General features: G+C 44.8%; 53 protein-coding genes and 3 tRNA genes (1 of these 56 running past the window's edge). 26 read left to right on the top strand and 30 right to left on the bottom strand.

The features are described 5' to 3' along the window. From ruvB to HN980_05505, 3 genes are all read right to left on the bottom strand, one after another. Positions 1-102, bottom strand: the beginning of a protein-coding gene (ruvB, locus tag HN980_05515; protein ID MBT6928931.1) for a Holliday junction branch migration DNA helicase RuvB. The gene continues 903 nt to the left of window position 1, outside the view; 102 of the gene's 1005 nt are visible here — the first part of the coding sequence; the start codon lies at positions 100-102; its stop codon lies beyond the left edge, outside the window. 12 nt (positions 103-114) lie between these two features. Further along, on the bottom strand, positions 115-1479 hold the full coding sequence (locus HN980_05510) for a sodium-dependent transporter (GenBank protein ID MBT6928930.1): 1365 nt from the start codon (positions 1477-1479) through the stop codon (positions 115-117). 186 nt (positions 1480-1665) lie between these two features. Further along, the gene (locus HN980_05505) at positions 1666-2124 is read right to left on the bottom strand and encodes a hypothetical protein (GenBank protein MBT6928929.1); all 459 of its coding nucleotides are present in this window, start codon (positions 2122-2124) and stop codon (positions 1666-1668) included. A gap of 85 nt (positions 2125-2209) precedes the next feature. Here HN980_05505 and HN980_05500 point away from each other — a divergent pair, with 85 nt between their 5' ends. The 4 genes from HN980_05500 to HN980_05485 all read left to right on the top strand — a co-directional run bounded on the left by HN980_05500 (position 2210) and on the right by HN980_05485 (position 7155). Continuing rightward, positions 2210-4363, top strand: a complete 2154-nt coding sequence (locus tag HN980_05500) for an ATP-dependent RecD-like DNA helicase (protein MBT6928928.1) — start codon at positions 2210-2212, stop codon at positions 4361-4363. 317 nt (positions 4364-4680) lie between these two features. Further along, the gene (locus HN980_05495) at positions 4681-5772 is read left to right on the top strand and encodes a Fic family protein (protein ID MBT6928927.1); all 1092 of its coding nucleotides are present in this window, start codon (positions 4681-4683) and stop codon (positions 5770-5772) included. 169 nt (positions 5773-5941) lie between these two features. Then, positions 5942-6295 carry a hypothetical protein gene (locus HN980_05490; GenBank protein ID MBT6928926.1) on the top strand — a complete coding sequence of 118 codons (354 nt, stop codon included), beginning with the start codon at positions 5942-5944 and terminating at the stop codon, positions 6293-6295. A gap of 80 nt (positions 6296-6375) precedes the next feature. Then, positions 6376-7155, top strand: coding sequence for an alpha/beta hydrolase (locus tag HN980_05485; protein MBT6928925.1), 780 nt, complete (start codon positions 6376-6378; stop codon positions 7153-7155). Positions 7156-7194: 39 nt separating this feature from the next. On the opposite strand, the gene HN980_05480 is transcribed toward HN980_05485, so the two are convergent. From HN980_05480 to HN980_05460, 5 genes are all read right to left on the bottom strand, one after another. Next, positions 7195-8871, bottom strand: coding sequence for a methionine--tRNA ligase (locus HN980_05480; protein MBT6928924.1), 1677 nt, complete (start codon positions 8869-8871; stop codon positions 7195-7197). A 27-nt stretch (positions 8872-8898) separates the two neighbouring features. Continuing rightward, the gene (gene rpoZ / locus HN980_05475; protein ID MBT6928923.1) at positions 8899-9291 is read right to left on the bottom strand and encodes a DNA-directed RNA polymerase subunit omega; all 393 of its coding nucleotides are present in this window, start codon (positions 9289-9291) and stop codon (positions 8899-8901) included. A 222-nt stretch (positions 9292-9513) separates the two neighbouring features. Beyond that, positions 9514-10101, bottom strand: a complete 588-nt coding sequence (gmk, locus tag HN980_05470) for a guanylate kinase (GenBank protein MBT6928922.1) — start codon at positions 10099-10101, stop codon at positions 9514-9516. A gap of 41 nt (positions 10102-10142) precedes the next feature. Continuing rightward, positions 10143-11315 carry a permease gene (locus HN980_05465; GenBank protein ID MBT6928921.1) on the bottom strand — a complete coding sequence of 391 codons (1173 nt, stop codon included), beginning with the start codon at positions 11313-11315 and terminating at the stop codon, positions 10143-10145. Between the two features lie 10 nt (positions 11316-11325). Then, positions 11326-12210 (bottom strand): YicC family protein, encoded by an 885-nt coding sequence (locus HN980_05460; GenBank protein MBT6928920.1) that lies wholly within the window; start codon positions 12208-12210, stop codon positions 11326-11328. A gap of 189 nt (positions 12211-12399) precedes the next feature. Here HN980_05460 and HN980_05455 point away from each other — a divergent pair, with 189 nt between their 5' ends. The 8 genes from HN980_05455 to HN980_05420 all read left to right on the top strand — a co-directional run bounded on the left by HN980_05455 (position 12400) and on the right by HN980_05420 (position 17212). Further along, positions 12400-12942, top strand: a complete 543-nt coding sequence (locus tag HN980_05455; GenBank protein MBT6928919.1) for an NUDIX hydrolase — start codon at positions 12400-12402, stop codon at positions 12940-12942. A 4-nt stretch (positions 12943-12946) separates the two neighbouring features. After that, complete coding sequence (gene mnmD, locus HN980_05450) at positions 12947-13642, top strand: tRNA (5-methylaminomethyl-2-thiouridine)(34)-methyltransferase MnmD (protein ID MBT6928918.1); 696 nt, start codon at positions 12947-12949, stop codon at positions 13640-13642. Continuing rightward, positions 13639-14622 (top strand): tRNA-dihydrouridine synthase family protein, encoded by a 984-nt coding sequence (locus tag HN980_05445; GenBank protein ID MBT6928917.1) that lies wholly within the window; start codon positions 13639-13641, stop codon positions 14620-14622. Before mnmD ends, HN980_05445 begins: the two co-directional genes overlap by 4 nt. Continuing rightward, the gene (locus tag HN980_05440) at positions 14615-15307 is read left to right on the top strand and encodes a phosphatase PAP2 family protein (protein ID MBT6928916.1); all 693 of its coding nucleotides are present in this window, start codon (positions 14615-14617) and stop codon (positions 15305-15307) included. The genes HN980_05445 and HN980_05440 overlap by 8 nt, the downstream gene beginning before the upstream one ends. A gap of 115 nt (positions 15308-15422) precedes the next feature. Next, entirely contained in the window at positions 15423-15797 is a 375-nt protein-coding gene (locus HN980_05435; GenBank protein ID MBT6928915.1) for a hypothetical protein, read from the top strand. 148 nt (positions 15798-15945) lie between these two features. Beyond that, positions 15946-16018 (top strand) — tRNA-Val (locus HN980_05430). A 14-nt stretch (positions 16019-16032) separates the two neighbouring features. After that, positions 16033-16106: transfer RNA gene (locus HN980_05425), tRNA-Asp, on the top strand. A 182-nt stretch (positions 16107-16288) separates the two neighbouring features. After that, positions 16289-17212 carry a YitT family protein gene (locus HN980_05420; GenBank protein MBT6928914.1) on the top strand — a complete coding sequence of 308 codons (924 nt, stop codon included), beginning with the start codon at positions 16289-16291 and terminating at the stop codon, positions 17210-17212. Positions 17213-17240: 28 nt separating this feature from the next. Here the strand turns inward: HN980_05420 and rlmD are convergent, their stop codons facing one another. Both rlmD and HN980_05410 read right to left on the bottom strand, forming a co-directional pair. Then, on the bottom strand, positions 17241-18656 hold the full coding sequence (rlmD, locus tag HN980_05415) for a 23S rRNA (uracil(1939)-C(5))-methyltransferase RlmD (protein MBT6928913.1): 1416 nt from the start codon (positions 18654-18656) through the stop codon (positions 17241-17243). A 95-nt stretch (positions 18657-18751) separates the two neighbouring features. After that, positions 18752-19351 (bottom strand): histone, encoded by a 600-nt coding sequence (locus tag HN980_05410; protein MBT6928912.1) that lies wholly within the window; start codon positions 19349-19351, stop codon positions 18752-18754. A 252-nt stretch (positions 19352-19603) separates the two neighbouring features. Between HN980_05410 and HN980_05405 the strand changes: the two genes are divergently transcribed. Genes HN980_05405 through HN980_05390 form a run of 4 tightly spaced genes read left to right on the top strand, consistent with a single transcriptional unit; the run spans position 19604 to position 24281 of the window. Beyond that, on the top strand, positions 19604-22375 hold the full coding sequence (locus HN980_05405; GenBank protein ID MBT6928911.1) for a tetratricopeptide repeat protein: 2772 nt from the start codon (positions 19604-19606) through the stop codon (positions 22373-22375). Continuing rightward, positions 22362-23030 carry a MotA/TolQ/ExbB proton channel family protein gene (locus HN980_05400; protein MBT6928910.1) on the top strand — a complete coding sequence of 223 codons (669 nt, stop codon included), beginning with the start codon at positions 22362-22364 and terminating at the stop codon, positions 23028-23030. Before HN980_05405 ends, HN980_05400 begins: the two co-directional genes overlap by 14 nt. Next, positions 23020-23475 carry a biopolymer transporter ExbD gene (locus tag HN980_05395; GenBank protein MBT6928909.1) on the top strand — a complete coding sequence of 152 codons (456 nt, stop codon included), beginning with the start codon at positions 23020-23022 and terminating at the stop codon, positions 23473-23475. Before HN980_05400 ends, HN980_05395 begins: the two co-directional genes overlap by 11 nt. 2 nt (positions 23476-23477) lie before the next feature. Continuing rightward, positions 23478-24281, top strand: a complete 804-nt coding sequence (locus HN980_05390; GenBank protein MBT6928908.1) for a hypothetical protein — start codon at positions 23478-23480, stop codon at positions 24279-24281. On the opposite strand, the gene HN980_05385 is transcribed toward HN980_05390, so the two are convergent. Continuing rightward, positions 24245-24484, bottom strand: a complete 240-nt coding sequence (locus HN980_05385; GenBank protein ID MBT6928907.1) for a hypothetical protein — start codon at positions 24482-24484, stop codon at positions 24245-24247. The genes HN980_05390 and HN980_05385 overlap by 37 nt on opposite strands. A gap of 149 nt (positions 24485-24633) precedes the next feature. On the opposite strand from HN980_05385, the gene HN980_05380 reads away from it, so the two are divergent. The 5 genes from HN980_05380 (at position 24634) to HN980_05360 (ending at position 31175) form a co-directional block, all read left to right on the top strand. Continuing rightward, positions 24634-25770 (top strand): DNA/RNA non-specific endonuclease, encoded by a 1137-nt coding sequence (locus HN980_05380; GenBank protein MBT6928906.1) that lies wholly within the window; start codon positions 24634-24636, stop codon positions 25768-25770. Positions 25771-25821: 51 nt separating this feature from the next. Next, on the top strand, positions 25822-27393 hold the full coding sequence (locus HN980_05375; GenBank protein ID MBT6928905.1) for a ComEC/Rec2 family competence protein: 1572 nt from the start codon (positions 25822-25824) through the stop codon (positions 27391-27393). Between the two features lie 251 nt (positions 27394-27644). Next, a tRNA-His gene (locus HN980_05370) sits at positions 27645-27718 on the top strand. 220 nt (positions 27719-27938) lie between these two features. Beyond that, positions 27939-30341, top strand: coding sequence for a DNA translocase FtsK (locus HN980_05365; protein MBT6928904.1), 2403 nt, complete (start codon positions 27939-27941; stop codon positions 30339-30341). 192 nt (positions 30342-30533) lie between these two features. Next, entirely contained in the window at positions 30534-31175 is a 642-nt protein-coding gene (locus HN980_05360; protein ID MBT6928903.1) for a carbonic anhydrase, read from the top strand. A 202-nt stretch (positions 31176-31377) separates the two neighbouring features. Here the strand turns inward: HN980_05360 and HN980_05355 are convergent, their stop codons facing one another. The 5 genes from HN980_05355 to HN980_05335 all read right to left on the bottom strand — a co-directional run bounded on the left by HN980_05355 (position 31378) and on the right by HN980_05335 (position 39064). Then, positions 31378-32094 carry a hypothetical protein gene (locus HN980_05355; GenBank protein MBT6928902.1) on the bottom strand — a complete coding sequence of 239 codons (717 nt, stop codon included), beginning with the start codon at positions 32092-32094 and terminating at the stop codon, positions 31378-31380. A 9-nt stretch (positions 32095-32103) separates the two neighbouring features. Next, positions 32104-32742: a hypothetical protein gene (locus HN980_05350; protein ID MBT6928901.1), complete on the bottom strand. Its 639-nt coding sequence runs from the start codon at positions 32740-32742 to the stop codon at positions 32104-32106. A 9-nt stretch (positions 32743-32751) separates the two neighbouring features. Further along, on the bottom strand, positions 32752-33390 hold the full coding sequence (locus HN980_05345; GenBank protein ID MBT6928900.1) for a hypothetical protein: 639 nt from the start codon (positions 33388-33390) through the stop codon (positions 32752-32754). A gap of 13 nt (positions 33391-33403) precedes the next feature. After that, positions 33404-38515, bottom strand: a complete 5112-nt coding sequence (locus HN980_05340; GenBank protein MBT6928899.1) for an RHS repeat protein — start codon at positions 38513-38515, stop codon at positions 33404-33406. 237 nt (positions 38516-38752) lie between these two features. Continuing rightward, the gene (locus tag HN980_05335; protein MBT6928898.1) at positions 38753-39064 is read right to left on the bottom strand and encodes a hypothetical protein; all 312 of its coding nucleotides are present in this window, start codon (positions 39062-39064) and stop codon (positions 38753-38755) included. 357 nt (positions 39065-39421) lie between these two features. Between HN980_05335 and HN980_05330 the strand changes: the two genes are divergently transcribed. Then, positions 39422-40780, top strand: a complete 1359-nt coding sequence (locus HN980_05330; GenBank protein MBT6928897.1) for a hypothetical protein — start codon at positions 39422-39424, stop codon at positions 40778-40780. A 189-nt stretch (positions 40781-40969) separates the two neighbouring features. Here HN980_05330 and HN980_05325 read toward each other — a convergent pair whose 3' ends face one another. The 5 genes from HN980_05325 to HN980_05305 all read right to left on the bottom strand — a co-directional run bounded on the left by HN980_05325 (position 40970) and on the right by HN980_05305 (position 47340). Continuing rightward, complete coding sequence (locus HN980_05325) at positions 40970-41344, bottom strand: hypothetical protein (GenBank protein ID MBT6928896.1); 375 nt, start codon at positions 41342-41344, stop codon at positions 40970-40972. A 318-nt stretch (positions 41345-41662) separates the two neighbouring features. Beyond that, positions 41663-44722 (bottom strand): efflux RND transporter permease subunit, encoded by a 3060-nt coding sequence (locus HN980_05320; GenBank protein ID MBT6928895.1) that lies wholly within the window; start codon positions 44720-44722, stop codon positions 41663-41665. Between the two features lie 2 nt (positions 44723-44724). Continuing rightward, positions 44725-45390, bottom strand: a complete 666-nt coding sequence (locus tag HN980_05315) for a hypothetical protein (GenBank protein MBT6928894.1) — start codon at positions 45388-45390, stop codon at positions 44725-44727. Next, positions 45374-46705 (bottom strand): TolC family protein, encoded by a 1332-nt coding sequence (locus HN980_05310; protein MBT6928893.1) that lies wholly within the window; start codon positions 46703-46705, stop codon positions 45374-45376. The genes HN980_05315 and HN980_05310 overlap by 17 nt, the downstream gene beginning before the upstream one ends. Further along, the gene (locus tag HN980_05305) at positions 46684-47340 is read right to left on the bottom strand and encodes a TetR/AcrR family transcriptional regulator (protein MBT6928892.1); all 657 of its coding nucleotides are present in this window, start codon (positions 47338-47340) and stop codon (positions 46684-46686) included. The genes HN980_05310 and HN980_05305 overlap by 22 nt, the downstream gene beginning before the upstream one ends. Positions 47341-47562: 222 nt before the next feature. On the opposite strand from HN980_05305, the gene HN980_05300 reads away from it, so the two are divergent. The 3 genes from HN980_05300 to HN980_05290 all read left to right on the top strand — a co-directional run bounded on the left by HN980_05300 (position 47563) and on the right by HN980_05290 (position 49270). Next, positions 47563-48372 carry an MBL fold metallo-hydrolase gene (locus HN980_05300; protein MBT6928891.1) on the top strand — a complete coding sequence of 270 codons (810 nt, stop codon included), beginning with the start codon at positions 47563-47565 and terminating at the stop codon, positions 48370-48372. 213 nt (positions 48373-48585) lie between these two features. Next, positions 48586-49020 (top strand): hypothetical protein, encoded by a 435-nt coding sequence (locus HN980_05295; GenBank protein MBT6928890.1) that lies wholly within the window; start codon positions 48586-48588, stop codon positions 49018-49020. 1 nt (position 49021) lies between these two features. Then, complete coding sequence (locus HN980_05290; protein ID MBT6928889.1) at positions 49022-49270, top strand: hypothetical protein; 249 nt, start codon at positions 49022-49024, stop codon at positions 49268-49270. A 79-nt stretch (positions 49271-49349) separates the two neighbouring features. Here the strand turns inward: HN980_05290 and HN980_05285 are convergent, their stop codons facing one another. From HN980_05285 to HN980_05245, 9 genes are all read right to left on the bottom strand, one after another. Next, positions 49350-49976 carry a ribonuclease HII gene (locus HN980_05285; GenBank protein ID MBT6928888.1) on the bottom strand — a complete coding sequence of 209 codons (627 nt, stop codon included), beginning with the start codon at positions 49974-49976 and terminating at the stop codon, positions 49350-49352. Next, the gene (rplS, locus tag HN980_05280; protein MBT6928887.1) at positions 49963-50397 is read right to left on the bottom strand and encodes a 50S ribosomal protein L19; all 435 of its coding nucleotides are present in this window, start codon (positions 50395-50397) and stop codon (positions 49963-49965) included. The genes HN980_05285 and rplS overlap by 14 nt, the downstream gene beginning before the upstream one ends. 17 nt (positions 50398-50414) lie before the next feature. Beyond that, positions 50415-51089 carry a tRNA (guanosine(37)-N1)-methyltransferase TrmD gene (trmD, locus tag HN980_05275; GenBank protein ID MBT6928886.1) on the bottom strand — a complete coding sequence of 225 codons (675 nt, stop codon included), beginning with the start codon at positions 51087-51089 and terminating at the stop codon, positions 50415-50417. Positions 51090-51119: 30 nt separating this feature from the next. Further along, positions 51120-51455, bottom strand: a complete 336-nt coding sequence (gene rpsP / locus HN980_05270; protein MBT6928885.1) for a 30S ribosomal protein S16 — start codon at positions 51453-51455, stop codon at positions 51120-51122. Next, entirely contained in the window at positions 51455-52780 is a 1326-nt protein-coding gene (gene ffh / locus HN980_05265) for a signal recognition particle protein (protein MBT6928884.1), read from the bottom strand. The genes rpsP and ffh overlap by 1 nt, the downstream gene beginning before the upstream one ends. A 208-nt stretch (positions 52781-52988) precedes the next feature. Beyond that, positions 52989-54206: a hypothetical protein gene (locus tag HN980_05260; GenBank protein ID MBT6928883.1), complete on the bottom strand. Its 1218-nt coding sequence runs from the start codon at positions 54204-54206 to the stop codon at positions 52989-52991. 79 nt (positions 54207-54285) lie between these two features. After that, positions 54286-55134 carry a peptide chain release factor N(5)-glutamine methyltransferase gene (gene prmC / locus HN980_05255; protein ID MBT6928882.1) on the bottom strand — a complete coding sequence of 283 codons (849 nt, stop codon included), beginning with the start codon at positions 55132-55134 and terminating at the stop codon, positions 54286-54288. Further along, positions 55131-56201 (bottom strand): peptide chain release factor 1, encoded by a 1071-nt coding sequence (gene prfA, locus HN980_05250; protein ID MBT6928881.1) that lies wholly within the window; start codon positions 56199-56201, stop codon positions 55131-55133. Before prfA ends, prmC begins: the two co-directional genes overlap by 4 nt. Positions 56202-56384: 183 nt before the next feature. Beyond that, positions 56385-56669: a type B 50S ribosomal protein L31 gene (locus HN980_05245; protein MBT6928880.1), complete on the bottom strand. Its 285-nt coding sequence runs from the start codon at positions 56667-56669 to the stop codon at positions 56385-56387. Between the two features lie 145 nt (positions 56670-56814). Between HN980_05245 and HN980_05240 the strand changes: the two genes are divergently transcribed. Continuing rightward, the coding region (locus tag HN980_05240) for a rhomboid family intramembrane serine protease (protein MBT6928879.1) at positions 56815-57671 on the top strand (857 nt) is incomplete at its 3' end.

Raw genomic sequence — 57671 nt, 5'->3', positions numbered from 1 at the left:
GGCGTCTTGTCCAGCGAACTCTTTTAGCGTGCTGGGGCGTAAGGGCACCTCGAAATTTGCATCTTCTTTACACAGCGAAGACTCTATAACGTTTTCGGGCATAAAGGCTCTCTCCTATCCAAATATCCTATTCAAAAACACAACTATTATTAATACAGGTGCGACGTATTTTATGCAAAGCCACAAATACCTTCTGAACCATATATTTTTGTCGAAGAAACCCGAAGAACCTTCACGGAGATTCCTAAGAGCTTTACGCTGACGCCATACCCATCCAACAAGGATTACAGCGAAGAAGCCTCCTGCTGGGATAAGGGCTCCCTCAGTGATAAACATGACGGCATCCATGATATTTACGCCCGACAGCGTGACGCCTTTCAGTATGCTATACGACAACGCACAAGGTATCCCCAAGAGGAAGCCTCCTACGGTACATGCTGCTACGGCAGAGTGTCGTCGCCACTGTCTTTCATCGACGAGATACGCTATGACGGGTTCCATCGCAGAAATTTCCGACGTAACCGCCGCCAGAGTAACGAAGAGGAAGAACACCACCGCGAGGAGATAGCCTCCTGGCAGCTGTCCGAAGACTATTGGTAGCGTCTGGAAGATAAGGCCAAGACCTTGTGACGGTTCCATTCCTACTGAGAACACCGTCGTGAAGACAACAATAGCGGCACATAATGATATTGCAGTATCGCCAAGAGCAACAGGGATGGCAACAGAAGGGATACTATCTTTCTTGGTGAGGTAGCTACCATATGTCACCATCGTCCCCTGCCCGAGACTCAGCGTGAAGAACGCCTGCCCGAGAGCGAGCAATATAGCCGTTGGTGTTAGCAGGCTCCAGTCTGGAGAGAAAAGATACCTCAGCCCCTTCCCTGCGCCGGGAAGCATAAGCCCGCGCACCACAAGAAACAGAAGGATTACAATAAGTATAGGCATCATAAATTTGCTACCTCGCTCTATGCCATGTCGTACGCCACCATATAATACTGCACCACATATCACGATGAAGATAAAGTGGAACGCCAAAGCCCATAACGGTTTGCTCATCAGCGTGTTATAGAAAAACGATGTCTCTTCGATAGTCGTCATAATATGAAGACGCCCGGCGATTGCCTCGACAAAATATCCCAAGACCCATCCTGCCAAAACGCTATAGAATGCTGTAACGATAAGACCGGTGACAACAGTAAGGAGTCCTGCCCGCGACCATAGTTTCGTCTTGCCGACTTCTTTGAAGGCTCCCGCTGGGTTTCTATGAGTCTTTCTTCCGAGTGTTATCTCAGAAATAAACACTGGGAACCCTATAAGTAGCAGAGATATAAGATATACCGCAATAAAAGCAGCACCGCCATTAGCGCCAACAAGACATGGGAATATGCAAATATTAGCAATGCCAACGGCAGACCCCATCGCCGCAAAAATAAAACCAGCGCTTGACTTCCACGTTTCTCTCTTAGCCTTCATAAACAATCCCTCATTTTTTTGGGTTTTATGAAAATATACCGATAAGGAAATTAAATATCTACTGTAAGTTCAGAGTTCGGGAGTTCGGGAGTTCGGGGTTCGGGGTTCGGGGTTCGGAGAAGGAATCCGAGGCTCTGCTCTGAACTATGAACTCATAACTCAGAACTATGCGGCATAGCCGCATTTCACTGGTCACTGTATTGTTATAGTGCCCTGTTGCGCGTCATCGTCTGTGGTATTATATGATATTGTGTAGTCGCCGGTTTTTGTTGGCACGAAGAAGAGGTCGATACATCTGCCGGGGTATATCTGGAAAGTGTTGAATTCTGCGACGTTGATTTCTCCGTCGATGGTCTCTATCTTCCACGGCATTATCGCTGCGAAGAAATCGCTGCCAACGATATTGTGAGCTTTTAGGCTATGGTTTTCAAGTTCTAGCTTATAAGGCATCCCCTTTCGTAATATTACTCCTGAAAGCCCTTCGGTATATTCGTTGAAAGATATCGTCACCGTCTCCATCGTCGACCAGTCGACATCACGCGATACATCTTCGATATGCTCTACTATAATATTTTGATCCGTCTTTTTCGAGCAGCTTTGGCATAAGAAAAGCATCGCTATTGCAGCGACAGCACACGTTATCATCTTCATAGTAGGAAATTCCTCGCTTTTTGTTTGTATACGGTATAGAATCGTCGATATTATTATCAACGATTTTCCTGGACAAAAGAACTTTATGGAACAGCTATACGGATATATTGAGAAGATAGTATACAGCAACTACGAAAATGGTTTCACTGTAGCGCGCCTAAAAGAGCCACGGAAATACGACCTTACATGTATAGTCGGTACCATGCCGGGAATACAGCCCGGCGAGACGGTGTCGTGTTCAGGGAATTGGAAGGTCGATCCCGTCCATGGCGGACAATTTCAGGTAAAAGAATACCACACCGCCGCGCCTTCTACCGTCGTAGGCATAGAGAAATACCTCGCCTCAGGGCTTATCAGGGGCATCGGCCCAGTATATGCCAAGAAGATAGTAAAAGCCTTCGGCGCCGACGCCCTAGACATAATAGAAGACTCGCCAGAGAGGCTTCTCGGCGTTCCCGGAATAGGACCAAAGCGCGTCGATACTATACGTGAACATTGGAACGAGCAGAAAGCCGTCAGGGACGTCATGGTTTTTCTGCAGTCGTACGGCGTCAGCCCGATATATGCACAGAAGATATATAGGAAATACGGCGAAGACTGCATAGAAAAAGTCAACACCAACCCATACCTCCTCGCAAGAGACATCAGAGGAATAGGATTCCAGACGGCAGACACCATAGCGAAAAATATGGACATCCCACACGACTCCGCACATAGGATAGAAGCCGGCATAGAGCATGTCCTCAGCGAACTTTCAAGCAACGGCCATGTATGCTATCCCGTCGATGATTTCGTCGTCAGGGCAGCAGAAATCCTAGGCGTCGACGAGCAAGCGATACGTTTCCAGATAGGCCTTCTAGAGAAAGAGCAGCGTATCGTCACAGGGCATATGCCCTACGGCGGCGATAATATCGCATTCATATGGCTTAAAGGGCTACACGTCGCCGAAAGCGGGGTATCGAACCATGTAACAAGGATACGCTACGCCCCGACGATGCTGCGTAACATCGATATAACAAAAGCTGTAGAATGGGTCGAAGGCGAGCTTTCGTTCGACCTCGCAAGCCACCAAAAAGATGCCGTAGCACAAGCTATGACGTCGAAAGTACAGATAATAACAGGAGGTCCGGGTACAGGGAAAAGCACGATAACAAAAGCTATCTTGATGATATACCAGAAGCTCACCGACGATATCCTCCTAGCAGCACCGACAGGACGCGCAGCGAAAAGACTCGAAGAGATAACAGGAGCAAAAGCATCAACGATACATAGCCTGCTGGAATATGATTTCTCGATAATGGGTTTCAAAAAAAATCATAGCAACCCCCTAAACTGCGACCTTCTAATCGTCGACGAAGCAAGTATGATCGACACAACACTGATGTACCACCTGCTAAAATCCGTCCCCGATAGGGCACGCGTAATCTTCGTAGGAGATATCAACCAGCTTCCAAGCATAGGACCCGGAAATGTCCTGAAAGATATGATCCTCTCAATGAAAATCCCCACAACGACACTGACAGAAATATTCCGGCAAGCAGCAGGGTCGCATATCGTAACAAATGCACACAGAATAAATATGGGCGTCCTGCCAGAACTCAACACCTCACACGACAGCGACTTCTTCTTCATAGAAAAATTCCGCCCTGAAGATGTTCTTAGCACCATCGTGGGCCTCATAACAAAAAGACTGCCGAAACGCTACGGGCTGTCTCCGCTAAACGACATACAAGTGTTAACGCCCATGAAACGCGGCATCATCGGCACCGAAAACCTAAATATCGCACTGCAGAAAATTATGAACCCACGCGGACACGGAATAAGCCGCGGAGGGAAAGACTTCCTCGTCGGAGATAAAATCATGCAGATCCGTAACAACTACAACAAAGAGGTCTTCAACGGTGATATCGGACAAATAAAAGATGTCGACACCGCAGAACAACACGTTATAGTAGAATTCGACGGAAAAGATATAGAATATACCTTCGCAGAACTCGATGAACTACTCCACGCTTACGCCGTCTCCGTACATAAATACCAAGGCAGCGAATGCCCCTGCATAATAATGCCAGTACATACAACACACTACAAAATGCTCTGCAGAAACCTCCTATACACAGGAGTAACACGCGGAAAAAAACTCGTCGTCCTTGTCGGCACAACAAAAGCACTCTCCACCGCCGTAAGAAACGATGACGTAAAACAACGCCACACAGGACTCCTCCATGCCCTCTCGTAATTAATGGCGGAGCTCCGCGCCCCGCCACCCGCGGCAAGGGAACAAGTCCCCTTGCATCCCCGCGACAAAGCAAAAGAGCACAGGCGCAACGCCTGCACCCTTTTGCTTTGTCTTCGCCGTCATCACCATCGCTAAGCGATGGCGATGAGAATTATTGCACTATATTATCATCTCAAATGTTCGGCTAAATACTGGAATTTATGTCAATTTGGCTGTTTTTAGAAAGAAATTGAGGTTATCGGCATATTTTGCTTGATTTATCGGCAAATTATCGGTATAATAAGATATATAGATAAAGCCGCCATGGAGCGTATAATATGCCGACAAATTTCAAGCCCACCTATACCATCACAACAACAATCGCAAAGCATTTAATGCGTATTGAAGCATGCAAAGAAAAAGCAGTCTTTTTGCCGCTAACGCCCACGGTGTTATCATCGCTACGCGAAACAACCAAACTATTAACTACTCATTATTCTACTATGATTGAAGGTAATCGCCTACAGCCTAATGAAGTTAAAAATGTTATAGAACATAAAGGTCATTTTCCTGGTCGTGAGCGTGACGAACGTGAAGTTAAAGGATATTATGCAGCACTTGCTCAATTGGAACAGTATGTTGCACAAAATCATCCTGTAACAGAAAAAGTTATACAGACATTGCACTCTCTTGCTATGAGTAATGGACGCTCAAAGGTAAAACCGACACCTTATCGCGAAGGCCAAAACGTTATTAAAGATAGCGGGACGGGAACAATTGTTTATATGCCTCCCGAATCCAAAGACGTGTCTGGGTTGATGCGCAACATGGTGTCTTGGATTAAAGAAAATGACGAATTGCCTATTCCAATTATTGCCGCTATAGTTCATTACCAATTTGCTACGATACATCCATATTATGATGGAAACGGGCGAACAGCTAGATTATTAACGACTTTAATCTTACATCTAGGAGGCTATGATCTAAAGGGCCTATATTCTCTAGAAGAATATTATGCTAAAAACCTTCTCTCATACTATCATGCAATAAGTATTGGCCCATCACATAATTATTATCTCGGCCGCGCAGAGTCTGATATTACCGGTTGGATTGATTATTTCTGCGGAGGCATGGCTTACGCTTTTGAAAAAGTCATCGCACAGATGACAAAGGCACAAAACAAAGGAGAAAGCGATTATTCTGATTTGATGCGAACGTTAGAGCCAAAACAGCGGAAAGCCCTGGATTTGTTTAAAGAACATGACATCATTACCAGCAGACAGATAGGCGAAATCTTTGGCTTCAAGCCAAGAACGAATTCAGCGCTGTGCAAAAAATGGACCGAATGCGGTTTTTTAAAAATTGTCGACCCTTCAAATAAAGCACGAAAATATAAGCTCGCTAACAAGTATCAGGTTCTGCTTGATTAACATCGAAACGATGGCGATGAGAAATTAATAATGGGGTCATAATGGAGTCTGGCGTAAAAGAAAAAGGCCATACCCCTTTTCCGTCCACTTTTCCTTGAATTATTAGTACAGACAAATTATAGTTTTGCAATAATTTTCATTGACCAGACATTTATTTAGGAGACATCTTTTGGAGCCCTTCAATCAAAACAATATTACACCCGTTTCTTGTGACGTCGTGGTCGTTGTTCCAGCTCTACATTCTTCTCATCACTATTCTTGTAGAAATTTGTACGATATTGAAAGAGCGCTACTTCTTATCAGCACTACAGGAAAAAGCTTCGAACAGTTTTCTGCTTTGCTCAATTACCATAGCGAAGGGTTGATCACTTTAAATTCTGTGTTTGTAGATGAAAAAGAATGCTGTTCTCGTTGTCTTAATTTTATCGCTAGTCCTTACGACGGCAACAAAAACTTTGAAAGGATTACAGCAGCACTTAAAGCTGCTCTTAAAAACCTCAATTATATCATTCGGCAACAATAACTGTCCTCAGACTCGGCCTTGAAAGTTTTTTTATTTTATAGATACTTTGCAACAAAATGAAACATAACATCTAAAAGACAATGGAAAATCCTAGAAAATACGGAAAAGCACCTTATAATGTTGTTGTTGTCCACGGCGGTCCAGGAGCGCCAGGACAGATGTCTCCTGTCGCCAAGGAACTATCTTCGGACTACGGCGTCCTAGAGCCTCTACAGACGAAAAATAGCATCAACGGCCAAGTAGAAGAGCTGAAATCGTCTTTGGACGAAAATGCAAAAAAACCCGTAACTTTAATTGGTTGGTCGTGGGGAGCTATGCTGTCATTTATTTTTACTGCCCGCCATCCCGAATATGTCAAAAAACTCATCCTTGTAGGAAGCAGCCCTTTTGAAGCGAAATACGCCGCCAACATCATGAAAACAAGGATGTCTCGTCTAGACAAAGAGAATCAAGAAAAATTAAGCTCTTTACTGTCTTCAATGAATAATCCAGAAGACGACAGCAAAGAACTGACATCCAGCGCTATTTTACGTCTGATTTCTATAACAGATTCATACCAACCAATTCCTCATGATAATACATGCCTTGAATTCCAGCCTGACATCTATAAAAAAGTTAATAAAGAAGCTAGTCTGCTAAGAAGTAGCGGAGAATTATTGCGCTACAGCGAAAAAGTCCGATGTCCCGTCGTCGCCATCCATGGCGACTATGACCCACATCCTTACGAAGGCGTCAAAACCCCGCTATCAAGAACACTACAAAATTTTAAATTCATCTTACTAAACGACTGCGGACATACTCCATGGCATGAAAAGCTATCAAAAGATGACTTCTATGCCCTCCTAAAAAACGAAATCTAACAGCAATGTCAAGGGCGCTCCGCGCACCCTTGACATTACCTAGCTTGACACTAAGTTTGAGAGCTCGGCGTCGATTTGTTCATCTTCGATTCTGTTGAAGAGGATTGAGGGTTGTGGGAGTTGTTGTTTTGGTGGTGCGGTGGTTGATATGGCGGAGTTCCAGTTTTGTTCTGCTAGGGGTGTGGTATATCCGAGGAGTTCCCAGAGCTTCTGTGCTGCTGTGGGTATTATTGGCGAGGATATTATGGCGAGGGTTTTGAGGCATTCTATACAGCATGCTATCGCTGTTTCTAGGGATTGTGTGTCGCCTTCTTTTGCGGAGACCCACGGTTTTTTTGTGTCGAAGTACACGTTACCGAGTTGTGCTAGCTCCATTATTGTTTGGCTGGCTTTTCTGATGCTGAAGGTTTCGTAGTGGTTAGCGGCTTTGTCTGCGAGGTTTTTTATTCCGGCGAGGAATTCTTCGTCTATGGTTGTGAGGGTGTGTGTTTTTGGGACGGCGGAGGAGCAATTTTTCTTTGCGAAGACGAGGGTTCTGTTTGCGAAGTTACCGTATTTTCCTAGGAGTTCAGCGTTGCAATGCATCTGAAAGGCTTTCCAGCAAAACTCCGAGTCTGAGGTCTCTGGAGCGTTAGATGCTATTGTGTAGCGTATTTGGTCTGGCGTATATTTCGTGAAGAAATCTTCGAGGTCGACATACCATCCTTCAGATTTGCTGAACTTCTTCCCTTCGAGGTTATAGAATTCGTTCGCTGGGAGTTCGTCTACGATTTTATAATCTTGATTTTGTCCCATCGTCATTGCCGGGAATATCACGGCGTGGAAAGGGATGTTATCTTTTCCTATAAATTGGACGAGTTTGGTGTCTGGGTCGCACCAATATTCTTTCCAAAGGTCGGGTTTTCCTTGTTTTTCTGCCCATTCCATTGACGACGATATATAGCCTATTGGAGCGTCGAACCATACGTACAGGACTTTCCCTTCGGCATCGTCGAGAGGCACTGGTATCCCCCATTTTGAGTCACGTGTTATCGCTCGAGGTCTTAGGTCTTCGATATAGTGCTCTACGAATTTCACTACGTTGGGTTTCCAATTTTTTGTCTCTAGCCATGTGAGGAGTTTATCTTTGAATTTATCGAGCATGAGGAACCAGTGCGTTGTCTTTTTAAGCGTCAGCGGTGTTCCTTTTATTTTAGAGCGTGGTTCTATGAGGTCTGTAGCGTCGTAAGCCATGCCGCATTTCTGGCATTCGTCGCCGCGGGCGTTATCGTATTGACATTTCGGGCATATTCCTACGACGTATCTATCGGCGAGGAATTTTTTTTCTTCTTCGGAGTATAGTTGTTCCGTCTCTTTTTTCTCGATATATCCGTTTTCTAGGAGGTCGAGGAAATATTGTTGTGAAGGTTCTTTGTGGTGTGATGTTGTTGTTCGCGAGTAGTGGTCGAAGGAAAAGTTCAGTGTCTCGAAGAATTTCTTATTGACTTCGTGGTATATATCGACGTGTTCTTGTGGTGTTCTTCCTGCGATGTCGGCGCTCATCGTTATTGCTACGCCGTATTCGTCTGATCCGCAGAAATATTTTACGTCGTTACCTTGAAGGCGTTGGAATCGGGAATATGTGTCACCGGGGAGGTATGCTCCAGCTATATGCCCGAAGTGTAGTGGACCATTGGCGTAAGGCAGCGCCGATGTTACAAGTATTTTCTTTCGCATCGGGCTTCCCTCTTGTGTGATGTGGTGTTATTCTTTGTCGTCTTCGATGTCGTCTTCGGTGTCGTCTAAGATTTCTTCGTCTTCGTCGAGTTTTTCGTCTTCGAGAGTATCTTCTTCGGTGTCGTCTTCTTCGGTATCTGTGTCGTCATCATTTATAGCTGCTTTTACTGACTCTAGTCCTTGTTGTGCTAGTATCATTTCGTCGGCTTGTTCTTCTACGACTTCTTCGAAGGTATCTACTCCTGCTGCTATTTCTTCTAGTGCGATACGTGCTGGGTTGTCACTTTTTATTGTGACGCGCGGACGTCGCCCTGTATCTATGATATTTTTTGTAAGTTTTATCGAATAGCTTACCAGGTCGAAAGAGCTTTTGAACTTCTTTCTAAGTTTTTCTACTGTCAATTGATTTTTTAGTCCCATAGATCCCTCTAATTATTATTTTTTACTAACTGATGTTACGCGCCAATTTTGCTTTAGTGGCATAGCGAAAGGGATGAGATGCAAATATTTCGACGAGCCAAGCTCAAATAGAGCTGGGCGAGGAGAAATACGCAGCAGATCGCCCTTGTAGCAAGCCAATAAAGTGAAAGTGGCGCATAAGGTCAGTTGTTAAAGGGAGTTTACCATTTCGCCCTTTATAATTCAAACTTTATGTTCTTCTGCTATGACGATACTTTTAAGTGTATCGTATGCTATATCTACGTCGTCGTTAACGACAACGTAGTCGTATTCAGGGATTTTGCTCATCTCTCCGTCTGCCATAGAGAGCCGTTGTTCTATTTTTTCTTGTGGTTCGGTGTCGCGTTCTGTAAGGCGGCGGCGCAATTCTTCTAGTGAAGGTGGAGCTATAAAGATAAACGTTGCTACGAAGCCTTTTCTTAGGTTCATCGCCCCTTGGACGTCGATGACCAGGAAGACGTGCTTTCCTTCGTCACGTTTTTTTTCTACTGTGCTTGCCAGTGTTCCGTAGTAGTTCCCGAAGACCTCGGCATATTCCAGAAATTCTCCGTGGAGGATTTTTTCTTCGAAATCTGCCTTGCTGAGGAAGTTATAGTGTTCTCCGGGGACTTCGTTGGGACGCGGGTCTCGTGTTGTACACGACACGCTTTCTACTACGCATGGGAATTCTGCGATGAGTCTATCGACGAGGGTATTTTTTCCTGTCCCTGCTGGTCCGCTTACGACGAACGCCGCGCCACGGTCTTTATTTCCTAATAATTTATATGCCATAAATTATAACTATCCTTTTTTTATAAATATTTCCTGTTTTTTTATCCTACGATACTTCCGAATATTATCCCGCTTATTGTCGCCATAACAATAACCAAGCTAACATAAGTCATTGTTTTTTTTGTCCCTAAAACACCACGTATAACCAACATATTTGGTAAACTCAATGCTGGCCCTGCGAGCAATAACGCCAAAGCCGGCCCTTTTCCCATGCCTGCACCGATTAGTCCTTGTAAAATTGGCACTTCTGTTAAAGTCGCAAAATACATAAAGGCTCCAACAACAGAAGCGAAGAAGTTCGCCATTAAAGAGTTTCCTCCCACGGCTTTATATATTAAAGAAGAAGGGATAAGCCCTTCATGTCCAGGCCTTCCTAAAAGCAATCCAGCGATAAATACGCCTACAATTAATAGTGGTATAATTTGTTTTGCAAACTTCCATGAAGCCTGTGTCCATCCTTTTAATTCATCCTTCTTAAACCATTTTGCAATAATCGCAAAAAGCGCTACCAGGAACCCCAAAGAAACAAACCATTTAATATTGAAGATCAATGCCCATAAGTCCTTATCATCATTCTGTGGTTTTGCCCAATTAACAAAAACCAAAAAACCTATCATTGAAAAGAAATACAAAAAATCTTGCGTCAATGTTCTCCCTTTTTTTTCTTCTACAGAAAGAATTTCTCCTTTTTCTCTTCTTTCTCTCTCTTCTTTATTAAATATCAAGTGCATCATCAACCCGATAACAACGCTAAAAAGTATTGCTCCAACCGCTCTTGCCAATCCTAGCTGAAAGCCTAGGATACGTGCTGTCATAATAATCGCTAAAACGTTTATCGCTGGACCTGAATAAAGAAAGGCTATAGCTGGGCCTAATCCAGCACCTCTTTTATATATCCCTGAAAATAAAGGAAGCACTGTACAAGAACAGACTGCCAAAATAGTACCGGAAACTGCAGCTACGCTGTAGGCAAGAATTTTATTTGCCTTTACGCCAAAATATTTTATTACTGAAGCTTTGCTAACGAACGTTGAAATCGCTCCTGCGATAAAAAATGCGGGGACAAGGCACAGCAAGACATGCTCTCTGGCGTACCATTTCACCAATGCCAAAGATTCAAAGATAGGGTTTCTAAAAGTTAGCCACTCCACAGGAAGGTAAAAACACGCGAGGAAGCCTATCAACATCAAAAAAAACTTTTTTGCTTCTTTCATTTTTTTTTGGCTACTCTACGTTTTGTATTTGTTCACGGATTTTCTCTAGCTCGCTTTTTGCTATGACGACGAGTTTTGCTATTTCGGCACTCGACGCTTTGGAGCTTATGGTGTTAATCTCTCTGTTTAGCTCTTGGACGAGGAATTCTATAGTCTTTCCCACGGAGTCTTTTTTCTCTGAGAGCATGCCGTTAAACTGTGCTATACTCGACCTTAAGCGTGTTATCTCTTCGGTGATATCGAGCTTTTCGGCGTATATCGCTACTTCTCGGAGTATTCTTTCTTCGTTTTCTGTGGTGCCGGCGACGACTTCTTCTATCCTGGCGAGAAGTTTCTCGCGGAACGCTTCTGTCGCTCCTGTGCTATTGCTTTCTATGGCGCTGACAGTTTTCTCTAGAGTTTCTATCCTTGCGACGATGTCGTCGTTGAGGGCCGAGCCTTCGGCATTTTTCATTGAAACGAAGCCTTCTAGTGCTTTATCGACGGCGGCAAGGACCGCCGAGCGGTAGCTTTCTTCGTCGGCGATATCATCGTCATATAGAAGAACGCCTTGCTCTTCGAGGAGAAGCTTTGGGTTAACGCCTTTTTTTTCATATCCCAGCTCTTCGTTTATCGCTGACCATGCATCGCGAAGCTGTCGCACCAGCGGCATGTTTGCTACTACAGACCTTGGTGATTTATCATCGTAGTATGCTGTGATATACACGCTGACGCTCCCCCGCGAAGTTGATCTTGCGACATGTTTCCTGACGTCTATTTCAAAACGTTGTAGCTCGCGAGGCATCGAAACTTTGACATCGAGATGTCTGCGGTTGACGGAACTCATCTCTACAACGAAGCGTCCTGCTTCACTGGTGACGTCACCGCGTCCATATGCTGTCATACTTCTTAACATAATAATCTCCTAATTTATTAGTTCAGAGTTCAGAGTTCGGAGTTCGGAGACAAAACTATCCCTATCCGCTATACGCTATTCCTATCCGCTATTTACTATACGATACCTAATATAATGCGAATTGTCAATTTTCATTGAAAATTTATCCTAAATCGTTGATCATTACATCTTAAAAATGAGGTTATTGCTATGAAAGCAGAAGATTTTATTATGTTGGCACAGAAGAAGATCTTGGAGACGAAAGTCTTCAACGTCGCGGAATATTCTGTGTTGCAGCCAGGAGATGTCACTGTAACACGTACTATCGTAGAGCATCGCGGTTCTGTTGTTTTCATGCCTATCACTGCCGAAGGCAAGCTTATCATCACGAAGCAATATCGCGCTGGTGTCGATGACATCGTCCTTGAGTTCCCTGCTGGTACTATGGACAAAGAAGGAGAGTCCCCTCTCGACTGTGCGAAGCGGGAGATCTGCGAAGAGGTCGGCTATGAGGCGAAGAAATGGACGTCTCTTGGGTATCATTTTCCTTCTCCGGGATATTGTAACCACAAAGAGTATGATTTTATCGCCGAGGAGTTATCTCCCAAGAAGCTCGAAGGCCCTGAAGAGGAGATAATAGAGGTTGTCATTATGTCTCCCGAAGAATTCGAGTCTGCCATCAAAGAAGGTGTCGTTGTTGATGGAAAGTCTTTATCTCTTTATCTAAAAGCTAAAATCATGGGTTTTTTATAGAATTATGGATTATAACAACGATGACATAATATGGAGCGACGATGGTGCTCCACGTTCAGCTTTCTTCGACGACATATATTTCTCTGCTGGAGACTGCCTTGCCGAGACGGAGCACGTCTTTTTGAAAGGCAACGACCTTCATAAACGCTGGAAGCAGTGTTCTACCTTCACAATAGCTGAGACGGGTTTTGGATCTGGGCTAAACTTTCTCGGTGCCTATAATCTGTGGAAGGACATCGCTCCTGGAGATGCTTCGCTGCGATATATCTCTGCAGAAAGGTTCCCTCTCAGCAAGAAAAACCTTGCGAAGGTATATAGTTCTATCCCTGAAATCGCTAATGCCGGTCCGCTGTTAGAACTTTATCCCGACACTCCCGAGACTGGCGTGTGTGACATCGCCTTCGAGAACAATGTTACGCTGACGCTATTCTTCGGCGACGTCCTTGAAAGTTTCGATATCATCGAAGCCGGCAGCGTTGATGCGTGGTTCCTCGACGGTTTTTCTCCGGCGAAAAACCCCGAGATGTGGTCAGACGCTGTTTTAAATAAAGTAGGGACAACAACGAAAGCCGGCGGAACCTTTGCGACGTTCACCTGTGCGCGTTGTATCCGTGAAGGTTTATCATTAGCAGGCTTTGACGTCGAAAAGGCCGGTGGCTTTGGGTCCAAGAGGCATATGCTCCGCGGGGAAAAGCAATGACGCATTCTTATTGGAGGCCTGACGGGCGCTGTCCTAGGCTTTTCCTGGCGCCGATGGAAGGTCTTGGCGATATATCGTTCAGGAAAGCGTTTACCAAGGTCTTCGGCGGCTACGACGAAGCGACGACACCGTTTATGCGCGTCCCTAGCAACGCCCATGTTAAGAGCCTCGCAAAGAAATACGATGCTCATCAGCTCGGCGACATACCTTGTGCTGCACAGATCATGGGCGGCGATGCTGTCCTTATGGCCTCTATGGCCGCAGAGCTTGAGGGTCGTGGCGCTCCGCGTATCGACATCAATGTAGGATGTCCTTCTAATACTGTCGTCGGCAGAAACGCTGGGTCTGTGATCCTAAAAGACCCTACGAAGCTCTATAACATCGCCAATGCTGTCGTCAATGCTGTAGAGATCCCCGTCTCGATAAAGATGCGTGCCGGCTTCAACGACGATGTCCTCTTCAAAGAAAACCTTCATGCTGCCGAAGACAGCGGCGCCAGCTTCATAATCGTCCATCCACGGACGAAAAAAGAAGGATACTCTTTGCCGTCGCACTGGGAGCGTCTTGTTATTGCGAAGGCATCGGTGTCGATACCTGTTGTTGGTAATGGTGACATTATATATAATAGTGATGCTGTTGCTATGGTAGAAGCTTCTTGGTGTGATGGTATCATGGTGGGAAGAGGGGCGCTTATGAATCCGTGGATATTCCACGACATACGCCGTGCTTTCTCATCGACGCCATATCATAAAGACCATGATGATGTGATACTCTTTCTCCATGAGGTGCTCCGTCTTTTCCCGGGGAATATGTCGCGACGTATCCGTATCAACAAGCTTAAAGGCATAGTAGTATTTTTATTCCACGACGATGCAGACAGCAAGGAGTCTCTTCTTAAAATGCAGCCAGACAATGATGCTGTGTTTTTAGAAGAAATAACATTGGCGTGGCGAAAGAAACAAAAAAAATATCATGAATAACAAGCGCTTATATATCTTTTTTATCATCATAGCCATCTTCGTGGCATCGTGGTTTGTCCCTATTACGCGCAGCATATGGGATTATATCGACAGAAATGTTTTCTTATCTCTCAACGGCTCTCTTGTAGGACACGTTGGCATGCAGAAATTCTTCGCTTGGCTTAACTCTCGATATGCCGACTGGATGTTCGAAGGCATCGCCGTCGGTGTATATCTTGCACATTGCATCATCAAGGGCGAGGTATCGCGACGTCAACGCCTACAACAACTGCTGTTTTTGCTGCTGTACATCGCTGCTATCCAGGTCTTCGTCAATAAAACGTTGTGTCTCAAGATATTACGCCTCTCCCGTCAGAGCCCTTCGCTTGTGCTTCCTGTTTCCGTCGACCTTTCTATCTTCCCGTACCTTAATAACAAGGTCTTTTCATATAACAGCTTCCCTGCCGACCATGCGACGTCGCTGTTTATAGTATCTTTCTTTTCGTGGTCGCATTTTCGTCGTCCTGTCGCTATAGTCAGCACTATATTGTATACGTTCCTTGCGTTGCCTCGCATTATTGCTGGGTCTCACTGGTTCAGCGACGTTTTTTTCGGAGGCCTTTGTTTCGCCGCTATTGCGTGGGTTCTTGCTATGTCGATACCATTATTAAGAAGGCTATCGCATAGCACTTCAAAAAAAATATAAATATTTAAGATTAAGATTCACAAAAAACATTCGTATGGTATATGTATTATAAGTAAGACATATCACTTATAAAACCCGAGGCCACAAACCTTACCATATAAAAAGGAGTTTTTTTATGCCTTCTACAGAACAAGAAAAGTCTATATCCGAAGAATACCTCGTTTCTTCTGCTATAAAGGCTATCATAATGGAAATTGGTAAAACTCTTACCGAAGACCACAATGCCACACCTAAAAAGCTCGCTACCGAGATGTGCGACACTAACATTGAGAAAGAGCTTTCTGAGCAATCTCCTGAGATGAACGAACTCGTCAACATCATAACTTCTGGTGTCATCGCTGAGTTCTCCAACCCTCCTATGGATGATTTCCTCACTCTCTTGGCTTCTATAGAGAATCTTACTGGGATAAAGGGCTTCGTCACATCCTGTGTCAAAACCTATGCATTCTCCCATGCTAAGAAGCTCGGCGAATCGTTGAACATCGCATAACGATATCTTCAGAAAAAATATAGTATATACAAGGTCTCCAGCATCAGTATGACGGAGGCCTTTTTCTTTCCCCTAAAAAAATCTCGTGTTACATACGTTTTTCCTTTGTTAAAATTAGGATTTTTGTTACAGTCTATTCTTATTTTAAGGGCGCATAGCTCAGTTGGTAGAGCTCCTGTTTTACACACAGGCGGTCATAGGTTCAAGTCCTGTTGCGCCCAAAAAATTTTCCTTAGCGGGAGTAGTTCAATTGGTTAGAGCACCGGCCTGTCACGCCGGAAGTTGCGAGTTCGATTCTCGTCTCCCGCGATCTTTTTATAGCGTATAGTTATAGCGTATAGTTATAGCGTATAGCGTATAGAAATCACCTGTTCATTATTCATATCGCTGTATCCATGATTATGGGTAATAATGTTTTATTTCCGAAAGAATTTTCTGTACAAATGTCTTCTCGTGGTGTATTTTCCTGTGAAGATTAGGAGGGCTATATTATGGCAACAAAATCGCGTATCACTACCGGGAAGTCGTTTACGACATATTTTTATTCTGTAATTTTTACAGCTCTTGGGGCTTTATTAGCGGCGATATCTATAGAGATAATATTCGTTCCCAACGATCTTATTGACGGCGGTATCGTTGGTATTGCCATGATTTTCGGCAAGCTTTTCGGACAGCAATTCATCCCATATTTTCTTCTTCTTCTAAATATGCCCTTTTTATATCTCGCATATAAGAACATCAGCAAGACCTTCGTCATACATATGATCGCAGCGGTATTGATGTTCGCGGGTTTTCTTTTCTTTCTCCATGGCAAAGCGCCTTTTGTTGGAGGCGACGCCCTTGAGATCGTAATCCTCGGTGGCGTCTCTCTCGGCGCTGGCCTCGGCCTTATCATCAGGATGGGTGGGTGTCTCGACGGCACTGAGATCTTAGGAATCATTGCTAACAGCCGAAAAGGTTTCACTGTAGGACAGGTTGTCTTCGCCATAAACCTCCTTATCTTCGCATTGGCAGGAATCGTCTTCCGCAGCTGGCGTCCTCCTTTTTTATCTCTTATGACCTATTTCGTTGCTATGAAGGTGATGGACACCGTCATTGTAGGCCTTGAGGAGACGAAGTCGGTAAACATCATCTCTAGCAAGGTAAAAGTCATCTCCGACGCTCTAATCCACGAACTTGGCCTCGGTCTTACTATAATGTATGGTAGGGGTGGTTTTTCTAATAAAAACCGTGAGATAATATACGTCGTTGTCGAGCGTCTTCAGCTCGCCGAGCTTAAGAAGGTGGTATATCGTGAAGACCCTTCGGCATTCATCGCCATACAGAATCTACACGAGATCGCCAATGGTCGACAAGGCATCAAGAAGAGAACGCGTCGCAAGACTCCAAAAAAACGCCGCGCCAACGCACAATGATCAATGCTCAATGCTCAATGATCAATGATCAATGATCAATGTTTTTCCTGTCCGCTATTACTATATTCTCAATATGTGGTGTATGGGGGAACTGGTCTATGGGCTGTATTGACGTCAATGAATACCCTTCTGCAACGATATCGGCGACGTTCTTTGCCTGTGTTTTTGGATTGCATGAGATGTAGACGATTTTTTTTGGGCGTAGCCGTAAGATATTGGCGATGGCATCTTCATCGAGGCCTGAACGCGGAGGGTCTACGATGACGACATCGACATTGTCGTCGACGTCTGCCAAGGCTGTTCCGACATCGCCTTGTATCACTTCCATATTTTCTATGTTATTGTCTTTGATATTCTCACGAGCATCGAGAACGGCTTCAGGGGAAAGTTCTATGCCGACGACTTTTTTGGCAGCTTTCGACACACATAGCCCTATCGTTCCAGTGCCGCAGTATAGGTCGTATACGACGTCTTCTTCGGTGATATCGGCGTGTTCTAGGGCTAGGGCATACAGTTTCTCGGTCTGGATGGTGTTTGGCTGAAAAAACGCTGCTGGGCTGATGTTAACCGTTATCGCTCCCCTGTCTCCGACGTCAAGGATCTCACGGACGTATTCAGGGCCATATAGGTGCATCTCATAGAATTCTGTTGGTTTTCCAGCAACGAGCTGTTGTATGCGTATGAAGATGCTGACTTTGTGGTTTTCATCTTCGCAAGAGGCGCGTATAGCCTCGACGAAGGCGGCGATATCATCATGAACGAGGGCATAGTCGGGGTTCCCTGAGACGGTAAGGACAGCCATCCTGTCGCCGGTATTTTTTCCTTCGCGGAACATCACTTCTCGAAGCGTTCCTTTATCTTTTGGGTGGTAATATGCCTCTAGGTCGGAGTTTTTCCACCACTGCCGTACGGCGTCTAGGGCCTCGACACACCATCTGCTTGTGATATAGCATTCTTCGATATCGACAACGCGCGCCTTCGCCATAGGCATCATAAGTCCGGCGAATTTCTCTCCTGCGGCGTCCTGTGAAAACGAGAAGTCCATCCTATTACGGTAATACCATGGATCTTCACATGGAATGATGTCATGGAAAACTGCGGTATCAGAATATCCAGAAAAAAGCTCACGGACGGCGGATTCTTTGTGGTTTGTCTGTCGATGATATGGCACATGCTGCATGCTACAGCCGCCGCACACGCCTGCGTGTTTACATCGTAGAGGCTCTCTTTCCGGTGACATCGTGATAAATTCTTCTACACTGGAGATATATCGCCTCTTTACCCTACGAGCCAAGACAACCTTGACGACGTCGCCAGGAACAGCGCCGCGGACTTCTACAGGACATTCTTCGTTGCGGACATTGATATAATATCCCAAGCCATTTCCTTTGCCGGAAAAAGCGACGATATCAATAATGGCTTCTTTTTTTTTTCTGCGTCCCATGGCATATATTATAGACTGTTATCGAAAAAACTGCACACAAAAAAAAGGGAGGCATCGCCTCCCTTATCTTTTATCTGCTAAAGAAAATTATTGCTTTACTTCTTCTTTTTCTTTGGAAGTTTAGCTGTAGCTTTTTTCTTTACTACTTTTTTCTTCTTTACAACTTTTTTCTTTACGACTTTCTTCTTAGCTGGAGCTTTTTTCTTTACTACTTTCTTCTTAGCTGGAGCTTTTTTCTTTACGACTTTCTTCTTCTTAGCTGGAGCTTTTTTCTTTATGACTTTCTTCTTTTTAGCTGGAGCTTTTTTCTTTACAACTTTCTTCTTCTTAGCTGGAGCTTTTTTCTTTACTACTTTTTTCTTCTTAGCTGGAGCTTTTTTCTTTACGACTTTCTTCTTAGCTGGAGCTTTTTTCTTTACAACTTTTTTCTTCTTAGCTGGAGCTTTTTTCTTTGCTACTTTTTTCTTTACTGCTTTTTTCTTCTTAGCTGGAGCCTTCTTTTTTTTCTTCTTGCCCGGCTTCTTTTCTTCTTTGATAGACTCTTTGCGATAGAGCTTTGCTATCTTTTCGAGCTTAACAGTGCCTGTACGGACACGCTGTGAAGCAGCCTTATTACCGTTGTCGGCTTTTTCCAAATCAGCCACGGCCTTTACAAGAAGGTCCTTAAGCTTTTTTATTGTTGTTGATAATGCCATTATTTAAACTCCTCCTTTTAGAGTTGGTGCATTTTAGGTTTGATAACTTTATCAAACAATTTATTTATTAAATAATCCCTTTTGAATATATTGTGCAACATTTTTTTTAAAAATATAGCATTTTCTTTAATTTTTACCTGAAATTCCGGGTTTTATCGCTGTTTTTCGGTGATTTTATAATTTTTCATAGAAAAGTGCATTTTATTTGAAATGTTGTTATAAGGTGTTTTGTAATCAAAGGATCTTCGTTATATGGTTTTTTTGCGGAAGACATGTTTTTTTGTGGTTTTGTCATTATCAGCGTTGTCAGCGGTAATAGCTGACAGCGGCGTTTCTTCATACGACGAAGATCTTCTTCGTGCGCATCGCTTTTCTAGTGCGGGCCTTTATTCCGACGCTGCTCTTATATACAATAAAGTTTTAGGCTCTCTCGATGTTTCGGTGGAGTCTTCCAAAAAACATGCTTTCTATGACATGGTACGGTATCTTCTTGCGGAGTCATATTATCTTTCCGACGAGTATCGCGATGCTCTTGACGTCATTGCCCGCGCAGATTTTTCTGACGAGCAGTACCATGCTAAGGCGTTGTTATTACAGGGCAGCGCGTATCATCATCGTGGCGACTATGCACAAGCCGTATCGGTATTAGTGTCGTACCTAAACCTTGGTCCTCGTGAAGCTCTTCTCAACTATGACAAAGCTCAGTGGCTTCTTGGTTTCTCATATTACAAACTCGGCAAGATGACATTCTCAAGGCGTCATCTTCGCAATATAAAATATTCTGAAGGCGGCGACAACGGATACTATCATCGTGCGCAGATATACCTTGCGAGGATACACCTTATCGATCGCAACCCCGACAATGCCGTCGAGGTTTTAGAGGCTTTGCTTGAAGTCCTTCCCTCCCGCGACGCTCTTAGCTATGAAGCGTCGTATATCCTTGGCGAGATAGCGTTCAGAAGCGGCAGGTATTCTGAAGCTGTAGAGTGGTACAGCAGTGCCGTCCCACATCGAAACTACGAGCTTGCCGACTGGCATTCCAACGCCCTTTATAATATAGGGTGGTGTTATCTTAAGCTCGGGGAAGAGGGCAACGACGATATCACAACGCGTTCTGTGTCGCTCAGCAATGCCATAGAGGTTTTCGAGAAGCTCGCCGCCCACAATGGCGACGAACGCGCATACCTTGCTCTTGCGAGGATATACCTTCTCCGTAAAGATCTTCTCGGCGATGAAAGCGACAGCGCCCGTATCGAGGAGATTCTATCCCACGACGGTCTTTTTCTTTCTCGAGATACTGCTGCCGAGGCTTTGCTTCTCCGTGGTGAGGCGGCGAAGTCATACAATGCCCGTGCCGATATATATCGCAGCCTTACCGACGACAGTTTTTCGGCATCGCCATTATACGGCTTAGGCTGGTATTACCGGGGTCTCAACGACTTCAAAGAATACCTCGAAGGCGGGTCTTCGTGGCATAATCTCTGTGACGACGCCATAGAGGCTTTTGGCAAGGCGTACGACATCCTCGTCGACAGCGACAAAGAAAAAGCCGCCCTTGCCTTGAAATACCTTGCGCAGGCGAATTTCTCTCGTGGCACTAGCGCGACGCGCCTTTCTGCCGCTGAAGCTCTCGAGCGTCTTGTCTCCAGCGCCGACCTCTTCGATGCTATTGATTGCCGCGACGAGGTTCTATATCTTCAAGGTTTCGTAGCATACCATCTTGAGGATGCGGAGGCATCGAGTTCTCTTGTCGTCGATGCTCTCGAGCGTACCGTCGCAGAATACCCAGACAGTGCTTTTGCTCCTATGGCGTTGAGTCTTCTTGGCACACACTATTTCCACAGCGGCGCCCATGAAGATGCCGAGAAGACCTTCCTTGTCCTTGCAAAGCGCTACCCTTCATCTTCTCTTGCTGGCGATGCATGGTTCTGGGCTGGAGAGGCTGCCGACTGGCAACATAGCGACGATGACATCGTAAAAAAATACCGGCGTACCGCCTTCGAATGTTATCCTTCGAGCTCTCATGCCTCAGAGGCATATTTTTCTTACTATTCTTTCGCGGAATACCTTCGCAGCAATGTCGACGCTCTAGAACATATATATGCTATGGAAGATCTCTTCCCCACAACGCCACACCTCATCGTAGCATATTACCTAATAGGCCTCGACAACAAAGTCGTCCACTACGACGACAACGACGAAATCGTCCGTGCTAGCGACTACAAAGCTGCTATTTCTTCTTTCGAGAAGGCCTCTGACGCCTTCGAAACGTGTTACGACAGTGGCGTCATCACCGACGATGCTCTGGAATATTTCGCGACGATACGATACCGTGCCATCTTAGAAAATGCTTTGATTAAGATGATCATCGCCGATGATACCGAAGGTGCAGCACGACGTCTTTACCTCGAAAGTGCTGCGAAGATCCTTAACGACATCGTCCGAGTCTTTGATGGCGATGACGATATCATGCGATCGCTCACCGGCGAGAGGCCTTTCCCTCGCCTTCGTGAAGAGAGCGAATACAGCCTCGCCATTGCATATATCAAGATGAAAGATTATTCCTCTGCGGAGAAGGCCTTGTCGTCGTTGCTAGGCCATTACTCTTCGGCGAAGATATCGCGAGGATATTACCTCTCGAGGGCGTGGTACGAACAGGGACGCCTTGCCATGGAGGCACACAACGACTACGACCTTGCGATAAAGTTTTTGCTTCGCGCCGAAGAGGCCGCCCAAGACAGAGTCCTCAGCGACGAGCAGAACCTCGACCTGTGGATACAGCAGAGCGCGTGTTACCGCGCCTTAGAGCAATATGATACTGCGATGCTTATGCTGTCGAAAGTCATCAACGAAGACGTCATCTCGCCGCTGCGCATCAAAGCGATGTATCTTCGTGCAGAGGTCTACGAAATTCAGGGACGCCGTGAGCTCGCCCTTAAACAATTAGAAGTCACAGCCCTTTCCGGGGGCGTGTGGGGAACGTTAGCACAAGAAAAGTTGGAGCAAGACTATGTTTTCTTTTGATACTATAGCATTTACAGAGATATGGAAACATATCAGCACAATAGCAAACTGGAACCTCATACTCGTCCTTATCTTCGGATGTTCTGTGGTGAGTTTCGCCATATTCATCGAGAGGATGCTTCTCCTTAAGAGGTCTGAGATCGACACCAATGCCTTCGTGATAGACCTCAGGAAGAGCCTCCGTTACGGCAACTATGTCGAAGCAATAGCGTCGTGTGAAAACACTGGAGGCCCTTTGTCAAACATCGTGCGGTCAGGGCTTATGAGGCACAACAGAAAACAAGACGAGATCGAAGATGCTATGGAAGTCACTGGCATGCTCGAGATCGCCCTCCTAGAAAAAAACACCAGGATCCTCTCGATAATAGCACACATCGCACCGCTGATAGGACTTCTTGGGACGGTGCTTGGGTTTATAAGGGCATTCGGAGAGATGCGCCTTTCCGGGCTTATGGATATCTCGACGACGAATATCGGCGAAGCGATGGAATACGCCCTCGTCACCACCGCCGCAGGCCTCGTCGTCGCAATACCAACCTTCGTCGCCTACAACTACCTTGTAAGCCGCGTAGACCGGTTCGTCTTGGAAGTGCAGACGACGTCATCAACTATCGTCGACGTTCTCGTCAACCAGCGTGAAGACTATGAAATTTAAGACGACGCTAAAGAAATCCAGAAGCTTTATCGATCTGACGCCGCTCGTCGACGTCATATTCTTGATGCTAGTATTTTTCATTGTAACCTCCGACATCTTGCCGTTGAAATCCCTAAACGTCGAAAACCCTGAACTCGATAGGACTTCGACACCGATGACCAGCCAGATAATCGTTGTCATGGACGCCCAGAACGTCATATACCTCGGCCCCCGCAAAGACATCACCAGCCTAGTAGGACTCAAAGCCTCGCTTATAAATGAGGTCGCCGTCACCAAGAAGCAGAACCCTGGCGTCGAGCCTACCATCGTTCTTAGCGTCGACAAAAGCGTAGAATATGGCCCTTTCCTTAGGATGTTCTCCGCCGCGCAAGAGTGTGGCACCAAGGTACGCCTTGTATATAGGTCTTCAGACAAAGCCCTCGAAACTACCGCGCAGGGTTTTTGAATATGCTGACCATAGAGAAAAAGCATGACGGCAAAGGCATCGCTATAACGATGGGAAAAAGAAACCGTTTCTTTACCACCGACACAATGCGCGCCTTCGCCGCGGCTATTCTCTTCCACGTCCTTGCTCTCGTCATCTTCAAGGTAAGTATGGCTTCTGCCGACGTCGAGGTCATACACCGTCCTATCACCGTCGGTGCCGATATGAGCGACGCCATCGCCGTCACGGGAAGCACGTCGTCAGTAAGCATCGACGCTGGAGGCCTCCTTCCACGGCATATCTCCGAACCCGAAGCTTCTGTCCCTGAAGCTCCGCCGATACCGGTATCGACCATCACTATGGCGACGAAACATAACAAAGAAGACACCCTCGTCGAAGGGATATTCTGGCAGACGGAACATATCGCCGAGATGCCTTCTCATGAAGATTTCGCCTATGCCACAGAATATTCTCCCGTCACCGTGGCCGTCTCCGGGACCTTGGCATCGTGTGCCGTCATCGACGATGGCCTTGCAACGATAAGGTCGCGCTCTTTACGCCATGGCGACACCTCATACTATACGGTATCGTATGCCGTCGCCGTAGAAAATAAGAAAGGAAAGGTCTTCTGGAGCGACGCCATAGAAAAGGCACCGTCGCACAGCATCAACGCCATAGCGCGTAATATCATCGAAACGATGGTCTTCGACGTCGAAGACGTCGTCACTGAAGGCATTGTCAATATCACCTTCGAAATCGAAGACGACGCCGATGATATCATCTCAGAGCTCTATTCCGAAGGAGTGTTGGCTTTATTTAATGAATGACACTGCGGGCATTTCGTCAGTTCTACAGTAATCTCTTCAAGATAAGTATAACGACAATATTCACAGACTATAAGGTTCTTCTCAAAAGGCAACGTTGTGTTGTCTTTCTTCTTAAAATGATGATATAACACCAACCCAAAAACCACGCCAAGAGTAAGCGCCAAGTAGAACGTAAATGCTGTAGCCGAGGTTATCTCTATCATAAGCTTTTATATCGTGTATATAGTATAATATTTTATATCATATCATCACCATCGCTGTCTACCTCTTGCGTCGAAGGTCTGATAAAAGACTTTGAAAATATATGGGTTTTTATACTACAGTATAGAAGAATATAACAATTTCAATAACGATGTCATTCTCAACAATCGACGGAACAATTTCTAGCCCAGATTTTCTTTTACTAGAAACCAATTCTAAAATCATTGCACTTTCTCGAGAAGATCAAGAAACAGTAGCCACTCTTGATACAACTCTTTCATATATAGCGGAAGCTAATTTACATGAATACACCGCTTTTACTTTACGTAGGATTATGACATCACGTGCTATAGTTATAAGCACTACCGCTACAAAATTTCCCTCTCCAGAAAAAAAAGAGGATGTTTCCCATGGCTTATCATCTCTAACGCCAGTACAATCTTCCCAAAGCAGCTCTTTTCCGCACGTCTTAAATGAAAGATTCCCTGAGATTAGATATTCTCTACCAAGCTTTCTACATGTTTTCCAAAAAACGGGGTATCGTGTGGTTTACGACAACCGCTACAGAGTCCCTGTCTGTGTAGGCGAAAGATTAACTTGGTCATCAACCCATGGAGAGGTAAAAAACCGTAAAGAAGCCCCGACCATATTTTATGACGCCAAAGAGTTAACCGATTCTCGTAGCAGCATCGTTGAAAAAATTAGAGAAAGCCCTCTTCTTAGTCTTGGACACCTCGCGAAAGCCAGCCATAATAAATGTACAGAAGAAAGATACATTGAAACATTTTCAACGTTGAATATCGCTCCTCAAGTTCTATCTCTCAATACTGGGGTTTGGCACGATCTCGAAAATTCAATATCCAAAGAGCTCACACTAAATAATGTGATCCATATCTACACAGGAACGCTCTTTCATAAAAAAACGGAAATTCACGGAGACACCTTACATCTTCATAAAACCTTGGGGGACGATGGGCCCGCCATCCCCACACATTTTTTTAAAGTTTATAGCGTTACAGAAGGTAGCAGAGTTAAAGAAACTAAAGCATTCCTTATTCCCAACGAAGAATTAAGAAGTGGAGCTAAATATACAGATTATGAAGTCAGTGTCGAAGAAGTTGAGGATCTTTCTAATCTAAAATTTTTTGAGCTGGAAAAAACAAGTCTAACACCAGAACAATCGCCAACAAGACGAGCCGGAAAACGACATAAAAGAAAACGTAGCGCGTCGCTTGATGTCACACAACAACAACCCCGGCCAGATTCTGCTCCACCAGTTCCTTCCTAATAATATTTTTCACATTGCCAACAAAGACGCTCTTCTAATATCGTCGTTTTTATGTTTTCATCGTCACGGTTTTTCCCTTCTCTGTCGGAATGTTGCAGGAGATATTCTTCGTTCCTAGCAAAGCATCCGGCGTTGTTGTATGGCATAGGAGTGTTTCTCGGGTTCCGCAGCGCCTTTTCATGGCAGTGGGCGCTCGTCGTCCCTATCATCCTTATCATCGCCCCATATTTCTCCAAGAAAATTTTCGATGTAGGAAAGGAGAACCGCACACGTATTATGTTTGCTGCCATTCTTGGCATCGTTTCATTCTTCGTAGCCTTTATCGTATATGATTTCCCTGTCGTCGACGACGACGGTGTCACCGGCAAGGCACATATCGACATATCTTCTATCACGCTGTCGAAGAGCCACTTCGGCGAGGCGTGGGTATATCGTGGCGCTGTGCGTTCTTTCGTCGCTGATGACAACATCATCGCCAGGAATGTCCCTTATATCATGTATATCAGCAAAGGAAAGCAGCGCCTTTCTGCCGACAGGAGATATATCCTCGACGCCACGATCTCCGCAACCGAAGGCATGGTATATCGACTAAAGCCCGACCTTCAAGGAAAATGGTATCCCGTCCCACACAGCTGGAGTATGGCGGAATACCGTCTTCGCGCAAAAGGTGCTGTAACGTCATACCTCACAAGAAAGCTTTCGCGCCATCGTAGCGCTTCTTTCCTTGCGGGCCTTGCCACTGGAGAATACCACGACAGAAGCACGCTGTTTCAGCTGGGGCGTCTAGGCCTCCAGCATATCATGGCGATATCAGGCTTCCACTTCGCGATAATAGCGGCGCTTCTCGCCCTCATGCTTAAAGCTTTTTTCTCTTTGCGCGTGTCGTCGTATATACTAATAGCGCTTCTCAGCAGCTACTTCGTCTTCATAGGATGCTCGCCTTCGATACAACGAGCATGGCTTTCTGCAGTGATAACAATAATCGGCGTCCTCGTCGGCAGGCCGACATATGCCCTAAATACCATAGGCATCGCGATGCTAGCGATACTGTCGGTAAGTCCCCTGCTATGTATGAACCTGGGATTCCAGTTCAGCTTCCTGGCAACGATAGCGATAGTATCGCTATACCCTCCTATCGAAGCTCTCCTCGGAAATATCTCAGCAACAAGGCCGCTAGGTGCCATGAAGAAGCTTCCATGGTATGAGCAGTGGGGGTATCTCGTCGTCGCGTTCCTAAAAAAGGCGTGCGCCGTAACAATCGCCGTACATATTGTCTCGGCGCCGATGATGCTACTATATTTCCATAAATTCCCGCTGCTAGGAATCCTTTTCAATATATTCTTTCCGTTCCTGGTAAGCATCGCAATAGCAGCACTACTTGTCACCATGCTCATCGACCTCGTCATCCCCGCCGTCGCCGCGATGTTCTTCTCGGCAATAGACGTCTACACCGCCGCAATCATAGACTTCGCCGTGGCAGTGCCAGCGACGATGAACTTCGCAATAAGGACACAGGCGATCTCACCAACGCTCTTCACCGTATACCTATGCCTCATCGCTATCATCGCCATAATCTCCTACGACACCACCGAAACAACAAAACAACAATGGCAATTTATTTAGTGGCGGAGCTCCGCGCCCCGCCACCCGCGACAAAGGGCGCGCGCCCTTTGTAAACCCGCGGCAAAGCAAAACCCACAGGCGAGACGCCTGTATTTTTTGCTTTGCCTTCGCCGTCATCACCATCGAAACGATGGCGATGATATATATTCAGAAACAATAGGTCTCTATCAATGTCATACTTAATAACGAATATATTGACGGAAAGTGGTGTTTTGGAGTACAGTAGTGTTTCGTTTTACGATAGTAATGTGGCGATCGTAGCTCAGTTGGTTAGAGCACCGGATTGTGATTCCGGGGGTCGTGGGTTCGAGCCCCATCGATCGCCCTTCTTTTGTCCCGTCATCGGGCATTATCTCTCCTTTTTTCTGGCATTGTTTTTATTGCGAATGTATAGTGACATATTATTGGCATGGTTCAAAAGATTCGACGGGTCTGGCCTGTCATCTTTGCGTTTCTCCGAAGGAAAATGCAAAGACGCAGGCCTGACCCTAGAACGAAAATGAACCATGCCCATAATATGGTTAAAATTTTAATCCTATATCACCATGAACAAAAAAAATAAGAATAAAAAGAAAAGCAAGAAATATAACAACGAGAAGGTTCTACACCCTCACCATGAGGTAAAAGGCCTTATCGTCTTAACTCTCGACGCCATACTGCTATTGAGTCTTTTGAGTTTCACCGATGGCAACGACTCTTCCAACTGGCTAGGCCTTATGGGCTATACCGTTGCTTGGGTGTCGCAGTATCTTTTCGGCTTGGGAAGCTATATCATCAACATCTTTCTGGCATGGGTAGGCATACACCTTCTTATCAATAGACCTATCGCTAGGCTCGGCATAAAGACATGTTATTTTGGTATCTTGCTGTCATCGGCATGCATACTTCTAAACCTCGTCGCCGAAGCATACCCACAGGCAACACTATGGTTCGACGGTATGGTGTATTCGCAGAAAATCCCACGTCCACAGGCTTTTTCATACACGGCGACACGCTACAACCTCGGTGGCGTACCTTTCTACTACATCTTCCGCGACCTTCCTGTCATCAACCTACAGCGTATCTTAAGCAACGTCGGTACGGCGTTGATATTCTCTACGACGACATTAACATCACTGCTCCTTATGACACATACCAGCCTAATGGCGCCATTCATCGTGATGTGGAACGGAATATTATGGTCTTGCAAAAAGCTAGGAATAGCAACGTGGGCGCTCTGTAAGAAAGCCTGGGAATCACTACGCTCTATAAAGATCACAATCCCTAAGTTTCGTTTCAAGAAAAAGATCCCCCTAAACACCTCCAACGACATCGCCATCGACACCTTCGAAGAAGAAGAGTATGACGACCTCCCTCTCGAAGAAGAGCCTATCCCCGAGCCTCCAAAGAGTGCAATCACCGCTACACTACCAACACAGAAGGTAGAAAATGTCGACGTCGTCGAAGACGAAGAATCAAAAGAATACGACTACAGCAACTACAAGCTGCCCCCTATATCATTAATCTCCGACGCCAAGAAAGGCGACCAGTCAGTCTTGAAGAAAGGCCTAAGACAGCAGGCAGAAGTCCTCGAAGAGACGATGCTAAGCTTCGGCATCGAAGCGAAAGTCGGACAGATAAACTGTGGCCCTACGATAACATCTTTCGAAGTACACCCTGCCGTCGGCGTAAAAGTCCAGAAGATCAAAGCCCTTGCCAACGACATCGCCCTAAACCTTCGTGCGCGGTCGATACGCATAATCGCACCAATCCCTGGGAAGGCCGCCGTCGGCATAGAGATCCCCAATGCCTCTCCGCAAGAAGTGTCTTTCAAAGACATGCTCGCAGCATACCGTCAGCAATCAAAAAAGGCTAAGATCCCTCTACTCCTTGGGAAGTCCGTCAGCGGAGCCTCGATAAACAGCGACCTTACGAAGATGCCACACCTCATCATCGCTGGCGCTACAGGTTCAGGGAAATCGGTATGTATGAACGGCATAATAATGACGATACTGATGAACTTCAAACCCGACGAGATAAAACTCGTGATGATCGACCCCAAGAAGATAGAACTCACACCATACAGCAATATCCCACATATGGTGGCACCAGTAATAACAGAACCACACGAAGCATGTACCGCGCTGAAATGGATGGTTAAAGAGATGGAATGGCGCTACGAAGTGTTCAGACAGGTAGGCGTAAGAAACCTCGCCTCCTTCAACCACAGACCCGCCAATGCTGAATTCGAAGATTCCCTGGAAATAACGATACCGAAGAAGATGCACTACATCGTCTGTATCATCGACGAGCTCGCCGACCTTATGATGATCTCTAGCAACGATATCGAGATGCCAATAGCACGCCTTGCACAGATGGCCCGCGCCGTAGGGATACACGTGATAATAGCAACACAGCGTCCTTCGCGAGAGATAATAACAGGGCTGATAAAGGCGAACTTCCCCGCAAAGATAGCGTTCAAAGTCGCTAGCAGGATAAACAGCCAGATAATTCTCGACGAGACCGGCGCAGAAGCACTCCTCGGTAATGGCGATATGCTTTTCCTTCCACCAGACACCTCAGCATTAACGCGCGCACAAGGTCCGCTCGTCCACGACGAAGATATCGCAAAAGTAATAGAATTCGTAACAAAACAAGCACCTACTAACTACCTGATAAAATCTTTCAAAGAAAAAGCTAGCCACTTCACCGAAGCCCTACTCAGCAGCAACGACGCCGAACTCGATAGCCTATATTACGACGCCGTAGAGACTGTTAAAGCCGCAGGAACGGCATCAACGACATTCCTGCAACGCAAACTAAAGATCGGATACGCACGAGCAGCAAGCCTAATGGACGTGATGGAAGAAAATAACATCGTAGGCCCCGCCGACGGAAGCAGACCACGGAAAGTCCTCGCTAATGTCCTCGCTGATAGCGGCGTAGAAGAGAGCGTAGAAAAGGAGTAGGATTTTTTACCACAGAGGACACAGAGATCACAGAGTTTTCACGGAGAGTGCCCACTGCGCAGAGCGCGCAGCGAACACGCTTCTCATCATTGTCTGTGGCAGACAATAATGAACAGGGATACTGTCGTGTCTGGGTTATCAGCTCCCCGAATGTTCGGCCTTGCCCATTACAATAACAATTAGGAGAGCGCTATGTCTGATAATGATTCTGCTATAACACCGCTTATCGAAGGATATGAGCGTTTTCGCAAAAAAAACTTCGAAGAGAAGCCTCTATCTGAAAACTTATTCCATGAGGGACAGAACCCCAAGGTTTTGATTGTAGCGTGTTGCGATTCGCGCGTTGATCCCGCTATTTTAACAGAATGTGATCCTGGCGATATCTTCGTCGTACGTAATATCGCCAACTTGATTCCTCCATTCGAAAGCGATCTCCATCATCATGGCACCAGTGCTGCCTTGGAATACGGTGTGAAGGTTTTAAAGATAAGCGATATCATTATTTTGGGACATAGCCATTGCGGAGGAATACGTTCTTTGTTCGAAGCTCCCGATGATAAAGACCCCTCAAGCTTTATCGATACATGGATGGATATCGCCAAGCCTGCCAAAGAACATGTTGTAGAACAATATCCCAACGACTCTATAGAAGAACAGGCACGCCATTGCGAAAAGGAATCGTTGCTGTTGTCGTTAAAAAACCTCAAAACCTTCCCTTGGATTGCCGAGCGTGTTGCAGCAAAAACGCTCTCAATACATGCGTGGTATTTCGATCTTGAAACCGGCGATATTGAAGCTTATGATGAAATGGGCCAGCCCTGCGATTTGCGATAGAAGAGTATGGCTTTACCACGGGAATAGGATTTTTACCACAGAGGGAGCGGAGAGACACAGAGTTACACAGAGAGTGCCCACTGCGCAGAGCGCGCAGCGAACACGCTTCTCGCCATTGCCTGTGGCAGGCAATGACGAACAGGGATACTGTCGTGTCTGGATTATCAGCTCCCCGAATGTCTGAATGTTCGGCCTGACCATATCATTTTAATGGCTCTGGCAAAACAACATCTTGCGGAGATATAGGAAAGATCGTCGCAACATCAATATTCGCTTTTTCACAAGCCTCTTCAAGAAATTCTTCACTTTTTATTTCGTCATCTTCTTCTAAATCAAAGTACATGATATTGCCGTTGCACAGAAAAACTAATGGAACACAATCATAACGAGAAGCATTCTCATCATCGTTAAAGATTATGAGAAAAGAAATAAACTCCGCAAAATATGTGGGTTTCCCAGGATATTGTTTGAACGCTTCATTAGCATCTTTAAAATCTGCAATAAGATTGAGAATAAGCATCCTCAATTCCTCTACTGTAAATAGGCGGTTCGTTCTAAAGTATGAGCCAAGCTTGCCCGTTTCTTTAAAATATTCTTCTATATTGCTCTCGGATTTCATTTCATATTTTTTATAAACATGCTCTGTAAATTTTTTGTAGAATTCATTAATATCTATGTCGGCATCTTTGTAATAAGCTTTTGCTCTCTCTTCTATTTCTTCAAACTCTTTGTGCATCTCATCCATAGCCCCTATGCCCTCCTTACAAAAAGCTTCAATATCACCATCTGCTCTGGCAAACGCTTCCTCGATTTCCTTCATAGCGGCATCACCCTTCTTACTAAAGGCTTCATAATCAGCATATTTATCGGCATAGAGCGTTGAAAATAAAAGTGGTAGACATAACAGTAAATATTTCATAAGTTCACCTTATTCCTTTTGGGTAGTGGGATTGTCGTTTTTTTCACTTTTGAGAAAGCGGCCTGTATCATCATATAGCGAATATATCGGAGATATGGTCGCAGGGTCTATACCAGCCTTTTCACACGCCTCTTCAAGGGATTCTTTGATTTCTTCCTTCCCTTGAACTATTTTGATTAAATCGCTAAACCTGTAGCAAAGAAAACCCTTCTCTGAAGTAGCATTGGAAACTTCATCATGAGGAGGTAGTTTGTCCCCGTCACAAAGACCTATCATAATAGTGATACGATCCGCTGGAAATGGATATTCAACGAGGAGCGGCCTGATTTTTTCGTTGTTGTTTATCGCCTCTTGAAAATCTGCAAGTAACGCTAGTACAAGAGGCCGCAATTCATCAACGGAAATCATGCGCTTCATGCCGAATGCCCCGCCTAAGAAGTCTATTTTTTCAGGAAAGTGATATAGGTCTGCTAGATACAGTAAATGATATTTTTCGCATAGGCGTTCTACACATTCCTCATAAATTTCGTTGATAACTTTATCGCTCTCCTGACGATTATCTGGTGTGCGAAAATGATAATATTCATCGTTTGCATAAAGCATATGGGACGAAAAGAATAAACACAGGAACAACAGTAAATATTTCATGATTTCGTCTTATTTCTTTTTGGTAGTGGGGTTATCATTTTTTTCCGTTTTAAGAAAGCGGCCTGTATCATCATATAATGAATATATCGGGGATATCGTCGCAACATCGATGCCAGCCTTTTCACATGCCTCTTCGAATGGTTCTTGGATTTTTTTATCCTCGAAAATAGATTTCTTTGGATCAGAATAGCAATATGAAATATGATCTCGAGATGAAAAAGCAAGAGAAATTTCATCAGGTGACGGTCTTTTATTTCCATCGTAAATTCTTAGCATAATAGTGATGCGATCGGCAGCAAATGGATATTCTGCGAGAAATGGTCTGATTTTTTCATTTCTGTTTATAGTATCTTGAAAGTCTGCAAGAAGTTTAAGGATGAGAATGCGCAATTCATCCACAGCAAGTAGCCGCTTGACGCCAAATACTCCGCCGAGAGATTGAATCTGCCCCGGGAAGCCCCCCATGTCGCCTTCGCACTTCAAATCATATTGCTTGCATACACGCTCTGCATACTCTCTAAACATCTCGTTGATGAGCTTATTACCTTCTTTATAATGCTCGGGATCACGACCAAAATAGGAATTATCACTCGCATAGAGCGTTAAAAATAATAAAGAACAACATAAGGAAAGCAGTAAATATTTCATAGAAAAACCTTTTTTATTTATTATAGCGATAAAACTTATATTTAGCATCAAAATGTTTTATCATATCACTAGTAGCTTCTTGATATGTCGACCCAAGATACGCATGATCTGCATAGCCAAGCAAATTATGTTCAGACCACGATGAAATACATTCAACGAAACGAATATCATAGTCATTAGGATCTTTGTTTCTACCGGCGCCCCCTGTAATATTGTCTTTCTCAGAATATATGTTTATCGCTTCATAAGCGGAAGATCTGGGAACTGGCTCGGCAGGGCCAAAAGCAGCAACCAAAGCATGTTTTTTGACAAGATTTTGCTGTTCGAGAGTCATCCCATTAAAAGCATTGCAGTATATCAAGCCTGCTTCGCTGTGGAGGATTTTTAAAAAATAGGTGTTATCTCCCACTCTCTCACACAGACGTGCATTAAAAAGAATTTCCGTTCTCATCATAATGACTATCGGAGTATCATATCCCTGACCTTCAACGAACACCCTGTTTAGATCCGTTTTAAGACCTTCTGTTGCGTTGAAGAGCCCCATCATGAACACGTCGTTATGAAAAATATTATTTACACTTTTAATCGATGATGTAAAATCGTGTGGTTTATTACCAATACCGTTGGTTAAAGACGTCAAGAGAATCTCGCCTTCATTTGAGAATTCCAAGGCCGCAGAGAAAAACTTTTGTAGTTCATATGACTTTGCTTGAGCAATTTCTGTAGCGCTGCTACGCAGGTAGTGTACATCATCATTGTTGACTATGAGATGTTGCATAACAAGGCCTAAAGAACTAACCTGCTCTTCAAATGTACCTGCATTCATCATAGAGCTCATATCGAATGAAAAAGTGACTCGGAAGCTTGCGGCTCCAACATATGGAGATTCAATACAAATAGGAGTTTCATAAAGCCCCCACTGGTCGAGGCGGTTGACGGGATTGCTGAGGACATAACCATAGCGGTTTGAGCCATCAATATTCCCTGCAGGGTCTGGAGTAAGCCAGCGCTTTAGAGTAGTATCATAGAAACGATGTCTGAAACAAACTAGGCCTCCCTCTTCATGGCGTTTGGAAGAAAAACGCCACGGCGACAGTGGGTCGGATATATCACATTGCCCATAAGCATTCATATCATACGTCTGCACTACATCTTTTTCATCGAGAGAGGACAGAGCGATTAAGTTTCCTCTAAGATCATGGACTGGAACATAAACCTCTCCACGAAGCTCAAGAGCAACAGCAGCACCACTTTCACTGTTAATGCCATCACCAAGGACGCGAAGTTGTATGATAGTGCCTTCTGCATCGACAGCGCCGATCTCCGAATCGTGATCGCAGATGAAATATATCACCCCTTCGCTCGTTGTCTTAGACTGCATACGACCAAAAGGGTCGTAAGTATATGTTATGGTATCATTAGGACCTGCTATCGTGGCAAGGCGGTCTAAAGCGTCGTAGCTGAAAGACAGGTCTTCTCTCGTAAGGAGGTTCCCGTTCAAATCATAGGAAAGATCCTCCCTCTGAAGCTGGTTGAGGTCGTCGACAGGGATCTCCGCAGGGTTCCCAATAGAATCGTATTGATACTCTTCTTCGTCTTCCTTAACAAGAAACGAAAGAAGGTTGTGTTCATAGTCCTTGAAACCTATCAACGAAGAAGTAACCGTTTCGATTTCACCGTTGAGGTTGAATGTCTGTGAAATTTCATGAGATGACGAGCGTTGTAAGAACGGGCGGTCAAGAATGTCATATGAAGTGCTCTTAGCGCCCATATCACCGATAAGCTGCTCTTCGGCGATGTGGCCATGTTCGTTGAAAGAAAGATATCTGTGGGAATATGTCGGCCGTGAGACCTCCGACAGATGAGAGCCTTCATAAGAATACTCTATGAGGGTATCGTCGGGAAGTTTTAGCGATAATGGACGCCCCACAGCATCGTACGTCCACTGAAGGACAAGACCGCATCCGTTTGCTTCGAAGATGAGATTTCCCTCTTTGTCGTAAGAACAATGATGCGTTGTTCCTGCAACAATATCTTCTATACGCGTCGGCTGCATGCCTTCGTCATAGGAATAACGATATTGTACCGAACCATCAGACGAACGTAGTTCCGTCACCCTACCAAGATAGTCGTATGAAGACATAATCTCTACGCCGTCAGGCTTCTTACGTAAGATTTCACGCCCTATAGAATCATAAGAATATGACGTCGTCCTTTGGTCTGCCTCTGTTTTAGAAATAAGCCTATGCATACTATCATAGACAAAGCACGTAGAAATTGTCCTAGGCGGCGCATCATCCTTGAAAATCGTGACGACAGACATAGCCATATTACTAGAACGGTCGTAAAAAAGCTCTTCTTTGTGAAGAACCTGTTTTTCGAGGTCTTTCTTTTCTATCTTTATTACGCGAGACAGGGTGTCATAGGTTTCAACGAGGCTCATACCATTAGGCATCGTCGTTGTCGTACGCAGAACGTTTTGTCCCAAACCGTTGCAGTAGTTGTCTTCGTATGAGGTCGTTGTTTTAGCGCCAAGAGGGTCGATATGTAAGACTTTCCTTCCGCGTCCATCATATTCGACTTCGTCGACAGCGTCGCCACGAACGACACGGAAGATTTTATCATAATATGTGTTATGAAATATCGTATGGTCTTCGACGTTGCCATTAGGCTGCTCTATCCATTCTTCGGTCTTTCTTCCTGCCAAGTCGGTACTCTGTGTATGCGTTATTCCGCTAGAAACATCAAAAGTCGACAGTAGATATCCTCTGGAATCATAAGAGAATTGTAAGCGATGATCTCCACACTGTTCTGCTGTCTTCCTTCCTGCACGGTCATAGGAGTATACTGTTTTTTGTCCTTCGATGTCTGTATGCGACAGCATGTGAAAAGTATTGTATTCCCAGCTTTCACGAACAAGACAAATGCCTTCGGGAGAGAAGGTTTCTTGTGCGATAACATGTTGAAGGATATCATAGGTAAAACGTGTTTCCAAGCCATCGTCAGTAATAGTTTTTTCTCGCAAACCATTAGGAAGATAGGTGTTTCTGGTGACGGTGCCATCAGGATGGTTTATTGTTATAGGGCCACCGAGGGCATTGAAACTCGTCTCGACAACACTGTTATCAGCGCCATATAACTTTATGGCGTTACCCTGCTCGTCGAAAGCATTTTTAAGGACTGGAGAATATATGTTTCCATTTTCATCAAGGATGTCAGGGGCTCTTGTTTCAATACAATTACCGAAAGCATCATAGGTGTTTTCTGTTATATTACCATGTTCGTCAGTAATAGAAATCGGACGCCCTTGAGTGTCGTAATGCGTCGACACCGCACGTCTGTCTCCTTCCATATCATATTCTTCGGAGAAGATACACCTTCCAGCGAGATCGTAGTAGTAGCGTCTTGAAAATGGTTTTCCTGCTTTTTGTTCGAAGATCAAGCGTCCAAAGTCATCATATTCATATAAGCTCTCACGCCCTAGCGGATCTGTTTTCCTGGATATGTTTCCTCGAGAGTCATAATCCGTATGGAGTGAATATAAAAATATGCCATCGCTATCGTAAACATCTTCACGGACAACTTTATTTTCGGTGTTGTAAGAAATTTTCCGCGTCGACAAAGGAATTTCTTTGCCATCCCAATACAGTTCTTGGATGGTTATGGGTAGAAAGTTTTCTTCCGAGCGGGAAATTCTACATATTTTACGCTCGGAGACGCCACTAAAATCATCGATGCCTTTGGCATCGCCGTCGTCGGAGATTTCAGCGACGCATAGATTGTTGTCGTCATATACAAAAAAATAGCGCTGGAAGGTGCCTTCGGGGCCGGCGATAAGTTTCTTTGAAATCAGATCGGTTCCTTGAAGATATTCGAAAGTTGATATAAGCCCGGAGTCTTCGGTTTCTTTGAGAAGCATGTTTCTGCCATCGGAAGAATAAGAAAAACTTTTGCTGTATGTGGTATCTAAGGAATCGTCATGAAAGATGTCTTCGGTAACATTACCAAGATCGTCATAGGAAAACTCACGAGAGAAAATACAATCCCCGGAGGCAGAAAAAAGCGCCTTTTCTTTAAGATTAGCGCCTTCCCACGTTAAATGCTGGCTAGAAAAAAGCTCGTCGTTTTCTTTATAATTATCGACCTTAGCAAGGCGAGAATCTTTGTCGAAATGGTGTGTTGTGAGCATCCCCGCAGCGTCACGACTTTCGGTCTTGCCATCTTGATAGGAGAAAGTGCGGAATGGTACAGAGGGTTTGTCTTTTTCGATGAAAAGCTCCATCGACGAAATGCGTGTTTCTCCGGGGTTGTAATCGACATGAAAGACAGGCTGACCATCAACAGAGATTTCTTGAGGTAAAAGGCTTTCTTTACCTTCGTGATAAGATATCTGTATTTTCGGCCGTTCTGGGATAGAAACGGTATCTAAAAAAACTTTGTGTTTGTGTTTTATAAAGTGATAGGTGGCTTGCTGACCGTCGCTAGTATCGACAACGACGTCGTCACCATCATACGAAAATTTCGCCCATGCATATTCTATCGCTCCCGAACAGTTTTTTGTGCTAACGCGGGCGAGACGCCTCTGTCCATCATATTCATAGTGCCGCTGATTGCCGTTTGGCAATACTTCCATCGTTAAATGAAGGTCTCTCTCAGTGCAGGAATCTGAGTTTAGGCGATATGCTCGGAATCCTCCGTCAGGCAAAGTAACGCGCACTGAATGGCCACCAGGATTAAAAGTAGCGCAATTATTGAGAGGATTATTCCGTGCTGAAAGATTATTTTCTGAAGTGTTTGTTAAGCCTGGGATATTTTGTGGACAGCAATCAAACGATGCTGAGCGATTCCATAGATAATAAAGGGCAAGACCGCTAGGTTCACAAGCGAAAAATTCTATGTTATTCGAGCTTAATCCTATCTTTGCTTTAAGGTGGGGGAAGAAGACATCAGCTTTTTCAGTGCCTTGATATGAATGTTCGATGATCAAGGGTTCGATAGCATCGACAACGAGATCCGTTTGTTTGTAGTTAATGGAGCCAGTGGAGATGTTGACATTGTCGAGAATTGTATTGGGGTCAGCAGCATAACAATTACAGAAGAACAATAGAGAAATAAACCATTTCATAGCAAGCTCCGATTATTTTGTGCGAAGCAGAGATTATGCTATTAATCACATTATGATAAAGGAAAAAGTGTCGATCGATATTTTTAAAAAACGGCTCAGAAGCACTCAAGAGCGTAATAAAAATTTTATTACTCTTTTTTAATATGAAACATGTTACTTTTTATTTCGTCGTCTTGTCACCATATATCCGCGACGATTTATCTACTAATTTAGTAGCTTTTAGTAGATTTTGACATTTCAATTATCGGCAGATATGAAATAAAAGGTTTTTCCTTTTTTGATTTGTTTCAGATATCCCTTATCTGCCAGCTCTAGAAGGTCTGTCCTTGCCGTCTGATAAGATATATGATTTGTCGTCTGGTGAGCCTTTATAGAAAAAACCTCAGAAGGATGCTTCATAGCATGAAAAAGTAACGCCGATTGACGAATATTCAACTCGGGATCAAAGGTCATCAGCCCTTGCCGAAATTTTTTGCTTTTTTCTGCCTCTTCACGAATTTGATCTTTAAGCTCTTGTATCGCCTCGGTGATTACCTTTATGTTGACCATATCAAAGAATCTACTAATTTTACTAAAATTAGTAGGTTTTGACACATTTTACGAAGAATTTCGCATGAAAAGCGGGCATTTTCGCCCAATTATCTACTAATTTAGTAGATTTTAGTACATTTTGACATTTGGGGAATATCTATATTCATCATTGCCTGCCACAGGCAATGATGAGAAGTGTGCCCGCTGCGCGCTCTGCGCAGTGGGCGCTCTCTGTGAAAAACTCTGTGCGTCCTCTGCGATCTCCGTGGTAAAATCCTATTCCGAGCTCCGAACTCTTAATAAACTTCACTTGACTTTCTCTTTAAAATCACGATTATATACGATAAGCGCATTTATATAAGTGGAGGTTAAGCAATGCCAATACCAGAAATAGAAGGACAAGGTATAACTAGACCAGGGTCGACACCATCCCGCCAATCAAAAACTGGCAAAATGGGTGATCAGCAAATAGTACGTTATAATCCAAGGATTATACAACAAGCGCCTGTAAAAAAAATTGCCACCATTTTTCAGGCAATCATTTCCCATCAGCTTCGCCGATCACTTGAAGCAGAAAAATACGCCCTTCAACATTTGCGCCAATATAGTGAAGGAAAGATATTTGTTCTTTTGGGGAACTCTACAGCGGGGAAGTCATCGATAATACGCCAGCTAAGGAAGGAAGCTCCTGAATGGGAAGAATCTGGCATGGACATAGACTTTCCATTACAAGACGCGGAAACAGCGCGAGCAGAGTTTCCAGAACTATACGCGAAAATAATTTTGGCAACAGAGCCTGTAGATATTGGCCGTGCGATAAGAATAGGCCTTGAACCGCATTGGAAGCCTGATATTTCGGAAGAGACGCTAAGGGACGCTAAAGAAGCTCTCGGTGAGCTTAAAACGATGATGGACCCGGCATCACGAGATGCTAATTTGGTTCGAAATCAGACTCCAGAACTATATTCTCGTATGGCTCAAGCAATGGAACACCAAGATATTGCTTGTGCACTATTTGCTAATAGAGTGCGTTGGAAGCCGGACATTACAAAAGAAGTGCTAAAAGATGCACAAGAAGCCTTGAAAGCGGCAAAAAAGGAAAAATATGATATCAAGCGTGAAGAAGAGTACACAAGAAAAATGGATGAGGCTGTTATTGAACAATCAAGAGAAGGGACGTCGGTCATTTTTGATCCTTATGATGAAGAGGCGTTCTTAGCGCGCATGGTAGAAAAAAACAACTATGCTCCACTAAAAATAGGCTTGGCCTATTGCCCATTTCATATTTTGGGAGAACGCGTAAGGCAGCGGAATATAAAGGCACTCGCTAGTGGTCATAAAGAAGAGTATCGCATGGCGCTAGACCCTCTCGAGGGATTTTGTGACTTTTACAAGCCTGCAGAGCCTGGAGACACCGTTATTGATACGCTTCATAGGGAAGAGATAGAATCGGCGTTTGAGGATGCTTTCAAGCAACAAGCAGAGTTTTTGCTAGAAAAAGCCTCAGAACACCCGCCACATCCTCCGCTTCTTCCTTCTGGCGACGAGCGTTATTCTAGCTTTATGCAAGATCATGATAAGACAAAAAAAGAAATTATGACGAAATTAGGTTTTTCGGAAGCGAGTGTTACAGAAGTAAACATTACAACAAGCCGCAAGACAATCGACTATTTATTTAATACTCATGTTATGAAGCCACATGAATCATCAGCGATCATTCGAGCATGGAAGTGATGTAGTACAAGGTCAGTACATCATTGTCTGCCACAGACAATGATGAGAAGTGCGTCCGCTGCGCGCTCTGCGCAGTGGGCGCTCTCCGTGAAAACTCTGTGGTTCCTCTGTGATCTCTGTGGTAAAATCCTATTCCGAACCTCGATCAACGTTCGTCTTAATAACCAACTGATTTTGAGGATGTTTTTATTATGCTTGCGCTTGTATATCCGTAATTTGTGAAGACCAACCCGACAAAATTCTAAATCTATCCCATTTGAACTCTATCTGCCTTCCTTTGTCCTTAAGAACATCTTCTATTATTTTTTCCTTACGCGCATCTGCACGATTTTTGAGAAGAACGCCGATTACTACGCCTACATTTAAAGCGCATACTATCGCAAAAGTACCAGATAAAACCGCAAAGCTTTTCAACGCAATCGCGGTAACAACCGCCAATCCTGCTTCAAGCCCGATAAGCGATTCAGTCCTAAACTCTTTACTCTCCTTAATTTTCAGATAGCGATCTCTTAATTTATTTTCAGAAAGATCCTTCACCGATTCTCTAAATGCTTCAATTCTCATACTAAACCTCATTTAAATTAAATTTAAGCCTATATTATAACTTATAACCAGTTTTAATGCAATAAAAAAAAGACTACATAGTATTGCTGTTTTATTTTTTAAAAACATATACCGCCTAAAAAATCTACTACTTTAATAGATTTTAGTACATTTTACATTTGGGGAATATATCACCTGAACATGACAATATTTATGTTCATCATTGCCTGCCGCAGGCAATGATGAGAAGTGCGTCCGCTGCGCGCTCTGCGCAGTGGGCGCTCTCCGTGAAAACTCTGTGATTCCTCTGTGATCTCCGTGGTAAAGTCCTATTCCGAACTACTCAGCCGATTTCGGCTCGGCTGATTTTTTCATGAAGAATGTTTTCACTCTATATGCGTACCAGAAAGCTATTGGTGTGAAGAGGAAGGTGAATATCACCGATGCTATCATCCCGCCGATCATCACTGTTGCCATCGACGACTTGGTGAGCATCACCGACCACAGTTGTGGGACGACTCCTAGTATTATCGCTATCGACGTCATTATTATCGGCTTGAAACGTTGTTCTACGCCATACCACAAGGCATCTATGACGGGAGTCCCCTCTTTTATTTTTATTAGCGTATAGTCTAGTAGTAGTATGGAGTTATTGACGACGAGCCCTACGAGCATCACCATCCCTAGCATCGACGCAATATTTATCGTCTCTCCCATGAAAAACAGCGCGTAGAAAACCCCTGAGAACGACGTCGCCACCGACAATGCTATAGGGATAGGATATATCAGCGAGTTCATTATAGCGCTTAGGAGCATATACGTCATGATGACGGCGAGGATAAACGCCTTCGTTATCTCTCTTGACGATTCGTCCTGCATTTCAGCGTTCCCGACATAACGATATCCGTATCCTTCGTCGAACGTCATTGCAGAGAACTCTTCGTCGAGCACCGTCATAACGTATCCTGCTGTAGACTTTGCGAGGTCACCGTTTAGCTGTATGATACGCTGTCCTTCGCGGTGTTGTATCATCGGCATCGCCTTACGCCTTACAAGGTCTCCTAGCTCCGTTATAGGGCTCAGGCCTTTCCGTGATATTATCGTTATCTGTTCGATGTCGTCGAAATCTTCGAGGTATCTGTCGTCGAGTTTCACGTTGATAGTATAGTCTTCGCCAGCTTCTTTGTAGCTATTTGTATCGTCGCCATATATCGACGCTCTTATTACGCTACCGATTTCAATGCCACGGAGTCCGCTTTCAAGGAGAAGCTTTTGGTCTGGGATGAAGCGTATCTCGTTTTTTGGCGTCTTATACGACGATGTTACGGACCTAAAGAATCCGCTATCTTCCATATATTCTTTCATCATAGCGCTTTTTGCTAGGAGCTCATCGATATCGTCGCCGTAGATGTCGATGGAGACGTCGCTGCCATGCATCGACGACATCCCACGTTTTATCGCTATATTAGCGTCGGGGATCATAGCGACGAAGGGTACGAGTTCATCGATGACATCCATATCGCTTCTTTCACGTTCTTCCGAAGGCTCTAGGTTTACTACGACCTCGCCATTCTCGACGCCGCTTTTACCGACATACGACAGGTACGATGTAACTTCTGCGATTTTGGAGACTTTATCTTCGACGTTTTTAACTACATCGAGGGTACGTTCTAGTGTAGACCCTTGGGGCATCTCTATAGAGACGACGATCATATCTTCGTCGGAGCTTGGCTGGAAATCGCTTCCGATATATGGTACTACGATTTTTATCGATAAGAGTATACAAACTACTGCGACGACAACGGTCTTATGATAACGGAACATCACCTTGAAGATGATATGGTATTCCTTCTGAAGCCACTGCACACAGCGGTCTGTGATATTCACGAAGAGATATAGAGGATTCCAACGTTTTTTCTTCGTCGTTGTTTTCTTGCGAAGCAGAAGTCCACACAGCATCGGCGTCAGCGTAAAAGACACTATCAAGGAGAATATCGTTACATATATCACGGTAAGGCCGAAAGAGCGCATAAACTGTCCGACGATACCTCCCATGAAAGCTATTGGCGCGAAGACGACGAGGTTCGTCCCTGTAGAGGCGAATATCGCTACCGACACTTCTTTCGTCGCAGCTATTACGGCATCGACGGGGTCTTCGCCTTTCTGTACGTGTTTCAAGCAGTTTTCTATTATTACTATGGCGTTGGCGATAAGCGTCCCTAGTGCTGTCGCTATAGCTAGCAGCGTCAGGAAGTTTATCGTGAAACCCGAGACGTCTACGAGGAATATCGCCGACACTATTGATATAGGGATAACTATCGAGGCGATAAATGTCGTAATTGCGCTTCCTGTGAAGAAATATAGTATCACTATCGTCAAAATTATTCCGAGGATGATAGCCCATTCTGTATCTGTTGTTTCTTCTACGATAAACGTCGTTGTATCTGACGACACTGTTATCGTTATATCTTCGGGGATGATGCCTTCGAGTTTTGCGAGCTTCTTATGAACTTCTTTGGCGATCTCTATAGCGTTGCCGTCGGAGACTTTCTTCAAAGACATCCCTACAGAGTTCTCTCCGTTATGCCGTGCTCGTGTTGCCACCTTCTTAGCGCCGTCATATACTGTTGCTATATCTTTAAGTGCTACGGCGCCGCCGTCTCTCGAGACGATAAGCATCTCGGAAATTTCGGTGATATCTTCGAACTCTCCGATGAAACGTAGGTTTAGGGAATAGTCCCCTTTTTCAAGAAGGCCTCCTGGAATATTTTTATTTTTAGCTTTTACGCTGGCGATGACGTCGCGGATGTCGACATAGTTCTTCTGCATAAGGAAAGGATCGAGGTCTACGTGTATCTGCCTTTCTTCTCCGCCGTAAAGGCCTATATTTGCTACGCCTTTTATCGAAGAGAACTGGTCGACAAGTTTCTTGTCGACGAACTCGTACAAAGCCCTTTCGTCTCTGGTATCGCTCATAACAACGAGGTCCATCACAGACTCAACGAGTGGGTCGAATTTCTCTATGACGGGCTTCATCATCTCAGTAGGAAGGTCGTTGAGGAGAGCTTCTACTTTGTCTTTTACTTCGATGAACTTAATGTTTATATCTGAAGACAGCAGGAACTCAACAAAGACATATCCGAAGTTATCGTGCGACTGACTTTGTATATTCTTTATCTCTGAGAGTTCGGCGATAGCGTCTTCTATCTTGTTGATCACCGACGTCTCCATCTCCAGCGGTGTCGCTCCGGGATATATCACCGAAACCGTCACTATTGGGAAGTCGATCTTCGGCGTCCTTTCGATACGCAAGTTATATGCTGCTACGATTCCTAGGACGATGAATATCGAAACGAACATTATCGTAGTAATAGGGTTTTTAACGAAAAATTTTATCATAGCTATCTCTGTTGTTGTATATTGACATTATCACCATCGTCGAGCTTCGAGAACCCTTCTACTACGAGGAATTCTCCGATGTCGAGGCCTCCTAGAATTTCTGCGCCGTAGCCGTTACGGCCTCCTACTGTTATAGCACGTCTTTCTGCTATGCCGTCATCGACGACCCATACTAGCACTTTACCGTCTACCGTCTCTGTAACCTCGTTGGGGATACATATACTATCTTCTAGGATTTCTATCGTTATATCTGCGATATATCGCCGCCCAGGGAGTCTCTTAGCGCCTTCATATGTTATCGTCACGGAATACATCCCTGTATCCATATCGATATCATCGCCGACGGCGCTGACGGTGCCTTTAACAGACCCTTCGAGTAAGACGTCCTGTCCAGCGACGATATCACGCTGCATGCTTTTGGGAACATACCCTACGAGCGTCCCTTCTGTATCTGGCGTCACCGTTACCTTCATATACATATTAGTGTCTTTCCTAACGACTTCTTCAACGACGACGGGCTTACCATGGCGTTCCCACTCGTCGAAAGAGCTTGTTATCTCTTTTTCTCGCCCTGTCGTTATCGTCTGCATCTTTATAATGACGAGAATAACGAACGTTATTGCTAGGGCGAGGTAAACAAAAAATCTTTTCTTATCGGATATAATCATCGGCGGCTCCTGTAAACATCTCTATCTTTGCGCGTAGGACGCTGACTTTGAATAGCGTCATCTCGCTTTTTAATTTCTGGTTTGTGAGCATAAACTCGGCGTCGTTGAGGTCTGTCACTGATATCTGCCCTGATGCGAAGAGGTCTTGGCTAAGGATAAACGTCTCTTCTGCGAGGTGTACTGCCTGCTCGTTAGAAGGTATACTCTTCAGGAGCTCCTCATATTCTATTATAGACTTTTCAAGCTCAAGAGTAAGGTCTTTGCGCATCTTCTGCGCAGAAAGGACGGCATTCTCTTTGTCGAGACGTGCCTGCGAAAGCTGCTGCTTCCTTTTTCCTCCCGAAAATATCGGTATAGAAACGCTAACACCAACATCGCCATAGTTCCCCATATCTCCTACGATATAATATTTGCTGCTGTTTCCGGCATGCTTCAGGCTGACAAACGCCGACACCGTAGGAAGGTATTCTGCTTCCTTGCCTTTCACTGCTTCTTCATACAACGAAATCGTCTCATACAAAGCTTTAAGCGTAGGATATGACGTATCCAGAGCATTATACAGGGATTCTTTGTCGATGTCGCCATTGTCATAACGGTATCCTTCGAGGAACTCCATCTCGCTACCTTTTCCGACGTCGAGATGTGTCTTCAGTGTCTCCATCGCCGACGAAAATTCCGCGTTGGCGTTGTTCACTACGGGAACGCGTGCTGCGAGGTCTGCCATAATCTTTATGTTGTCATGCTTAGAAACGCGGCCTTTCTCGGAGCGTTTTTTCAGGATGTCATTGTTCTGCGAAGCGCGGTGGTACGACTCCTGAACGAGGTCGAGGGTCCTCTTCGCGAAGTACGCATTGAAATACATTACCTTCGTAGCATATATTATGTCGTTCTTAACGCCTTCACGGACGAATACCGTCACCTCTTTGCCTTTCTCCGCAGCGCCTATCGCCGCTGACACCTTCCCAAACGTCGTTATTATCTGCGTAGCGGTGACGCCAGCGCTGAAAGTATAGTCTCTTACTGATGCTGTGGAGGAGATGTTAGGATACAGGTAGTGCTTCTGCCATGCCACAGAGCCATCGACGCTAGGATACAACATAGAACACGCCTCGGAATGCTGGGAGTCTTTCTTGGCGATGTCGTTATCTTTTATGCGTAACGCCTCGCTGGCGTCTAACGCAAAAATTATAGCCGTCTCAACGTCAAGAGAAACAATATCCTTTTCTTCCTCGGCGTATATCGCTGTCGTTGCTACTAAGAAAATAAGTACAACGCTAAACAATTTCAATATCTTCATTTTTTTAATGCTTTCCATAATAATTTTAACTGCTTCTGATAATATTTTTTCAACATGGCAAAACGCCCCTCTTCAATAGACATAGGAACTCCCGCCATTATAACATTCAAAGACAACGCCGCATCGTCAACAGAAGCCCTCGGAGGCAACTCTTCATTCTTCTTAGCATCACGAAGAAGCCCACAGAAAACGCCGTGTAGCGACTCCGCAGCGATGATATCGTCATACGACACCTCAGGGGCGATATAACATACCTCTGCGGGGGTAAGCGTCCTCTTCTGACGCCTCTCATAGTTCCTGATAAACAAAGAACTCAGCTCGTATAAGACATTAGCATTAGAAACACCTTCAGCAAGAACGTCGAAGATAGTATTGATACGCTGCAAAGCGCTGTATCGCGAGCCTAGACCTTTAAGGTGTGCTATTATCTTAACGAAAGATATCTCTCTATAATAAAAGATGACGTCTGACTTCTTAGGGAAATAATTGTAAAACGTCCCCTCGGAAATCTCGGCGGCAACACATACTTCCTTAATAATGACGTCCTCGAACTTCGAAGTCTCAAGCTGCTTGATAAAAGCATCGGCAACAGCAAGCTTCTGCTTGGCTTTCTTCATCTCGCGATGCTGTAATACCACCTCTTTCTTCGTCATATATACAATTATCTCCTGTTGCAACAAAATATAGCTTACATCATTTTTATAGTCAACTACAGAAATTTCTTTGATAAAGTGTTACCTATGTTGGTGAACTGGACCTGTTTCTTCCTCTCTGTGTCCTCCGTGGCTCTGTGGTAAAAGTCCTATTCCTAACTTTTATATGGCGTGTTTTTCGGCTTTCATATACATTATATATCACTGAAAACGGAAGGTATTATGATAGGATTTTGTCCCCTTGCATCGGGCTCTAAAGGCAACAGCGTATTCCTCGGCACCGAGAACTCTAAGATCCTCATCGATGCGGGCTTAAGCGGAAAAGCCACGAAAGCTCGTCTTGCTGAGATCGGCGTCGACATTGCCGACCTCGATGCCATTCTTATCACCCACGAACACGGCGACCATGTCAAAGGCCTTCGTATTATGGCATATCGCATGGGCATCCCTGTTTTTGCCAACAGCGACACGGCACGAAGCATCTGCGACATGTTCAGCGCCGTTGCGAAGTTCACGATATTCACCACCGGCGACACCTTCGAATTCCGCGACCTTGAGATCCATCCCTTCAGCATACAGCACGACACCGTCGACCCTGTAGGCTTCACGATAACCACCAACGACATCAAGATAGGGTTCTGTACTGACCTCGGCTTCGCTTCTTCGTTAGTAAAAAACCGCCTGCAAAACTGCGACTATCTTTATATCGAAGCGAACCACGACCCTGACATGGTCCATGCCTCACCGCGGCCTTTCATATACAAACAGCGCGTCCTAAGCCGTAGCGGACACCTCTCCAACGAAGCCTGTGGCAACCTACTCCTAGACGTCTACCACGAAGACCTGAAACACGTACACCTTGCGCACCTTTCCGACGAATGCAACTCCCCCGAGAAGGCCCTCACCACCATCAACGAAATCCTCGGCGAAAAAACCTCTACCTTCGATATCTCCATAGCATACCAAAACAGCATAAGCAACGCTTGTGGAGCGCTGCCACACACCACGCAAAAGGTGCTGTGCACCTCTTAGTGGAGGAGCTCCGCGCCCTCCACACCTCCCGCGACAAAGGGAAATATCCCTTTGTAAACCCACGACAAAGCAAAAAGCGAAGACAGAAACTGTCTTCGCTTTTTGCTTTGTCTCTGCCATCATCACAATCGGAAACGATGGAGATGAGAAGCATCAAATTTTAGGTAGATAATTATTTAGCGAAAAGGTTATCTCTAGGAAGAGGTAATATCTATGAGCAGAATATATTCGGTTTTTTTAGGAATAGGTTTAATTTTTATTTTGGGTTGTTCGCAGCAGCAAGAAACAGTGCCACCATCGCCAGTACCTTTCCCAGAAAATGACTATCTAGAAAATGTTATAGCTTCCGAAGATATATCGGAAGGACAAGGTATTGTTAAGGAATTCTCCATGATAGCGAAACAATGGGAGTTCGTTCCTGAGATAATAGAGGTAAATAAAGGCGATACTGTAAGGATAACAGTAACGAGTACCGATGTCGCCCATAGTTTTTCATTGCCTTCTTTCAATATTAATGAACGGTTAAACCCTGACGAGCCAGTAACGATAGAATTCGTTGCTGATAAAGTAGGGACATTCCCATTTAGGTGCAATGTCTTTTGCGGCTCAGGACATAGTGCAATGGCAGGAACAATGGTGGTACAATAATATGACAACAGACTTTTTAATAGCGGCTAAGGCCGCTTACATATTAGGATGGGTGAACATTTTTTCTCTTATCGTGATTCTATTTTCTTGCAGGTGCATCTTAGGATTAAGAATTGAAAAGCTCAGCAAGTCAAAACTTTATATGCGTTTCTACAGATACCACTGCTATTACTGGTGGGTATTTATCATCTCAGTGGCGCTGCATGCTATACTAGCAATAACGGCCTTTGGCAATCCATTTAGCGGATAACTTTGGCAGCAAAGTGCAGTAGCACTTTGTCGCCTACTTGGGGAGTCCAGAGGCGGATACCGCCTTTGGCGCGGGTTTTTTAAGGGGCGCGGAGCCCCTTAAATGTCATGCGGTGTATTGGTGTGGGGCCGTATTCGTGTAGGCATGCGACGTGTGTTTTTGTTGGGTATCCTTTATGTTTATCGAAGGAGTATTGTGGGTATTGTTTATGGTATTCGAGCATTATGTTGTCGCGCGTTTCTTTAGCGATTATCGATGCTGCTGCTATTGAGTATGACAGCGTGTCGCCTTTTATTATCTTCTGTGTAGGTATTGTTTTGTGTGGAAGGGAGAGACCGTCGACGAGGATATATTGTGGTGGTATTTTTAGGGCATCGACGGCGTTGATCATCGCCAATATTGTTGCTTGGAAGATATTTATTTCGTCGATGATTTCGGGTTCTATTATACCGACGCCGTAGGAGATATTTGGGTTTGCGATGAGGAGATCGTATAGGGCTTTACGTTTTTTTGGCGACAGCTTCTTTGAGTCGTCGAGCCCTTCGATGTAGTGTTGTGGGGGTATTATACAGGCTGCAGCAACGACAGGGCCTGCCAGAGGCCCTCGTCCTGCTTCGTCGACGCCGGCGATGATGTTATATCCTTGCCGTTCAGCGTCGCGCTCATATTGTGAGAGTTCGTCGTAACGCTTATTATTCTTTGGCATCAACAGTAGTTTCTTCTACTGATACTGCCTCTACGGCTTCATCTTTTTTCGTCGTTGTTTTCTTGCGACGTCCTTCCATGAGGCCTTTAACTTTCGATGCTTTACCGTATGAACCACGTAGGTGATAAAGTTTACTTCTACGCACTTTACCTTTACGTGTGACTTCGATTTTCGCGATACGTGGGCTATTGATGAGGAATAATCTCTCCATGCCTTCGCCGTAGGCGATACGGTGGATAGACACTGTCTCCGAAAGCCCTCTACCTTTACGTGCTATTACTGTACCTGTGAAGATCTGCTTACGTTCTTTAGCGCCTTCTATGATACGGTAATGTACGCTTATGGTATCTCCGACGTTAAATTCTGGGATATCATCACGAAGCTGTTCTTTCTCTATAGATTCTATTAATATATTTTTCATTGTTATTTTCTCCTATATTATCTCTTTTCTGTGAGGTCCGGACGCACTGTTTTTGTTTTTTTTAGTGCTTCTTCGTGTCTCCACTTTTCTATGTCTTTATGGTTGCCGCTGAGGAGGACTTCTGGGACGTTATTCCCTTCGAACTCTGGCGGCCTCGTATAATGTGGGCAGTCGAGGATTCCGTTTTCGAAAGAATCTTCTTCTGCAGAATCTTCATCGCCGAGAAATCCCGGGATATACCGTGCCATAGCGTCGATAACGACGATAGCCGCTGGGCATCCGCTTGTTACGACGTAGTCTCCAATGCTTATCTCTTCGTCGACGATGGCGCCGAGTGCTCTTTCGTCGATACCTTCGTAGTGTCCACACAGAAACACGAGGTGTTCTTTTGTGGAGAGTTCACGTGCCATCGCTGGTGTCAGCGTCTTCCCTTGTGGCGAGAGGTATATCACCGTACTTTCTGGTGTTTTAACACTTCTCACTGCCTCGACGACGGGTTTCGCCATAAGGACCATCCCTGGTCCTCCGCCGTAGGGTCTATCATCGACGCGGTTATGTTTATTATCGGCATAATCGCGAATATTGGTATGTCGAATATCGAGGATACCATTATTGCGAGCACGTTTTATCATACTCTCATCGAAGGGCCCGGCGAAGTACTCCGGGAACAGTGATACGATATCGATCTGCATCGTTCCGCCCCACAAATACTGCGTAGAGTTCTACGCTGTTGTTTTACTCTTGCGCGCCTTACGTTTAGCTCTAAGGGTCTCGCGGCGTGCTACAGCTTTCTGCTTACGCTCTTTGATAACCTCTGGTGCTACTTTAGCGATAAGGTGTTCTACCTTCTCTGTAGGCTGTGCTCCTGCTTCCAGCCAATGTTTTACGCGTTCGACATCGATAGAGAGGATTTTATCATCTTCTTTTTCGATAGGATTATACCATCCTATCACCTCGACGTGTCTTCCGTCGCGTGGTGATTCCGAGTTTGCTACTACTATGCGATAAAACGGACGATTTCTTCTTCCCTGTCTACGCATTCTGATTTTCAAAGCCATTATACAGCTCCTCCCATCTTTTTTTCTAATTGTTTCATATTATGTGGCATATTCTTAAAAAATTGTTTCGCTCTTTTAAACGACTTTCTCAATCTATTTATGTCGTCTATTTTCGTGCCGCTGCCACGTGCAACGCGTCGTCTTCTACTAATTCCGAGGTCTACCTTCCCGCGTCGTTCTTCTTTTGTCATAGCGAGGATCATCGCTTCGACTTTTCGGAACTCATCTTCTGGTATATCTACATCTTTCATCGCTCCCATTCCTGGAAGCATCTTCATAATACTTTTCAGCGACCCCATTTTCTTTACGGTCTGTATCTGCTTGAGGTAATCTTCGTAGGTGAATGTCGCCTTACGAAGTTTCTCCTCGAGTTTCCCTGATTCTTTCTCGTCAAAGTGCTGTTGAGCTTTCTTTACTAGGTTTATTGTGTCGCCCATACCAAGGATACGGTCGGCCATCGACTCTGGGTTAAAGATCTGCAGGTCTTCGACGTTTTCGCCTATGCCTTCGAATTTAAGAGGTTTTTTTGTCACCTCTGTTATCGATATTGCTGCTCCGCCGCGGGTATTCCCGTCGAGCATGGTGAGTATCGTTCCGGTCATCTCTACACGGGCGTCGAACTCTGCTGCTGTCGTTACGGCGTCTTGTCCTGTTGCTGCGTTAGCGACGAACAGCACCTCGTTAGGTGTTATCGCCTTTTTTATTGCGGCGAGTTCTTCCATAAGCTCTTCATCGACGTGCAGCCTTCCTGCGGTGTCGACGATAACGACGTCGTGGCCATTTTTCTTGGCGTATGCTACTGCTTCTTTGGCGACCTTTACTGGTTTCTTCTGTCCTTCTATAGCGAAGACGTCGATACCGACGTGTTTCCCTAGTGTTTTCAGCTGTTCTACAGCGGCGGGCCGTTGCAGGTCGCATGCTACTAATAGCGGTCTCTTCTTATACTCGTCGCCTTGTAGCATATGTGCTATTTTCGCACATTGTGTCGTCTTTCCAGACCCTTGCAATCCGCAGACCATCATCACTGCCGGCTTGCCTTTAACGTCGATCGTCGGCTCTTCGCCGCCCATCAGTGCGACGAGTTCGTCGTGGACGACTTTTATAAACTGTTCGCCGGGCTTAACGGACTTCATAACGGCATCGCCGAGAGCTTTTTCTTTAACTCTTTTTATGAAGTTCTTCGTCACGCTGTAGTTGACGTCGGCTTCGAGGAGCGCGAGGCGCACCTGTCTTACGGCGTCGGTGATATTATCTTCGGACAGCTTATTTTTCCCTGCTATTGCAGCAAATACACTCCCGAATTTCTCTGTTACAGCTCCAAACATCGAACCTTTTCAAATCCTACAAATACAAAGAAGACATTCTACTATGAAAAGCTTTCTTTTTCAAGAGAATTAATATCAATTATCAGTGATTAATGAGTTCGGAGCTTTTTATAGCGTATAGGAAGAGCGAATGGCAAAAATTAACGTATAGTAAGAGCGTAGAGCGTATAGGATAGGATTAGGATTTTACCACGGAAACGCGGACTAGTCAGGGATTTAATCTTGCATACAGCTCCTCTAAAGTTATAACTCTGGGTTGTTTGTAAACTCTTAACTTTTCTATAGCTATTTTTTTAACATCTTCGCTGACGACCTCGCTGTCAGAAGAAGCAAAATACTTTAATACCAAAAAAGTATTATCATGAAAAAAGTCGCTAAGATCACTATCCACCTCAGCCTCAGCATAATAAATATCGGCAAGTCCAACAAGCTCCACAAGAGTCTGCCTGCGAGCTTCTTCGCTGACAAAATATTTGTCAGAATGAGTGGCGGTATATAATGCATTCGAAGCGGTGCCGAGAAGGATGGAGTAAGGCTCTTTGGATCTCAAGAATCCAACAAGCTTTTTTAGAGCCCTCGTTCTATCAGTCTTTTCACCGTAACGAACAACCCGTTTTAATCCCAAAATAGCCTCTTGACGAAAAAAAACTTCACCACCCTCACCCGTCAAAATATCACCCATCACAATCTCACCAAAAGTATCGATAAGCCCACAAAGCACTGCTAGTGCCTGCGCACGAGCTTCTTCGCTGTCAGAAGTGGAAGAAATATAACTATTTAATTCCTTACTAGCCTTTCTGCGAAGATTGGGGCCAAGAGACTTACACCTCACAAAGCCATCAAGCTTTTCTAGTGCCCTTGTTCTATGAACTATGTTGTCTGAAGAAACAATGAAACCTAATGACAAAATAGCAATAATGCAAATGTAGCTGTCACGCCCACTTATTCTCACAATCTCACACAAAGCATCGATAAGCCCACCAAGCACTGTTAGAGCACTCTCACGAAGGTCTTCGTTTTCGAGAAAGGAATCTTTAGAAGCAAAGAAATTTAATGAATACATAGCTTCTTGACGAAGTCCGTCGCCACGCTCCGCATCGCTCACAATCTCACGCAAAGTATCAAGAAGCTCATAAAAAGCTAGAGCCCCCACACGAACTATTTCGGTGCTAGAGCTGGAAAAAACAGCTGCACGTAATACGTAAATAGCTTTTTGACGAAGTTCGTCGTCAAGTTCCCGGCATCTCACAAATCCATCAAGCTCTTCTATAGCTTCCAAGCAGTCGGATATTCTGTCGGAAAAAAAATTTTCTCTTAATGAAGTAATATAATCTTTGGTGATCCTTTGCCTAACAAGGCCCCAATCAAAGTGGTCTGTGAAATATTTTATTAATTCTTCATTTACTGCAGGTAGTATAGGGCCCATAAATAAAACCTTTTAGATTGATTAAAAACTAATATCTTATATCTAAACGATATAAAAAGAAAAGAATTAATTGGTATAACTACGCTTTTTGTGCTGTGAAGAATCTATCGTTACCGGAGAGGTCTTTTGAAGAAATTGCGCCATGCCATTTAGTGCTCCCGAAGATATTTTCGAGGTGTTTTCCTTGTCCGGCGCCGATTTCCAGCCATATCAGTGCTTTGGGTTTTAAGATATTTGGAAGTTCTTGTTCTAGGCGTTCGTAATATTCCAGCCCTGTGCGTCCTGCTACCAGAGCGGATTTTGGCTCGTAATCGCGGACTCCTCTGTCGAGGTTGTTATATTCTTCTTCTGTGACGTATGGCGGGTTACATACGAGATAATCGGCTTTTATATCGCCTAAGGCTTCAGTAAGATCGCCTTCGCATAGTGCGACTGCTACGTCATTATTTGCGGCATTTTTCTTTGCCATTTCTAAGGCTTTTGGCTCTTTGTCGGAGAGTATGACGTCGAGTTTTGGAAACTTTTTCTTCAGCGCTATCCCTATACATCCTGATCCGCAGCACATATCGATTAGTGTTTTACCTTCGAGGTCTTCATTTTCTATGATTTTTGCTATGGCGTCGACGAGGAGTTCCGTCTCTGGTCTTGGGATAAGGACGTCGCTATTTACGGCGATTGTCGTTCCGTAGAATTCCACTGATCCTCGTATATGGTCGATGGGTTCGCCTTTGCCGCATCGTGTCAGCGTTGCACGGCAATGTTTCAGCTCTTCATCGGACAGTGGTCTATCGAAGTTCATATATATGTCGAGGCGTTTCATATCGAGTGCTGCTGCGAGAATTTCTTCTGCGTGGCGTCGTGGGTGGTTGATATTATTATCTTCGAGGTATGATATTGTGAGGTCGAGGACCTGTTGTACCGTCTTCATTCTTCACTCTGCAGTCTTTTCTGGTGGAAGTGGCTGACGAGGGCGTCGACGAAATCGTCGAGATCGCCATTCATAACATTTTCGAGGTTATATTTCGTGAGGTTTATTCTATGGTCGGTGATACGATTTTGCGAGAAATTGTAGGTACGGATTCTTTCTGACCTGTCGCCGGAGCCTATCTGTTGTGAGCGTGCGTTAGAGCGTTCCTTGTGTTGCTTCTCTCTTTCGGCATCGAGGAGTTTAGCTTTTAGTAGGCGCATAGCCTTATCTTTATTTTTATGCTGGCTTTTCTCTTCTTTGCATCCGGAAACGATGCCTGTAGGGATATGTGTTATCCTTACTGCGGAGTCTGTGGTGTTGACGTGTTGGCCGCCGGCGCCTGAAGCTCTCATGGTGTCGATACGCAGGTCTTTCTCGTCGATGACGATATCATCTTCTTCGTCGGGTTCTAGCATTATAGCTACCGTTATCGCAGAAGTATGGACGCGTCCTTGTGTCTCTGTTTCTGGGACGCGCTGCACGCGGTGTGTGCCTCCTTCGTATTGAAGTTTCCTGTGGACGCCTTTCCCTGAAAATACCATGACATATTCTTTATATCCGCCGGCTTCTGACGGAGAGCATGACAGCTGCTCGTATTTCCATTTCTGTTTGTCGGCGTATAGCATATACATCCGCACGCAGTCTCCAACGAATATCGCTGCTTCATCGCCGCCGGTTCCGGCGCGAAATTCTAAGATGGTGTTGTTATTGTCGTGGGGGTCTGGTGGGACGAGCAGGGTTTCGAGCTTATGGTTAAGAATTCCTAGAGAAGATTCTAGTGTAGTGATATCTTCGTTGATGATATCGAGGAATTCTTCGTCTTCTTCGCTTTTGGCAAGTTCTTTGTTGTCGGCGAGGCCTTTCGTCTCACTTTCTATCTGTTCCCACAGGTCTTTTATATCGGAAAGATAGGAGTGTTCTTGAGTAAGGGCTTTGTAACGTTTATTGTCGCTGAAGACCTCGGGGTCTCCCAAGATCTCTTCGACCTCAGCACAGCGGCCGAGAAGGCGTTGTATCTTCTCCTTCATAATACCAACTCCATAAAATATACCTGCAAATCCATCTCTATCTTTTTACGCAGAACATCACGCTCGATCTTGCTAACACACAAATGTTTACTGCGATCTCCGCGCGATGTTCTGCGCAAAAATCTTGGAGCCAATTTGCGAGTTTATTTCATGCCATTGGTATCAGCCCTGAGTGCTAAGCTTTTACTTTTCTTCTTGAACTTCTTCTGTTTTCTTCTTGCGAGACGATGTTTTTCCGTAGCGCTTCTTAAACTTGTCAATACGTCCTTCGGAGTCGACGAATTTCTGGTCTCCCGTGAAGAATGGGTGTGACGACGACGACACAGGAACGCGGAATACTGGGTATTCTTTGCCTTCGAATTCTTCTTTTTCTTTAGGTTGTAGTGTCGTACCGCATAGGAACTTATATCCCGTCGAAGAGTCGACGAAAAGAACTTGTTGATACTTAGGGTGTGTTTTTTTCTTCATAATATATCTTTTTTCTCCGGATATCGATATCTATAAGACTTACAACGATACATTCTTCTCCGATAAAAAACAAGGGTTTTTGATTATTGTTGAATAAATTTCTTTTTTGCTTCACCATAGCTGTATATCTACCGAAGGAGTATCTATGACATATCAACGATCGTATCATCTTGAGGGGGCGGCGTTCCCTTCTATTCTTAAGAAGCTTATCATCTTCACTGTAGCGATAAGTGTAATATCGGCATTTCTCGACCCTATTATCGTCTATTATTTCCCTGTTTTTGCTCCGCAAAGGTTGCTGAGTCTTTCGTTGTGGGGATTAGACCGTTATATGTTATGGCAGCCGTTGTCGTATATGCTCATCCATCCTGCGTCTTATGGGATATCGCTAGGATTTATCATACACCTACTGTTTAATATGCTGATATTAGGATTCGTTGGTGCGCGCGTTCTTGAGAGGATAGGAGCGCGGTCATTTCTTGTCTTATATTTCTCTAGCGGCGTCATCGCTGCCATTATTGCGTGGGGAGTCATGGCGCTCACCGGCAGCAGTATCTTCCTTGCGGGGTGTACGCCTTCGATATATGCAGTCCTTATCATGTGGATGCTTATTTTCCCTGAGGCTGAGATCCTTTTGTTCTTTATAATACCTATAAAGGTGAAATGGCTTATAACTGGGCTTCTTGGGGTGTATCTTCTTATAAGCGTCTCGCAGATGCAGTTCGTCACCTTGGCCTCTGTCGCTGTCGGCATTATCGTCGGATATGTTTATGGTATTGTAGCCTTCGACTTCAGGAGTCCTTTTTTAAGGTTCCGCAACTTCGAGACATCACTACACCGTAATGGCAAAAAGACTGCCAACATAATAAGGAGGATGCTGCCTTCGTTTCCGAGAAAAGGGAAGAAAGGTACTATCGTAGACTTCTCTACCGGCGAAGAGATCGACAAAGACGAAGTTTTCATGGACGCCATGCTTGAGAAGATCTCGAAAGATGGTGAAGG

The sequence above is a fragment of the Waddliaceae bacterium genome (genome assembly GCA_018694295.1).
In the GTDB taxonomy this organism is placed as follows: Bacteria; Chlamydiota; Chlamydiia; order Chlamydiales; family JABHNK01; genus JABHNK01.
This window is presented reverse-complemented; position numbering and strand designations above follow the sequence as displayed.

Coding starts and splice junctions, on each gene's coding strand:
- HN980_05505 (MBT6928929.1), bottom strand. CDS start 2,124: ATGAAGATGATAACGTGTGCTGTCGCTGCAATAGCGATGCTTTTCTTA.
- HN980_05500 (MBT6928928.1), top strand. CDS start 2,210: ATGGAACAGCTATACGGATATATTGAGAAGATAGTATACAGCAACTAC.
- HN980_05495 (MBT6928927.1), top strand. CDS start 4,681: ATGCCGACAAATTTCAAGCCCACCTATACCATCACAACAACAATCGCA.
- HN980_05485 (MBT6928925.1), top strand. CDS start 6,376: ATGGAAAATCCTAGAAAATACGGAAAAGCACCTTATAATGTTGTTGTT.
- HN980_05480 (MBT6928924.1), bottom strand. CDS start 8,871: ATGCGAAAGAAAATACTTGTAACATCGGCGCTGCCTTACGCCAATGGT.
- rpoZ (MBT6928923.1), bottom strand. CDS start 9,291: ATGGGACTAAAAAATCAATTGACAGTAGAAAAACTTAGAAAGAAGTTC.
- gmk (MBT6928922.1), bottom strand. CDS start 10,101: ATGGCATATAAATTATTAGGAAATAAAGACCGTGGCGCGGCGTTCGTC.
- HN980_05465 (MBT6928921.1), bottom strand. CDS start 11,315: ATGAAAGAAGCAAAAAAGTTTTTTTTGATGTTGATAGGCTTCCTCGCG.
- HN980_05460 (MBT6928920.1), bottom strand. CDS start 12,210: ATGTTAAGAAGTATGACAGCATATGGACGCGGTGACGTCACCAGTGAA.
- HN980_05455 (MBT6928919.1), top strand. CDS start 12,400: ATGAAAGCAGAAGATTTTATTATGTTGGCACAGAAGAAGATCTTGGAG.
- mnmD (MBT6928918.1), top strand. CDS start 12,947: ATGGATTATAACAACGATGACATAATATGGAGCGACGATGGTGCTCCA.
- HN980_05445 (MBT6928917.1), top strand. CDS start 13,639: ATGACGCATTCTTATTGGAGGCCTGACGGGCGCTGTCCTAGGCTTTTC.
- HN980_05440 (MBT6928916.1), top strand. CDS start 14,615: ATGAATAACAAGCGCTTATATATCTTTTTTATCATCATAGCCATCTTC.
- HN980_05435 (MBT6928915.1), top strand. CDS start 15,423: ATGCCTTCTACAGAACAAGAAAAGTCTATATCCGAAGAATACCTCGTT.
- HN980_05420 (MBT6928914.1), top strand. CDS start 16,289: ATGGCAACAAAATCGCGTATCACTACCGGGAAGTCGTTTACGACATAT.
- rlmD (MBT6928913.1), bottom strand. CDS start 18,656: ATGGGACGCAGAAAAAAAAAAGAAGCCATTATTGATATCGTCGCTTTT.
- HN980_05410 (MBT6928912.1), bottom strand. CDS start 19,351: ATGGCATTATCAACAACAATAAAAAAGCTTAAGGACCTTCTTGTAAAG.
- HN980_05405 (MBT6928911.1), top strand. CDS start 19,604: ATGGTTTTTTTGCGGAAGACATGTTTTTTTGTGGTTTTGTCATTATCA.
- HN980_05400 (MBT6928910.1), top strand. CDS start 22,362: ATGTTTTCTTTTGATACTATAGCATTTACAGAGATATGGAAACATATC.
- HN980_05395 (MBT6928909.1), top strand. CDS start 23,020: ATGAAATTTAAGACGACGCTAAAGAAATCCAGAAGCTTTATCGATCTG.
- HN980_05390 (MBT6928908.1), top strand. CDS start 23,478: ATGCTGACCATAGAGAAAAAGCATGACGGCAAAGGCATCGCTATAACG.
- HN980_05385 (MBT6928907.1), bottom strand. CDS start 24,484: ATGATAGAGATAACCTCGGCTACAGCATTTACGTTCTACTTGGCGCTT.
- HN980_05380 (MBT6928906.1), top strand. CDS start 24,634: ATGTCATTCTCAACAATCGACGGAACAATTTCTAGCCCAGATTTTCTT.
- HN980_05375 (MBT6928905.1), top strand. CDS start 25,822: ATGTTTTCATCGTCACGGTTTTTCCCTTCTCTGTCGGAATGTTGCAGG.
- HN980_05365 (MBT6928904.1), top strand. CDS start 27,939: ATGAACAAAAAAAATAAGAATAAAAAGAAAAGCAAGAAATATAACAAC.
- HN980_05360 (MBT6928903.1), top strand. CDS start 30,534: ATGTCTGATAATGATTCTGCTATAACACCGCTTATCGAAGGATATGAG.
- HN980_05355 (MBT6928902.1), bottom strand. CDS start 32,094: ATGAAATATTTACTGTTATGTCTACCACTTTTATTTTCAACGCTCTAT.
- HN980_05350 (MBT6928901.1), bottom strand. CDS start 32,742: ATGAAATATTTACTGTTGTTCCTGTGTTTATTCTTTTCGTCCCATATG.
- HN980_05345 (MBT6928900.1), bottom strand. CDS start 33,390: ATGAAATATTTACTGCTTTCCTTATGTTGTTCTTTATTATTTTTAACG.
- HN980_05340 (MBT6928899.1), bottom strand. CDS start 38,515: ATGAAATGGTTTATTTCTCTATTGTTCTTCTGTAATTGTTATGCTGCT.
- HN980_05335 (MBT6928898.1), bottom strand. CDS start 39,064: ATGGTCAACATAAAGGTAATCACCGAGGCGATACAAGAGCTTAAAGAT.
- HN980_05330 (MBT6928897.1), top strand. CDS start 39,422: ATGCCAATACCAGAAATAGAAGGACAAGGTATAACTAGACCAGGGTCG.
- HN980_05325 (MBT6928896.1), bottom strand. CDS start 41,344: ATGAGAATTGAAGCATTTAGAGAATCGGTGAAGGATCTTTCTGAAAAT.
- HN980_05320 (MBT6928895.1), bottom strand. CDS start 44,722: ATGATAAAATTTTTCGTTAAAAACCCTATTACTACGATAATGTTCGTT.
- HN980_05315 (MBT6928894.1), bottom strand. CDS start 45,390: ATGATTATATCCGATAAGAAAAGATTTTTTGTTTACCTCGCCCTAGCA.
- HN980_05310 (MBT6928893.1), bottom strand. CDS start 46,705: ATGGAAAGCATTAAAAAAATGAAGATATTGAAATTGTTTAGCGTTGTA.
- HN980_05305 (MBT6928892.1), bottom strand. CDS start 47,340: ATGACGAAGAAAGAGGTGGTATTACAGCATCGCGAGATGAAGAAAGCC.
- HN980_05300 (MBT6928891.1), top strand. CDS start 47,563: ATGATAGGATTTTGTCCCCTTGCATCGGGCTCTAAAGGCAACAGCGTA.
- HN980_05295 (MBT6928890.1), top strand. CDS start 48,586: ATGAGCAGAATATATTCGGTTTTTTTAGGAATAGGTTTAATTTTTATT.
- HN980_05290 (MBT6928889.1), top strand. CDS start 49,022: ATGACAACAGACTTTTTAATAGCGGCTAAGGCCGCTTACATATTAGGA.
- HN980_05285 (MBT6928888.1), bottom strand. CDS start 49,976: ATGCCAAAGAATAATAAGCGTTACGACGAACTCTCACAATATGAGCGC.
- rplS (MBT6928887.1), bottom strand. CDS start 50,397: ATGAAAAATATATTAATAGAATCTATAGAGAAAGAACAGCTTCGTGAT.
- trmD (MBT6928886.1), bottom strand. CDS start 51,089: ATGCAGATCGATATCGTATCACTGTTCCCGGAGTACTTCGCCGGGCCC.
- rpsP (MBT6928885.1), bottom strand. CDS start 51,455: ATGGCTTTGAAAATCAGAATGCGTAGACAGGGAAGAAGAAATCGTCCG.
- ffh (MBT6928884.1), bottom strand. CDS start 52,780: ATGTTTGGAGCTGTAACAGAGAAATTCGGGAGTGTATTTGCTGCAATA.
- HN980_05260 (MBT6928883.1), bottom strand. CDS start 54,206: ATGGGCCCTATACTACCTGCAGTAAATGAAGAATTAATAAAATATTTC.
- prmC (MBT6928882.1), bottom strand. CDS start 55,134: ATGAAGACGGTACAACAGGTCCTCGACCTCACAATATCATACCTCGAA.
- prfA (MBT6928881.1), bottom strand. CDS start 56,201: ATGAAGGAGAAGATACAACGCCTTCTCGGCCGCTGTGCTGAGGTCGAA.
- HN980_05245 (MBT6928880.1), bottom strand. CDS start 56,669: ATGAAGAAAAAAACACACCCTAAGTATCAACAAGTTCTTTTCGTCGAC.